The organism is Corallococcus silvisoli, assembly GCF_009909145.1.
Lineage (GTDB): Bacteria > Myxococcota > Myxococcia > Myxococcales > Myxococcaceae > Corallococcus > Corallococcus silvisoli.
In genome coordinates this window covers 226,798-284,468 of record NZ_JAAAPJ010000014.1, presented here as the reverse complement: position 1 = coordinate 284,468, position 57,671 = coordinate 226,798, and the positions used below count along the sequence as shown (strand labels likewise).

The 57,671-nt window shown below is 70.2% G+C and carries 44 protein-coding genes (2 of these 44 only partly in view); 22 read left to right on the top strand and 22 right to left on the bottom strand.

Annotated features, from left to right (window positions below; translation table 11 throughout):
- The 6 genes from GTY96_RS27250 to GTY96_RS27225 form a co-directional block, all read left to right on the top strand.
- Window positions 1–350, top strand: partial view of a HAMP domain-containing protein gene (locus GTY96_RS27250; protein ID WP_161666251.1) — the 3' portion only. 7,069 nt of this gene lie to the left of the window's left edge; 350 of the gene's 7,419 nt are visible here — the last part of the coding sequence; the start codon falls outside the window, past its left edge; it ends in the stop codon at window positions 348–350.
- A gap of 119 nt (window positions 351–469) precedes the next feature.
- Window positions 470–2,443: a hybrid sensor histidine kinase/response regulator gene (locus GTY96_RS27245; protein WP_143902848.1), complete on the top strand. Its 1,974-nt coding sequence runs from the start codon at window positions 470–472 to the stop codon at window positions 2,441–2,443.
- A 129-nt stretch (window positions 2,444–2,572) separates the two neighbouring features.
- Window positions 2,573–4,414 (top strand): DUF1549 domain-containing protein, encoded by a 1,842-nt coding sequence (locus GTY96_RS27240; RefSeq protein WP_161666250.1) that lies wholly within the window; start codon window positions 2,573–2,575, stop codon window positions 4,412–4,414.
- Complete coding sequence (locus GTY96_RS27235) at window positions 4,414–5,469, top strand: hypothetical protein (protein WP_143902844.1); 1,056 nt, start codon at window positions 4,414–4,416, stop codon at window positions 5,467–5,469. Before GTY96_RS27240 ends, GTY96_RS27235 begins: the two co-directional genes overlap by 1 nt.
- Before the next feature lie 12 nt (window positions 5,470–5,481).
- Entirely contained in the window at window positions 5,482–7,059 is a 1,578-nt protein-coding gene (locus GTY96_RS37280) for a DUF1501 domain-containing protein (RefSeq protein WP_201756409.1), read from the top strand.
- A gap of 72 nt (window positions 7,060–7,131) precedes the next feature.
- On the top strand, window positions 7,132–7,749 hold the full coding sequence (locus GTY96_RS27225) for a glutathione S-transferase family protein (protein WP_143902842.1): 618 nt from the start codon (window positions 7,132–7,134) through the stop codon (window positions 7,747–7,749).
- 12 nt (window positions 7,750–7,761) lie between these two features.
- Here GTY96_RS27225 and drmC read toward each other — a convergent pair whose 3' ends face one another.
- The 8 genes from drmC to yedA form a co-directional block, all read right to left on the bottom strand.
- Window positions 7,762–8,448: a DISARM system phospholipase D-like protein DrmC gene (gene drmC / locus GTY96_RS27220; RefSeq protein ID WP_161666249.1), complete on the bottom strand. Its 687-nt coding sequence runs from the start codon at window positions 8,446–8,448 to the stop codon at window positions 7,762–7,764.
- Window positions 8,439–10,286: a DUF1998 domain-containing protein gene (gene drmB / locus GTY96_RS27215; protein WP_161666248.1), complete on the bottom strand. Its 1,848-nt coding sequence runs from the start codon at window positions 10,284–10,286 to the stop codon at window positions 8,439–8,441. The genes drmC and drmB overlap by 10 nt, the downstream gene beginning before the upstream one ends.
- On the bottom strand, window positions 10,273–13,608 hold the full coding sequence (gene drmA, locus GTY96_RS27210) for a DISARM system helicase DrmA (RefSeq protein ID WP_161666247.1): 3,336 nt from the start codon (window positions 13,606–13,608) through the stop codon (window positions 10,273–10,275). Before drmA ends, drmB begins: the two co-directional genes overlap by 14 nt.
- Window positions 13,609–13,616: 8 nt before the next feature.
- A complete protein-coding gene (locus GTY96_RS27205; RefSeq protein WP_235685894.1) occupies window positions 13,617–17,423 on the bottom strand; it encodes a DNA methyltransferase in 3,807 nt (1,268 codons plus the stop codon).
- Window positions 17,424–17,542: 119 nt separating this feature from the next.
- Window positions 17,543–20,758: a DISARM system SNF2-like helicase DrmD gene (gene drmD, locus GTY96_RS27200; protein ID WP_161666246.1), complete on the bottom strand. Its 3,216-nt coding sequence runs from the start codon at window positions 20,756–20,758 to the stop codon at window positions 17,543–17,545.
- 38 nt (window positions 20,759–20,796) lie between these two features.
- Entirely contained in the window at window positions 20,797–21,633 is an 837-nt protein-coding gene (locus GTY96_RS27195; protein ID WP_328701023.1) for a type VI immunity family protein, read from the bottom strand.
- Between the two features lie 65 nt (window positions 21,634–21,698).
- Window positions 21,699–22,502, bottom strand: a complete 804-nt coding sequence (locus tag GTY96_RS27190) for a hypothetical protein (RefSeq protein ID WP_161666244.1) — start codon at window positions 22,500–22,502, stop codon at window positions 21,699–21,701.
- Window positions 22,499–23,392, bottom strand: coding sequence for a drug/metabolite exporter YedA (yedA, locus tag GTY96_RS27185; RefSeq protein WP_255442288.1), 894 nt, complete (start codon window positions 23,390–23,392; stop codon window positions 22,499–22,501). Before yedA ends, GTY96_RS27190 begins: the two co-directional genes overlap by 4 nt.
- 204 nt (window positions 23,393–23,596) lie before the next feature.
- Between yedA and hrcA the strand changes: the two genes are divergently transcribed.
- Window positions 23,597–24,628, top strand: a complete 1,032-nt coding sequence (hrcA, locus tag GTY96_RS27180) for a heat-inducible transcriptional repressor HrcA (RefSeq protein ID WP_143902840.1) — start codon at window positions 23,597–23,599, stop codon at window positions 24,626–24,628.
- Here hrcA and GTY96_RS27175 read toward each other — a convergent pair.
- A complete protein-coding gene (locus GTY96_RS27175; RefSeq protein WP_161666272.1) occupies window positions 24,588–25,574 on the bottom strand; it encodes a lipid kinase in 987 nt (328 codons plus the stop codon). The genes hrcA and GTY96_RS27175 overlap by 41 nt on opposite strands.
- Before the next feature lie 276 nt (window positions 25,575–25,850).
- Here GTY96_RS27175 and GTY96_RS27170 point away from each other — a divergent pair, with 276 nt between their 5' ends.
- Window positions 25,851–26,300 (top strand): transcriptional regulator, encoded by a 450-nt coding sequence (locus tag GTY96_RS27170; RefSeq protein WP_161666243.1) that lies wholly within the window; start codon window positions 25,851–25,853, stop codon window positions 26,298–26,300.
- 64 nt (window positions 26,301–26,364) lie between these two features.
- Here GTY96_RS27170 and GTY96_RS27165 read toward each other — a convergent pair whose 3' ends face one another.
- From GTY96_RS27165 to GTY96_RS27155, 3 genes are all read right to left on the bottom strand, one after another.
- Window positions 26,365–27,078, bottom strand: coding sequence for an HAD family hydrolase (locus tag GTY96_RS27165; RefSeq protein WP_143902836.1), 714 nt, complete (start codon window positions 27,076–27,078; stop codon window positions 26,365–26,367).
- 46 nt (window positions 27,079–27,124) lie between these two features.
- Entirely contained in the window at window positions 27,125–27,943 is an 819-nt protein-coding gene (locus GTY96_RS27160; protein ID WP_161666242.1) for a hypothetical protein, read from the bottom strand.
- Window positions 27,944–28,027: 84 nt separating this feature from the next.
- Entirely contained in the window at window positions 28,028–28,375 is a 348-nt protein-coding gene (locus GTY96_RS27155; protein WP_143902832.1) for a hypothetical protein, read from the bottom strand.
- A 215-nt stretch (window positions 28,376–28,590) separates the two neighbouring features.
- Between GTY96_RS27155 and GTY96_RS27150 the strand changes: the two genes are divergently transcribed.
- The 3 genes from GTY96_RS27150 (at window position 28,591) to GTY96_RS27140 (ending at window position 32,548) form a co-directional block, all read left to right on the top strand.
- The gene (locus GTY96_RS27150) at window positions 28,591–29,592 is read left to right on the top strand and encodes a site-2 protease family protein (RefSeq protein WP_143902830.1); all 1,002 of its coding nucleotides are present in this window, start codon (window positions 28,591–28,593) and stop codon (window positions 29,590–29,592) included.
- Window positions 29,589–30,398 carry a hypothetical protein gene (locus tag GTY96_RS27145; RefSeq protein WP_143902828.1) on the top strand — a complete coding sequence of 270 codons (810 nt, stop codon included), beginning with the start codon at window positions 29,589–29,591 and terminating at the stop codon, window positions 30,396–30,398. The genes GTY96_RS27150 and GTY96_RS27145 overlap by 4 nt, the downstream gene beginning before the upstream one ends.
- Window positions 30,399–30,550: 152 nt before the next feature.
- Window positions 30,551–32,548, top strand: coding sequence for an ATP-dependent DNA helicase (locus GTY96_RS27140; protein WP_143902826.1), 1,998 nt, complete (start codon window positions 30,551–30,553; stop codon window positions 32,546–32,548).
- On the opposite strand, the gene GTY96_RS27135 is transcribed toward GTY96_RS27140, so the two are convergent.
- From GTY96_RS27135 to GTY96_RS27115, 5 genes are all read right to left on the bottom strand, one after another.
- Window positions 32,502–34,682, bottom strand: a complete 2,181-nt coding sequence (locus GTY96_RS27135; protein ID WP_235685893.1) for a TonB-dependent receptor — start codon at window positions 34,680–34,682, stop codon at window positions 32,502–32,504. The genes GTY96_RS27140 and GTY96_RS27135 overlap by 47 nt on opposite strands.
- A gap of 161 nt (window positions 34,683–34,843) precedes the next feature.
- The gene (locus GTY96_RS27130) at window positions 34,844–35,263 is read right to left on the bottom strand and encodes a DUF5684 domain-containing protein (RefSeq protein WP_143902824.1); all 420 of its coding nucleotides are present in this window, start codon (window positions 35,261–35,263) and stop codon (window positions 34,844–34,846) included.
- Between the two features lie 120 nt (window positions 35,264–35,383).
- Entirely contained in the window at window positions 35,384–36,490 is a 1,107-nt protein-coding gene (locus GTY96_RS27125; RefSeq protein WP_143902822.1) for a type IV pilus twitching motility protein PilT, read from the bottom strand.
- Between the two features lies 1 nt (window position 36,491).
- A complete protein-coding gene (locus GTY96_RS27120; protein WP_161666270.1) occupies window positions 36,492–38,438 on the bottom strand; it encodes a type IV pilus twitching motility protein PilT in 1,947 nt (648 codons plus the stop codon).
- Window positions 38,439–38,691: 253 nt separating this feature from the next.
- Window positions 38,692–39,231, bottom strand: coding sequence for a GNAT family N-acetyltransferase (locus GTY96_RS27115; RefSeq protein ID WP_120605084.1), 540 nt, complete (start codon window positions 39,229–39,231; stop codon window positions 38,692–38,694).
- Window positions 39,232–39,500: 269 nt separating this feature from the next.
- Here GTY96_RS27115 and GTY96_RS27110 point away from each other — a divergent pair, with 269 nt between their 5' ends.
- The 3 genes from GTY96_RS27110 (at window position 39,501) to GTY96_RS27100 (ending at window position 42,169) form a co-directional block, all read left to right on the top strand.
- Window positions 39,501–40,220, top strand: coding sequence for a GTP-binding protein (locus GTY96_RS27110; RefSeq protein WP_143902820.1), 720 nt, complete (start codon window positions 39,501–39,503; stop codon window positions 40,218–40,220).
- Window positions 40,217–41,713: an ATP-binding protein gene (locus tag GTY96_RS27105; protein WP_143902818.1), complete on the top strand. Its 1,497-nt coding sequence runs from the start codon at window positions 40,217–40,219 to the stop codon at window positions 41,711–41,713. The genes GTY96_RS27110 and GTY96_RS27105 overlap by 4 nt, the downstream gene beginning before the upstream one ends.
- Before the next feature lie 207 nt (window positions 41,714–41,920).
- The gene (locus tag GTY96_RS27100) at window positions 41,921–42,169 is read left to right on the top strand and encodes a hypothetical protein (protein WP_161666241.1); all 249 of its coding nucleotides are present in this window, start codon (window positions 41,921–41,923) and stop codon (window positions 42,167–42,169) included.
- Here the strand turns inward: GTY96_RS27100 and GTY96_RS27095 are convergent.
- Both GTY96_RS27095 and GTY96_RS27090 read right to left on the bottom strand, forming a co-directional pair.
- A complete protein-coding gene (locus tag GTY96_RS27095) occupies window positions 42,166–43,509 on the bottom strand; it encodes an MgtC/SapB family protein (RefSeq protein ID WP_143902815.1) in 1,344 nt (447 codons plus the stop codon). The two genes, GTY96_RS27100 and GTY96_RS27095, sit on opposite strands and share 4 nt — an antisense overlap.
- A 466-nt stretch (window positions 43,510–43,975) precedes the next feature.
- Window positions 43,976–45,082, bottom strand: a complete 1,107-nt coding sequence (locus GTY96_RS27090; RefSeq protein WP_143902813.1) for an aquaporin — start codon at window positions 45,080–45,082, stop codon at window positions 43,976–43,978.
- Window positions 45,083–45,243: 161 nt separating this feature from the next.
- On the opposite strand from GTY96_RS27090, the gene thiL reads away from it, so the two are divergent.
- The 8 genes from thiL (at window position 45,244) to larC (ending at window position 53,873) form a co-directional block, all read left to right on the top strand.
- On the top strand, window positions 45,244–46,206 hold the full coding sequence (thiL, locus tag GTY96_RS27085) for a thiamine-phosphate kinase (RefSeq protein WP_161666240.1): 963 nt from the start codon (window positions 45,244–45,246) through the stop codon (window positions 46,204–46,206).
- 64 nt (window positions 46,207–46,270) lie between these two features.
- Entirely contained in the window at window positions 46,271–47,644 is a 1,374-nt protein-coding gene (locus GTY96_RS27080; protein WP_143902810.1) for a methyl-accepting chemotaxis protein, read from the top strand.
- Between the two features lie 55 nt (window positions 47,645–47,699).
- Window positions 47,700–48,122, top strand: coding sequence for a chemotaxis protein CheW (locus tag GTY96_RS27075; protein ID WP_143902808.1), 423 nt, complete (start codon window positions 47,700–47,702; stop codon window positions 48,120–48,122).
- Between the two features lie 71 nt (window positions 48,123–48,193).
- Window positions 48,194–48,562 carry a response regulator gene (locus GTY96_RS27070; protein ID WP_014400067.1) on the top strand — a complete coding sequence of 123 codons (369 nt, stop codon included), beginning with the start codon at window positions 48,194–48,196 and terminating at the stop codon, window positions 48,560–48,562.
- Between the two features lie 63 nt (window positions 48,563–48,625).
- The gene (locus GTY96_RS37275; protein WP_201756408.1) at window positions 48,626–51,295 is read left to right on the top strand and encodes a chemotaxis protein CheA; all 2,670 of its coding nucleotides are present in this window, start codon (window positions 48,626–48,628) and stop codon (window positions 51,293–51,295) included.
- Window positions 51,292–51,882 carry a chemotaxis protein CheC gene (locus tag GTY96_RS27055; protein WP_143902806.1) on the top strand — a complete coding sequence of 197 codons (591 nt, stop codon included), beginning with the start codon at window positions 51,292–51,294 and terminating at the stop codon, window positions 51,880–51,882. Before GTY96_RS37275 ends, GTY96_RS27055 begins: the two co-directional genes overlap by 4 nt.
- Before the next feature lie 66 nt (window positions 51,883–51,948).
- The gene (gene larB / locus GTY96_RS27050; RefSeq protein WP_143902804.1) at window positions 51,949–52,701 is read left to right on the top strand and encodes a nickel pincer cofactor biosynthesis protein LarB; all 753 of its coding nucleotides are present in this window, start codon (window positions 51,949–51,951) and stop codon (window positions 52,699–52,701) included.
- Between the two features lie 5 nt (window positions 52,702–52,706).
- A complete protein-coding gene (larC, locus tag GTY96_RS27045) occupies window positions 52,707–53,873 on the top strand; it encodes a nickel pincer cofactor biosynthesis protein LarC (RefSeq protein WP_186001940.1) in 1,167 nt (388 codons plus the stop codon).
- 15 nt (window positions 53,874–53,888) lie between these two features.
- On the opposite strand, the gene GTY96_RS27040 is transcribed toward larC, so the two are convergent.
- The 3 genes from GTY96_RS27040 to GTY96_RS27030 all read right to left on the bottom strand — a co-directional run.
- Entirely contained in the window at window positions 53,889–54,671 is a 783-nt protein-coding gene (locus GTY96_RS27040; protein WP_143902802.1) for a VOC family protein, read from the bottom strand.
- A 97-nt stretch (window positions 54,672–54,768) separates the two neighbouring features.
- Window positions 54,769–56,472: a DUF6311 domain-containing protein gene (locus tag GTY96_RS27035; RefSeq protein WP_161666239.1), complete on the bottom strand. Its 1,704-nt coding sequence runs from the start codon at window positions 56,470–56,472 to the stop codon at window positions 54,769–54,771.
- A gap of 61 nt (window positions 56,473–56,533) precedes the next feature.
- Window positions 56,534–57,671: the 3' portion of a hypothetical protein gene (locus tag GTY96_RS27030; RefSeq protein WP_161666238.1), read on the bottom strand. The gene runs 179 nt beyond the window's last position; only the last 1,138 of its 1,317 coding nucleotides appear in the window; its start codon lies off the right edge, out of view; the stop codon is at window positions 56,534–56,536.

Sequence of the window (57,671 nt, the reverse complement as noted above, 5' to 3'; positions counted from 1 at the left end):
TGGATGACGACATGCGCAACATCTTCGCGCTCACCAGCGTGCTGGAAAATCACAGCATGCAGGTCATCTTCGCGGAGAACGGCCGGGCCGCCATCGAGCTGCTGGGACAGAACCCCGACGTGGACGTGGTGCTGATGGACGTGATGATGCCGGAGATGGACGGCTACGAGACCATGCGTGCCATCCGGAAGGACCCCAAGTACGCCAGCCTGCCCATCATCGCCGTCACCGCGAAGGCGCTGAAGGACGACCGCGAGAAGTGCATGGCGGCCGGCGCCAGTGACTACCTGCCCAAGCCGGTGGACACCGACAAGCTGCTGGAGCTCGTCCGGCTGTGGGTGAGTGCTTGAAACTCAACGGCGGCGATCCACCGTGGGACCCCCTTTGCACTTCCGTCTGGAAGGGGGCAGCCCTAGCCTTGTTCGCCGTGTCTCGGCTCACCTGACTCACGCGCTCCCCCGCCGCGCACATGAACTCCACTGAGCACACCCCGGAACGTCCGCAGGAAGCCGCGCCCCCTCCGCGCGCGGCCATCCTGATGGTGGACGACCATCCGGCCAACCTGCTGGCGCTGGAAGCCATCCTCGAGCCGCTGGGCCAGGAGCTGGTGAAGGCCACCAGCGGAGAGGAAGCGCTCAAGCAGCTCTTGCAGCGCGACTTCGCCGTCATCCTGATGGACGTACAGATGCCGGGGCTGGACGGGTTCCAGACAGCCTCGCTCATCAAGCAGCGCGAGCGCACGCGCACCATCCCCATCATCTTCCTCACCGCGCTCAGCCGTGACGCCGCGCACGTCTTCAAGGGGTACGCGCACGGCGCGGTGGACTACCTGCTCAAGCCCTTCGACCCGGAGATCCTCCGCTCGAAGGTCAGCGTCTTCGTGGATCTGTTCCTCAAGGAACAGCAGCTGCAACGCCAGGCCGCGCTCCTGCGCCAGCGCGACCGCGAGGCCCTGGAGCGCCAGAGCGCGCTGCGTTACCGGCGGCTCACGGAGTCCCTGCCGGAGCCCATGTGGGCCGCGCGCGCGGACGGCTCGCTGACGTACGCCAACCGGGCCTGGCGCGACTACACCGGGCACCAGGAGGGGTATGAGCTGTCGCTCTCCTCCTTCCTCCAGGACGTGCACCCCACGGACCGCGAGCGGATGCGCGGCGTGTGGAGCGACGCGCTGGAGCGCGTGCAGGGCAGCGCGGAGGAGTTCCGCCTGCGGCGCAAGGACGGCGTCTATCGCTGGCACCTGGCGCGCGCGGTGCCGGAGCACGACGAGAACGGGGCGCTGGTGGGGTGGCTGGCCATCGCCACCGACATCGACGACAAGCGCCGCGCGGAGGAGGCGCTGGGGCGCTTCAAGACGACGCTGGACGCGACGCTGGACTGCGTCCTGATGTTCTCCCCGGACACGCTCACGCTCACGTACGCCAACGCGGGCGCGGCCAAGCAGCTCTCCGCCGGCGCGGATGAGCTGGTGGGCCTGTCGGTGCTGGACGTGGAGGGCGCCTTCGACGAGACGGGCTTCCGCAAGCTGTTGGCGCCGCTGATGTCCGGCACGCTGCCGTCACAGACGTACTCCACCAACCACCGGCGCCGCGACGGCGCGGAGGTCCCGGTGGAGGTGGTGCTCCAGTACGTGGCGGAAGGCGACGGCCCGGGCCGCTTCATCTCCGTGGCGCGCGACATCACCGAGCGCCAGCGCGCGGAGACGGCGCTGCGGCTGGCGAGCGAGGCGAAGGACGCGTTCCTGGCCGCCGCCAGCCATGAGCTGCGCACGCCGCTGGCCGCGGCGAAGGGCCACGCGCACCTGGCCCTGCTCAAGCTGGGCGGGCAGACGGAGGCTGGCCCGGGCAAGTCCTTGCAGATCATCAACCGGCAGATCGACCGCATGGCGAAGCTGGTGGAGGACCTGCTGGACATCAGCCGGCTGCAGGCGGGGCGGCTGTCCCTGGAGCTGGAGCCGTTTGATTTGTCGCAGCTCGTGTTGGAGACGCGGGACCGGATGGCGGTGCTGTCCCAGACACACGAGCTGAAGGTGGACGTGCCGGAGCACCTGGAGGGCACGTGGGACCGGGGGCGGTTGGATCAGGTGCTGACGAACCTGCTGTCCAATGCCATCCGCTATTCACCCGAAGGCGGCCAGGTGTTGGTGCGCGTGGCGGCGGAGGGCGACACCGGCGTGCACCTGTCCGTGAAGGACGAGGGCGTGGGCATCCCCAGCGAGAAGCAGCGCCTCATCTTCGAGCGCTTCGGCCGCGCGCACGGCAGCAAGTACGGGGGCCTGGGGCTGGGGCTCACCATCAGCCAGGGCATCGTGGAGCAGCACGGGGGCCGCATCTGGGCGGAGTCCAGCGGCACCGCCGGCCAGGGCTCCACCTTCAATGTCTGGCTGCCCCGCCGCACGGAGGCCCAGGCGGCCTCTCCGGTGGAGGCCTCGCGCACGCCGAGCTGACGTCCCAAGTGGGGGGAGTCGTCACCACGAATGGCGCGGACTGTAGAGGGGAGTCCACCCCTCTTCTCTCGGAATGGCAGACGAAATCAGGGATTCGCGGATGCGACAGGAAATGCTATTGTTTCATGCATGCACTGGCACCTGCACCTGAAGAGCGCGGCCCTCGCGGCGGTGCTGTTCGCGATGTTCGGGCTCACAGGGCCCGATGCGCACGCGCAGCAATGCGAACCCAAGCCGTCTGATCCGGTCAAGCCCACCAACGACCAGCTGAGTGACACGCGGTTGTTACGGCGCATCGTGCTGGGGCTCACCGGCACCACGCCGACCGTGGAGCAGTACGAGGCCATGGGCGCCGCGGCCACGCCCGAGGCGCGCGCCACGCTCCTGCAGGCGGCGCTGGACGAGGCGCTCGCATCTCCGAAGTTCTATGAGCGGATGCTGCGCTTCGGGCACGAGTGGATCGCGGTGGGCGCCTACACCACCGGTGCCAACGGCGACGCGTATCAGGGTGACATGTCGGGTCACCTTCACCGGTGCGACGACGGCAGCCTGCATCCCGGTGCGTACTACTCCGTGAGCGAGTTCCTCTCGTCACAGGACCCGAGGAACCAGTGCGCGGACAAGGACGGCACCGGCGCTCCCGCCGTGCCCGAGGTGCGCTCCGTCGAGCCCTGGTGGGCCCCTGGGACCACGGTCCAGGTGCTGGGCAAGGCCGGCTCCGACGTCAAGCAGGTCACGGACTCCTCCACCGGGAAGGTCTACGACTGCGGCGTCGCCTCCGGTGGCTACTATGACCCCGCGATCCCCCGTGGATGTGGCTGCGGGCCGAACCTGGTGTGGTGTTCGCCGCTCGTCGGTCTGAACAGCACGGGCACCTCGTCCCTCAGTGGTCAGCGCCGCCACCCGTACGAGGAGCCGGCGCGCCTGTTCGCGCACCTCGCGTGGTACGACAGGCCCCTGTCCGACCTCGTCGTCGGCAACTACTCGGTCGGAACCAACTGGCTGCGCGCGCTGTATGTGCGCTTCGGCCGCCAGATGGGCAGCAGCGTGGTCGACGCGAACACCACCTGGTGGCGCCCGGACGCGGACAGCGCTCCGCGCGACCCCCTGCACCCCAATCCCAACGACCCGCAGGCGTGGCGCGAGTTCGTGGTGGAGGACCTGGAGCCCTTCCATCTCTCGCTCACCAACGACAAGTCGCGCTCCGGCAGTCTCGAGCGCACCTATCGCTTCGACCCGCGCACCACCACCGAACCCGCGAAGGGGCTGCCCACCGCCGGTGTGCTCACGATGATGGGGGCGATGTCGTCGTTCCCTCGCGAGCGCGTCCGGGCCGCGCGCTTCCTGGAGATCTTCGCCTGCCAGAACTTCTCGCCGCCGCCCGCGGACGTTCACTTCCCTCCGCTGGAGATCGACCCCGCCACCGGCGGGACGTGCCTGCACTGCCACAAGACGCTGGACCCCGCGGCCATCTCCTTCAAGCGGTGGGACTTCACCCCGTTCCCGAGCTACTACGTCCCGTGGCCCTTCATTGGTGGTGTGGGCAACCAGCGCATCACGAAGGATTGGCTGTCCGGACAGTATCCGCACACGGGCAACGCCCCGGGGCTGCGTTGGAGGAACGCCTTCGTCCCCAACACCATGCTGACCCCCATCACCCCGGAGGAGCTGAAGGCCAACCCGGAGGCGGTGCTGCTGGACACGATGCCCGAGTCCTACACGCTGCTCGGCGTGAACGGCGACGGCACCATGGGGCCGCTGGGCTTCGGCAAGCTCCTGGTCCGCTCCGGTGAGTTCGACCGCTGCGCCGCGCGCAGGCTCTACGCGATGTTCGTCGGCCGGGATTTGAACCCGGCCACGGAGAAGGGCTTCATCGACAAGCTCGGGCGTGAGTTCGCCGCGAGGGAGCGAAAGCTCCGGCCCTTCATCCGCTATCTCTTCGAGCAGTCCGAGCTGCGGAGGGGCCTGTGATGCGCACGGTGCGTTCGTTCCTGCTGCCTGGCGCGCTGGTCGCGCTCGCGCTCAACCTGGGGGCTTGTTTCGGGGAGGGGGTCATCGGCCCGGCGAATCATGCGAGCAATGATCCACCCGACTCGGGGACCGTCTGCGCCGCGTCCAGCGACAACGACGCCGTCCGCCTCGCGCTCGCGCCCGCCTGCGAGGGCTGCCACGTCAATGGCAACAAGCCCTTCTTCGCCTCGCTCGCCGCGTTCGAGAGCGGGCTCGTCTACAACGAGCGGTACGTCAAGCGCGGGGACCCGGAGAACAGCCTCCTCATCCAGATGCTCAAGGGCAGCGCTCCGGGGAGCTATCCCCAGATGCCGCCGGGACAGCCCTATGACCAGCTGCTCGCCAATGGTCGCGTCACGATGACCATCGCGCAGGTGGAGCAGTGGATTCGCGACCTGAAGGAGCCGCCCGCGCAGCTGGAGACGCCGTCACCCGCGGAGTTCCGCGTCCGCCGGCTGACCGCCGAGGAGATGGTGGTGAGCCTGATGGATCAGCTCGGGCTCACGCTGGAGGACTTCGTCAGCACCAGCAACCCCGACTGGCGCGACAGGCCGTACGTGGTGGGCTGGAACCGGTTCTTCGTGTGGCCTGGAGACCGGGCGCCCGGCATCTCGGGCGAGTACGTGTCGGATCCACGCACCGTCGAACGCTTCGAGTCGCTGGGCGGTGGCAACTCGCTGCTGTACCGCAAGAAGGACGCGACGTTCGGTCCCTCCGCCGCGCAGGCGCTGGTCCAGATGTCGCAGGCCTGGTGCGCGCGCGCGGTGGACAAGCAGAACAACAAGGCGGTGCTTCGCTTCGCGACGCTCGCGGACACCTCCGCGAAGAACCCGGACGCGGTCCAGAAGAACCTGCGCAATCTCTATCTGCGCATGCTGGGGCAACCGCCCGCGGACGCGGAGCTGAAGGCGCTGTACGAGGAGGTCTATCTCCCGCTCGAAGCGCAGAGCACGCGCCTGGCCTGGGTGGGCACCTGCGCGGCGCTCATCCGTCACCCGCTGTGGATCACCTACTGAGCCGAGGACCCCATGCCGAACACCTCTCGACGCACGTTGCTCAAGTGGGCCCTTGGCGCAGGGCAGCTGGCCCTCCTCGACCGCGCGGGGCTCCTGCGCTCTGGCATCGCGCAGGCCGCGCAGTCCGACCTGCCCTCCCGGCTCGTGGTCATCTACATCCCGGGGGGCTTCCGGCCGGCGTACTACTTCACCCCGATGGAGGACGCTGAGATCCCGCTCTGCGTCCCGGGGGCCGCTGGCTACAACAGCGAGCCCGTCTTCTTCGACGCGAGCAAGGTGGTGGACCTCGCGCCCGCGAACGGCCCCTACAAGCCGCTGCGGACCTGGCAGTCCTGGAACCCCCAGAACCCCGCCGCGCGAGCCGAGTTCAGCCCGCTCATGTATGGCTACAAGCACTTCGCGCTGCATGAGCAGCTGAGCGTGCTGCACGGCGTCGACCAGGGCACCAACGACCACGCGAGCGCCTTCATCTCCGCGATGTGCGGCGTCGCGGGCGCGGACTACCGGGCGCCCGCGGTGCATTCGGTCATCGCGAACCACTTGTATGAGAAGCACCGGGAGAGTCGGCCGTTGCCGTTCGTGGTCGTCTCTGGAGACCGGGGGACACCGGTGGGCATGGGGTTGCCCTCGCACGCCTCGCCCATCGGCGTTCCGTCCATCGAAGCCCTCAAGCCGATGCTCTCCGCGAAGCCCGCGGACAACGCCTGGTGGACGGGGCTGGACGCGCGCACGGAGGGGGCCGAGCTGAACGCGAGCGGTGCGCCCACCGGGGCGACCTTGAAGACGACCACGGTGGAGCGCTTCACCCTGTCGCGTGCCCAGCAGCTGCTCGGGCGGTCGACGGTGAAGGTGGACAACTACCTGGAAGGCCTTCACGGCTCGTTGGCGTCCGTCTCCCGCGTGCTGGCGACGGACGTGGTGTCCGTGCTGGAGAGCACGAAGGGCATCGACACGCTGAAGACGAACCGGCCCTCGTACCTGTCGAGCTACCTGAACGAGACGTTCACCTACACCTTCGGCAACGCGAACTTCCACCTCGTCGGGCTCGACCCGCGGATGGACATGGCGCTGCGCCTGCTCAAGTCGGACCTGTGCACCTCGGTGCATGTCTCGTTGCAGCTGGACTTCGATACGCATAACGGCGCGGGCCACGCCTTTAGCTGCGCGCACGGTCGCGGGCTGATGGATTGCGTGGCGCGCTTCCTGGGGGAGATGAAGGCCGCGCCAGCCCCGGGCAAGCCGGGCAAGACGCTGCTCGATGACACGCTGGTGCTGGTGATGAGCGAGTTCGGCCGGAGCTGGGCGTCGCGCGCGAATGACGGCAGCTACAACCTGCCGGATGACCACCACCCCTACACGTCGGTCTGCTTCGCGGGCGGAAACGTGGCGGCGAACCGCCAGGTGGGCTCGTACACGACGCGCGGGCTCGGCGTTCCGGTGGACCTCATCGAGGAGACCGGGCAGCCGTCCAAGCGAGTCCCCCGGTCCGCGGATGTCGTGACCACCGCGCTGCGCATCATGGGCATGGAGGCCCACGAGTTCTTCATTCCTGGCGGCTACGGCGAGGTGGTGGGACTGCGGAAGGGGTAGGCGCTTCCGGCGCGCGCTGGCCAGGAGTATGTCCACGGTCGTTCGCGAGCCGTGTCTCCTGGAGGTGCCTGGATGTCCGTCACACTGATTGGCCGTTCGAGTTCGCACTTCACCCGCATCCCGCGCATCTTCGCCGCCGAGCTGCGCGCGCCCTATGACTTCCAGGTGGTGCGGGACCTCATGTCCTCGAATCCAGAGGACTACGGGGGCAACCCCGCGCTCAGGATTCCGGTGTTGAGGACCTCCGAGGGCTCCTGGTTCGGAGCCCTGAACATCAGCCGCGAGCTGTGGCGGCGCTCAGGGCGTGCCCTGCGCGTGGTGTGGCCGGAGGACCATGAGCTGCCCGTGCTCGCGAACCTGCTGGAGCTCGCGCAGCAAGCGATGGCGACGGAGGTGTCGCTGGTGATGGGGCGGCTGGGTGGGGCGGGGGAGGACGGCGCTCATCAGGCCAAGCTGCGCAAGAGCCTGACGGGGATGCTCGCCTGGCTGGAGGAGCACGTGCAGGCGGGGCTCGAAGCGCTGCCGGCACGGGACCTGAGCTTCCTCGAAGTGACCCTGTACTGCCTCGTCATGCACCTGGAGTTCCGCGACGTGCTGCCCATGGCGGGGTACGCGAACCTCCAGGCCTTCTGTCGCGGCTTCGGAGCACGCGCCTCGGCCGTGGAGACGACGTTCAAGTTCGACGTGTGATGGGGCGTGGCATCAGGCGACCCGGGTGAACCACTCCCCCGTGGAGAACTGGGCCTCCAACACAGCGGCCAGGTGGGAATCCTCCAGCAACACCCCCACCTCGATGTTCCGCGTCTGTCCCCGGTCGGTGAAGTTCGCCGACGTGACGAACACCCAGCGTGCATCCACCACGATGCACTTCGCATGGAGACTGGCGAAGACGCCCTTGTCCGGTGAGAAGCCATGGCACTCCGGGAAGGGCGGGCCGAACGGCCAGTGCTCCCGCAGGAACCCCGCGGCGACATGCGCGCTGGCGAACAAGCGGCACGTCACGCCTCGCCGCAGGGCCGCGTGCAACGGTCCCAGGACTTCCGCCGCGTGGTCGAACGCGAACCCCGCCAGCAGGACGGTGTTCGCGGCCTTGTGGAACAGGTCCGCCAGCACCACCGCGGTGTCTCGCGCCCCGCTCCAGCGGAACTCGGGCCCGGTCCACACCAACTCTGGCCGCCGGGTGCCATTGCGCCGCTCCGCGAGGACCGCGCCCAACAGCAACAGGACGCCGTCCTGTCCCAGCGTGTTCAGCGCCAGCACTTCCTCGGCGAGCCGTTCCATTCCTTCTCCCCGCAGCGCCAGCCGCGACAGCGGAAAGCCGAACCGATGGCCCATGAGCGCCGTCTGGAATCGCTCCAACTCCGACGTCGCCACGCCGCTCAGGTCCATGGCGTCTTCAGGAAGGCGACCTCCTCGTGACCCAGCGTGGGCACGACAAGGGCGCGGTCGAGGTACTGATTGAAGCGCTCACACGAGCACTCGGGGACGAAGAGGCAGCCGTGGCAGGCGGCGCCCTCCAGGTCGCGGTCGTCGCGGCCGGTCGGTTCGTGGTGCGCGCAGACGGGGTCATTGGAGCAGAGGCGCGCGTTCTTCATGGCTTGGGAGAGGTGCCGGCCCAGCCGCCGACCCTCCTCCACCAGTCCGCCCAACGTCCCTTCGGCGCCCGTGGTCCCGGTCATCAGCAGGATTCCCGCCATGGGGACGGCATCGCTGTGCGGGGCGCAGTACAGGCGCTCGCGGATGGAACTGGCGGGATATCCGCACTCCAGCGCCACCTCCGTCATCAGCAGATGCGCCAGTGTGTGGAGCAGGTAGAGCCGCACGCCCGGGAACGGTTGCTTCGAACCCGAGCTCAGCCTCCATCGCTCCCACCCGGCCTTGAGTGCCTCCTCGCGTTGCCGCACCGGGACGGAGGTCTCCCACGCGTGCACCTGCTGCTCGTCGAGCACCAGCAGCATGCCCTCGCCTTGCATCTCCGTGACCGGTACCCAATCCCGGTGCAGCGACATCGGCGCGAGTGCCACGTCCAGGTCGTAACGGCCCTGCAGGTCTTTCGACAGCGGCTCCAGCCGGGTGAAGCCCACCTGCGCCTGGACCTCCCGCAGCCGCCGCGCGAGCACCACGCGTTCGACCAGCGACGGCAGTCCTTGCGGCCTGGTGATGCGCCGGGCCCAGAAGACCTCGGTGCGGTCCCGGGGCATCTCTCCCGGCTTCTCCTGGGCCTGCGCGAGGAACTGGAGCCACTCCGCGGTGCGGATCTCCGGGACTGCCTCGGGCGTGTGCTCGCGCTCCGCCGCGATGGCCGCCAGGACCTCCGCATCGGAGGTGGAGCCCAGCGCTGATTGGACCTGGGGAATGGTCCGGAAGGCGGGAAGGCTCTCCGCGGTGGCCGCCTGGAGGATGCTCCATGCGGACTGCACCTTGCGCCGGAGCGACTCCGGCTCGGGGATGGTGATGGCGCTGGTGGTCTGCGCGAAGTAGCCGTTGCTGGCGGTGCGGACCAGCAGCCGCTGCTTCTCATCGCAGCGCTCCCGGGCCTCGAGTCCCAGCCAGGGCCGCTCCCCATCGCAGCGATCCTGTTGCTCCTTGTGGGTCATGTCGATGAGGCGCCTCCGCTTGCCGCAGGTCGAGCACGCGACCTCGATGTCGCTGAAGTCCCCGCTGACGCCTTCCTCCAGCTTCAATTGCGGTGCGTCACAGGGCTTGCGCTCGTGCATCCACCAGGACCAGTCGATGTCCGACAGGTGGCCCCGGGGACAGGCCGCGACGAAGCGCACGGGCACGCAGCGCTCGGGCTTCGCCTCCACGCCGGAGCAGCGGTGACGGTACTCCTGGTTGACGCGCTCCAGGCTGTTGGCCCGGACCAAGGCACGACAGCGTGGGTTCTGGCAGACGAACCAGCGCGGAAACTCATACACCTGGATGCCGCAGGACTCGGAAGGCTCCCTTTCGTCCCCGGCGGGCGGCTTGCGGAAGGGCGCCTCCTTGCTGAGAGGCCACTTGTTGCGGTGGTAGAGCGGTTCGACGATCTCCAGCAGTCGCGGTTCGTTGACGACCTCGCCGTTGCCCTTGAGCCGCCAGAAGTCCAGGCCCCCGACGAGCACCGCGTCGTTGAGCAGGTCCAGCATGCTGCCAGGACCGAAGGTGGAGACCACCTGGCTCTGCCGGACGCGTCCGTCCGGGGGCCGCGTCGACCGGGCCTTCGTCCACTTCCTACGGTTCGTCATGCGCCACCTCCTCCATCGCTGCCTTTGGGGCGCGGTAGCCGCCCAGCGGTTGGCGTTGAATCCACAGGTGCACCGAGGACTCCACGTCGCGCATCGACGTGGGCGCTTCGAACTTGAGTTCGTCCTGGGTGAGGTTGTCGGTCGCGTCCAGGAAGGTGCGCAGCAGGGGCTTGAGTCCCTTTCCCTCCGGGTCGTAGGGCGAGTACGCCCGTTGGGCGGCGTCCTTCTTCGCCTGCTCGATGATGTTGCGCCACGAGTCGAGCAGGCTTCGCGCGCGCTGCATCACGATGCCGCTGGCGCGCTCGGACTCTTCCTTGGGCAGCCCCCGGCCGGCGCGCTTCGCCAGGGATTCGAGCTTCTTCTCCAGCGCATCCCGGTGCGTCTGGAGCGACTTCCACTCCAGGGGCGCCGTCATGGCCGTGTCCAGCAGGCGGCCCAGCGCCACCACCACCCCCGCGAGGCCGCGGTCCAGCGCCGGGGCGGAGAATGGCGTCACCGACGTGGCTTCGACGAAGCGGTAGAACGACTCGTGGTACGTACCGAAGCGCTCATAGTGGCTGCGGTCGCGGGGCTTGGCGGCGTTGAGGCAGGTCACCACGAGGCCCGGCTTGTTCGCCTTGCGGCCCACGCGGCTGGACGCCTGGATGTACTCGCTGGTTGTCTTGGGTTGGCCCGCCACGACCATGAGCCCCAGCCGGTCGATGTCCACGCCGACGGAGATCATGTTGCTGGCGAGCACGACGTCGACGCTCTGGGGCTGGCCGTGCGCGAGCTCCAGGCGGTTCTTGGAGGCCTTGATGTCGGCGGTCTTCTCCCGGCTGGTCAGCTCGATGGGTTCGCCACGGATGGTCCTGCCCCGGTACCAGGGATGGTCGGCCTCCTTGTCGACGTCCTCTGGCCGGCGCCGGACGCGGTCCATCGCCAGCCGGCGCACCTCGTCCTCGACGAGCCGACGCATGCCGCCCAGCTCGCGCAGGCTGTTGAAGTAGCCGACGAGCGTCAGGTACGGGTCGGCGCTCGCGGCGCCATGGAGGTGTTCACCGCGCGCGGCGGCGGCGAGCACGCTGACATAGACGCGCAGCAGGATGGCCTTCATGGGACGTCCGGGCGCCGCCACTCCCACGTACTGGCGCGCGCCCTCCTTTCCCACGGAAGCAAAGAACATCTCGGAGGCATCCACGCCGGGGGGCGGGAAGAGCGCCACGTCCCGCCCATAGAGGCGGCTCACCTGATGCCGTGAGCGGCGGACCGTGGCCGTGGAGGCCACCAGCTTCGCCCGGGGCGCGAGTGTCAGGATGGCGCCCTCGTAGAGGCCCACCATGGAGCCCAGCGGGCCGGAGATGAGGTGCAGTTCGTCCTGCACGATGAGCTCCGGGGGACGCAGTCCGTTCGGGAGCATCACGAGGGCTGCCTTCACGGCCGCGGCGTCGTCGCAGGGCCCCACGAAGCGCTTGCCGGTGCGCCCCAGTGCGCGGCCGAAGAGCAGGCCGGTCTCACCGCGCCAGGGCAGCATGGCGAACTTGTCCACGGTGGCGACGAGGAAGCACGGCAGCTCGCGGTAGATCTGTTCGTCGACGAAGAGGACGGGGAGTCCTTCGGGGTTGCGGCCCAGGTTGAAGACGCACGCGATGTTCGCGCAGCCGACCAGCACCTCCTGGGGTCTGGATTTGGACGGCTGGAGGATGAAGCACTCCCGTTCGAAGGGCGTGGCGCACCAGGGGCAGGTGGCGAGTGGAAAGGGGGACTGGGCGCGCGGACTGTTGTCGTTCTTGTACTCGGTGATCTGCGCGGCCACCTGCTCCAGGGTGTTGGCGGTGGCGGAGCGGCCGACCCACAGCCCGATGGAGAAGCGGACCTCGCCCAGGCGCTTCGGCTCCTGTTGGCGGAGCACGTCGAGCGCGCAGATGAGCGTCGCGGCGCGGCCAAGCTGGTCGAGCGTGAGCAGCCGCAGCGTGTAGCGCAGCAGCACGGCGACCCCCAGGCCTCTGTGGGGCTGGGACTGGCCCCGGAGGCGGCGCAGGAGCAGGGTGAAGGCGATGAGGCCCAGGTACGCCTGCGTCTTTCCTCCGCCGGTGGGGAAGAAGATGAGCTCCACGAGCTCACGGTCCGCGTGGGCCTCGTCCTCCACGGAGGGGAGGTTGAGCAGGATGAAGGCGAGCTGGAAGAGGCGCCACTTGGGGTCATCTGGACGGGCCTTGCGCTCGGCCTGGGCCATGACGCTGTTCATCCAGCGGAAGGCGTCGAAGGCGAGGGGTTCCCGTTCCAGGAGTTGGATGCCCTCCTCGATGCGAGTGGCCGCGCGGTGGGCGCGGCGGACGAGTTCATCTCGCGTCTCCTCGCGGCGAGCGCTGCCCACATCAATGGCGGCCTGGGTGGTGATCCAGTCGCGGTAGGTTCGCACCAGGGGACTCAGGGCCGCCACGGCCTCCGAGGGCTTCGTGAACGCGGCGAGCTGTTCCATCCGCACGGTGACTTCGGGAATCCAGCGCGCTTCGACGGGGAGCACTTCGACACGTGGCAGCCAATCCGTCTCCACGCGAGTCACAGGCCGTGAGGTAGCGTCCACTCGCACGGAGACACCGTGGCCCACGGCCCACTGCTGGCGGTGTCGGAATTGGAGGTCGTTGACGAGGTCGTCGTCGTCGTCACTCTGGGCATCGCTCGAGTCCTGCCGGCCGACGAAGCCCTTCGCGCACTCCAGGGCGAGGTGGGTCTGGAAGGCGTAGGACTCGTCGCGCTCCGCGGCGGTGCTGGTGGGAGCGCGGGCGTTCACGAGGAAGATGGCGACGGCGAGCGCGCCTTCGGGCGTTTTCTCCACGTGGCCTTCCAGGCGCAGGCCCAGGCTGTCCCGCAGGGCCACGCCTTCGCGAAGCACCGCGTCGTTCAGGGGAAGGGTGACGGTGCGTTGGTGGAAGGTCCGGCTCCATTGCTTGCGTTCGTCGGCCTCGACGCGTTGGTAGTCCGCCCAGCAGACGTGCGCGGTGAGCTGGGCCGTGTCGGAAGGGACGAAGACGGACAGGCCCATGGATGCGGGGAGACGGCGCACCTTCTTCACGGTCGGGTCATGCCGGGCGGCTTCTTCGTTGTCCTCGTCGCTGCCCGCGGCCAGGTCGTCCTCCTCGTCGTCGGGTTCGTCCTCGATGACCCCCTGGTCGAGCGGGACGAGGAAGCCGGTCAGGTACCAACGCGACGGGGGATTGCGGAGCCTCTCTGGCGCGTCCGACACGGGAGCGCCCGAGGGTTTGCCGAAGGGACCGACGAGGTCCGCTTCCAGTGCATCGATGAGGTGGGCGCGGACTGCTCCGGCGTCATGGGTTTTCATGGGAGGGCTCACGCGGTTTGGGTGCGGGGCTTCGCCGTACGACGCGAGCCGGGATGGGCTTCCTCGTGGGCACGGCGCTCGTTCAGGTCGAAGAGGCGGTCGAGGACGTCGTCCTCGAAGGCTTCGAGCTGCGAGGCGGTGGCGCCGCAGTAGGGAGGTGCGTGGAGGTCCTTCCAGCCGTAGGCATCCAGAACGGCCTGGTCGACGGTCTCGTGCAGCTCCCGCAGCCGCTGGGTCGCGGAGTCGGTGACGGACTTGTCCTTGAGGCGGTTGTACGTCGTCGTCAGTCCGATGCCGTGGGCCTGCATGTACTGGCTGCGCTCGAAGTGGAGCCGTGCTCCCACCGCGTCGAGCCGCGAGATGTGCGACTCGTCGGGGAAGGGGAAGGTTTCAAAGCAGTCGCTGGGGGCGTAACGGAGGTCGTTACGCATGGAGGAGGACAGCAGCCGGGCCCAGACCTCATGTACACGGGATTGCAGAACCGTCAGCCAGTGGTCCTGCTCCACGGGGATGACGACAACACCCTCGCTGAAGACCGTGGAGGTCTGCTGCCAAGAGAACATCAAATGCTTGGAGACGCGCGAGATGGCGAGGCAGCGGGAGATGGGATGCAGTGCATTATAGAGAGCGGGTGTGTATCGCCCGTATTGCCACCAGTACGACTTTCGGCGCTTGCCATCAGTGTTGTCTTTCAGATTGAGGCGTTCCGGCTTCACCAACTCCTTCACGATGCGAAGAAGGTCAGGCCATTGCTCTGCTGTCTTTAATTCCATCTGCCCGAAGTTGATGACATGTCTTTCAAGTCCCGGGGTCGGGTCGGAGTTGATCTCCTCGCCGCCGACGTAACGAAAGATGCGTTCTGTGTTCTTGCGCGACTTCGCAATCAAGGCCGAACGCTGCTCGGGGCTGAGCACGAACCCCATGCCAAGGACGATACTGCCTTGGAAGCTCTTGCCCGCGTTGGCGGCGAGCGCCACGGGGTCCGCGCGCTCAGGCTTTCCCCTCAGTCGCGAGTTGAGGTGCTTCACGCGCTGGCCATCCAGCCGAGGCTCCAGTGCCAGCTCGGAGACATGGCCCTTGGCCAGATGCACCACGGACACGGAGACGTTGGCTCCAGCCACGGGCCACTTCATGGAGCGCACGGCGTCATACAGGTGGCCGTTGTGGTCCACCAGGTACTTCAGTCCCGTGGCCCGCGTGTCCCCCTGCGCGATGGTGTTGGTGGCGATGAAGCCGAAGCTGCCGTGCTCGCCCAGCAGATGGAACGCGCGGCGGAAGAAGTGCGAAGCGAGATCCGCGTTGCCATGCGCCCCCTCATGCACCGCCTGGAGCCACGGCAGGTAGTTCGCTCCCCCGGCGTCGATGATGGAGTTCTTCCCAGCGAAGGGGGGATTCCCGACGAAGCCATCCATCCACGCCGCCTTGTTGGGCTGCTCGTTGTCGAGCGGATCCGGACGACTCCCGTGGAATACCTCCGGGAACTCCAGCGGCCAGTGGAACGTCCATGACGGCGCGGAGAACGCCGCGATGGAGGCTGGCATCGGAGGGGGAACGCCCTGCTTGGCCTTAGACAGCCACGCTCCGATCAAGTCGAGCCTGCGGACGCGCTCCCTCTCCCGCTCCTTGTCTGACCCATGCGCGAAGAACGCCCCCACGCATGCATTGGCGATCTGCTTGACGTCCTTGAGCGCCGCATCCGCGTCACGGAGAAGCCCTTCCTTCATCCGGCCGGGATCCAGGTCGAGCTGCATCGGCTTGTGTTCGGGCCCCTCCAGGTCGAGCGCGAGCTGGAGGATCTCCGCGCGCTTCTCCAGTCCTCGAGTCAGCGCCTTCCGGATGACCTCCCAGGACAGCTCGGATTGCTTCTGGCTGCGCGGGTCCCAATGGAACGCACGAAGTTGTTCCAGGTCGAGTCCGACCAGCGAATCCCCGCACTTGAGTGCATGGTCCAGGAACGTGAAGGGCTCACTCTTCGCCAGCGTCACGAGCCACAGCGACAGCTTCGCGAGGCTCACCGCCCAGGGATTCTTGTCCACGCCGTACAGGCACCGCTGTGCCACCAGCCGCCGCGCTCGCATCACCTCATCCTCGTGCTTGTCGCGCTTCAGCACGCCCTCGCGCGTCCATGCGGCGATGACCTGGTCCGCGAGGAAGCGGCAGGACTCCACGAGGAAGGCCCCTGACCCCATGGCTGGGTCGCAGATCTTCAGGTTGAGGAGTCGCTCCGATGAAGGCTCGGGTCCCATCGTCCTGAGAAGTGGGTCGAGCGCCCGCCGGACGATGGGCGCGGAGAGACTCCGGGGCGTGTAGTGACTGCTGGTCCGCCGCCGCTCGTCGCCGGGTTGGAGCACGAACTGGGACGGCCGACGCATCTCCGTACCCTTCGCGCGGTACGGCTCCAGAGCGGCCAGGACCTGCTCCGCTGTATTCGACTGTTCCAGCACCCTCGCCAGGGCCTTCACCGCCTTCGCTTCGAGTCCGGCCTCCTCCAGCCAGGCTGCGCGCCGCTTCGCGGGTTGGGCCAGCACCTCGTCCGAGGAGACCCAGACCTTCCAGGGCCTGAGACAGAGTCCGACGCCAGTCAGCCGCTTCACGTGGAAGCCCATCAGCCCCTCGTACACGGAGCCGATCTGCTCCACGTCGAGCGACCTGAAGCTCAGTCGCTGCCCATCCAGGAAGATGAGCCTCTCGAGGACCTGATGGACGGTCCCGTCATCGATGGATGGCGCGGGCGAGTCCGCGCGCGAATCGTCGATACTTCCGCCTCCCAGGAAGGGAAAGGCCTCGGGATGGAAGAGCTGGCCCCTCCGGGGAGGCATCCGCAGCTTGTCGTGGGAAGCGCCAAGGTAGATGCACCGGAAGAGCGCCAGCAGTCGTGGCCACGCACCGAACCGTCGGTTCATCGCGTCGGGGTACTGGTTGGCGTCTTGGACCAGTTGCTCATGGAGCGCCTTCGCTGACAGGTCTTCGCGGTAAGGCTCCTGGTCCACGGGAAGCAGGCCCCGGTCCTCCGCGTAGAGGATGAAGACGAGCCGGAGGAGCGTGGAGAGCAGGCCGCCGTAGACGTGATCCTCCCCCCGCGAGAACGCCTCATCCAGGGCCCGGGAGCCATCGCGCTCCGCGGCGGCCTCGAAGCCGGCGAGGAGAATGCCCAGCGCTTCGAGTACCTGACCCGCGAGCGCCTCGGTCACATCCGCCTGACGGCGGCGCGACTGTTCCAGGAGCGCGGGAAGCTGATGCTCGGGCAGCACTCCAAAGAGGCGGCGCGCGTGCAGGAGCATCACCATCGCATCGAACAGCGGGCGGCCGCTGGAGGTGACGAGGTCCTTGAACCGGAAGGTGAGATGCCCCGAGGTTTCGCCGTGGGGCGCGTAGAGCAGGCGTACGGAGTCGCCGTTGAACAGCAGCCCGATAGGGACCCGGGCGGCGCGCAGCAGGCGGTCGAACTTCGCGGTCGGTTCGTAGAACCACGCGCCCGTCATGTCCTCCTTCTTGTCCAGGTCGAGTCCTGGCGGTAGCTCCCAGGTCAGGAGCACGAAGCCTTCCGCGGCCCTGCTGATGGGCGTGGAGTCATCCGGCAGTCCTTCTGGCCTTGCTGGAGGAGGACCGCGCCGCCGCAGGCCCCGTGTGGGTCTGAGCGTCTGTTGTCCCTCCGCGATGTCGAGCCGGAGGTCCTCCGGAAACTCCGTGACGAAGTCGTCCCCGGTGTAACCCAGCACCTCCCCTAGGAAGCGCGGGACATCGGTCACCCGGGGCGACTCACGGCCGGCCAGGAGGGTGAACCGCGACTGGGCGGACACCGGGAGGCGTTGCATGCACTGCGCGTCCTCGAGGACTGGGACTGAAACCACCAATCCTTCGATGGGTTGCGCCATTCCAAGCCATGTCTGGTGGAAGCGGCGCTCGAGCTCTCCTCCATGCCCCAGAGCGATGCTCATCGCGCCACCGGCCAGAGATAGACCATCCCCACGGGGACCACGCGGGCGACCTGTACGGCGTAGAGGGTCTTCAATGATTGGGGTTGCTCGACGAGTTCCTTCTTGAGGGCCGTCAGTCGTTGCTCAAGGTGGACCTTGTCACGTCGCCATTGGTCCTGTTCCTCGCGCCCGCCGAGCTTGAGCTCGAGCTGCGCGCTCAGGGCTTCCTGGATTGTCTCCTGCTGCGTCAGGAGGATTTGCGTCAGCGCCTTCGACTCGGCCGTCCCACGTGCCGCCAGCTTCTTGCGCGCATCCTGCTCCCGCTGCGATGCCTGCTCCTCGACGAAGGACCAGAGCTTCGCGAAGTCGGAGGATGCGCTGGCCAGAAGCCGCGCCTGGATCGACCGCGGCATGGAGGAGAGCGCGGGTGCCTCGGCCAGGGTTGTTTCGAGTTGTTCGATGGCCTTGCGGTCCGCCTCGTCCGCGAAGGGCTTCAAGTGACCCTTGCCGCCCCCGTCCAGCCACTTCGCCGAGACCGATACCACCTCGTCATGCAGTCGCGCGGCGCCAGCCCCGAAGAGCGAAAGCCGTCCGAAGATGATGACGCGCGCCACCGAGTCGCGCTTGCTCCGGACCACCGTGATCCGGCTCAGGTCATTCGCGGAGAACCCCTGCGCGAGGAACCGCTGGAGCACGCGCTGAACGATGGGATGGGACAGATGGAGGTGGGCGAGCTTGCTGGAGACCCCAGGAGGCGCTTCGAAGACAACGGGCGAGAGGGGGCGTTCGCGCCACTCCCACGGAGCTTCGTCCCTCTCTCGCCGGGGACGGATGGCGTCGAGGGTCGTGTTCCATGAAGGGGGAAGGGCAGGGACCTTCCACGCCTCCAGCGTCCTGCCTTCCTCCGTGACCTCCGCTCGTTCCATCCGGCCGGCGCCCGCGAGTTCGAAACCCACGTCCAACGCATCGCGAAGCAGGGCAGGGTCGAAGTCCATCACCTCTCGACTGCGTTCACGGAGCTCGCCAATGGCATCCAGTTCCTTGCGCAGCGATTGGAGCGTCCGCTGCGATTCAAGCTCTCGCTTCGTCACCTCGGTGCGCGAGGAGGTCGCGGCCCGTGAGACGCTCTCCAGCGTGCCCTGCGTGATGCCCTGGGCGAGGGCATCATGCATCTGGTCCATCAGCACGCTGCCCAGGCTGCCCAACTCGCGGACGATGGTGTCCACCTTGCGAGCCACGGTGTCGAGCACCGCGTCCTCGGCCCGCTGGGCGTAGACGAAGTAGCCACACCGGACCACGGGCTCGGGTTGCAGGGCACGGTCGATGCGACCGTTGCGCTGCTCCATGCGCGAGGGGTTCCATGGGACGTCGAAGTGGAAGAGGTCCGCGCAGTGGCCCTGCAGGTTGATCCCTTCGCGAGCCGCGTCGGTCGCCAGCAGGAAGCGCACGGGGAACTCGTCCAAGGGGCCGTTGAAAGCAGCCTGGACCTCCGCGCGCTTCGCGTCATCGAGCCCACCCGTCAACGTGAGGATCCGTTCATCCCCCCGTTGGGTTCCCTCGAAGGCAGCGGTGAGCTGTTCCTTGAGGTAGCGAAGGGTGTCTCCGTACTCCGTGAAGAGGATGACCCGGCGGGGCTTCCACGCGGCGCCCCGGGTGAGCGGACACTGGTGTTCGCGAACCCAGTGGAGCAGGGCTCGAAGCTTGGCGTCTCGTGCGGTGCGGTGCCGTGCGCTCAGCTTCAGCATCTCGTCCAGGAGCTGCCGGGCCTGGACACTGGCGGAGAGTCCCTGGCTGTCCTCACGCACGGCCTCATCGAGCGCCAGTTCGAGCGACTCATCCGTCTCCCCGTGCTCCTCGGATTCGGAGGGTGCGTCGCCAGTGAGTGAGCCGCCGTCGGGGGCCAGTCCGACCGCGCCAGAAGCAGCCGCGTGTACGGAGAGCGTGCGGTGGAAGGCTTCGATGCTGGAGAGGAGCCGCTTCTGGAGGTTGATGAAGACGAGGCAGCTCTTCTTCGTGGTAGGCGCCAGGAGCTGCGTGTAACGCGCGAGCTTCTGGGAGAGTTCCAACTCAACGGGGGACCCCTCGCCCAGGTCGACAGTGTGTTCGACGGTCTTCCCGTCTGGGCCGAGCCACTCAGCGCCCCAGCGGCCCCCAGTATGGGCAAGCCGAACGCCTACGACCTGGCGTTCGGGGTACCGCTGCGCGCTGCCAAGGGCCCGCAGGTCGCTTTTCAACCGGCGCACCATCACCGGGGCGAGCTGCGACTCCCTGACACGGGTGCCGCGCGTGAAGCGCTGGGGGTCGAGCATCTCCAGCAGCGCGGAGAAGCTGTTGGAGTGTCCGTTGTGGGGCGTGGCGGAGAGGAACAGCCGGTGTTCAAAGCGCTCCGCCAGCGAGCGGATGCTCTGGGTCGTCTCCGTGTCGACGGCGTAGCGGTTGGCGGACGCGGGGGCGACGACGTGCGCCTCGTCGAGCACCAGCATCGACTTGTGGGGCCCCTTCTCCTCCAGCAGCGTCTTCAGTGGCTCGAAGTACTCGCTGCGGCGGAGCGTCTGGTACGACACGATGAAGCGCGAGTGAGTGCTCCAGACCGGGACCTGGAAGCCTCGCTCCTGACGGCGACGTGAGACGAACTCGCCGTTGAAGATCTCGAAGCGCAGGCCGAAGCGCTTCTCCATCTCATCGCGCCACTGGAGCGTCACGGATGCCGGGCAGACGATAAGGACGCGGTCCACGCGCTGGCGGAGGATCAGCTCCTGCATCACCAGCCCGGCCTCGATGGTCTTTCCCAGGCCTACGTCGTCGGCGATGAAGAGGTTGACCCGTGGAAGCTCGAGCGCCTTTCTGAGCGGCGTGAGTTGATGGTCGAGCAGGTGGATGCCGGCGCGGAATGGAGCCTGGAAGAGCCGGGCGTCGGTGGCCGTGACGGAGCTCCACTTGAGCGCATGCAGGTAGGCCGCGAAGTGGCGGGGTTCGTCGATGCGCTGAGGCGTTCCCAGTCCTGACTGTTCAGGACGGATGACCCGCGGGGCGAGCTCTCGCTCCCACAGGACAGACAGGGGCCGGCCCTGTGCGTCGTCATCGAGACATGTGAGCCGGACGAGGGTGTGTTGCTCCCGGACATCCGAAGGAGCCACGACCTCGTTGACCAGATACTGGCGGTGTCGGACCTGCGCGATATCACCGGCGCAGGGAATGGGAGCGGTGGGCACGCCAAACACGGTGCTGGTCAATCGTAGACACTGCCATTCCTCGGGAGAGGTATTGCGGACTACGGGCAGAGCCGCTTGTGCCACTGATTCATGAGGCGCTCAAATCCGTTGAGGTCCCCCGTGTATTCGAAAAGGCAAGGACTCAGCAGGGAGGCCAATGCGCGGTACGGGGAAGGAACGGCTGCCTTCTCGGTGTCGATGGCGTCAGGCCATTCACCCAGGGTGATCAGCAGGCGTTCGTCTTCCAGGGGCAGCAGGGAGGTATCTGGCAGCGCCTGCCGCAGTGCTTCGACGCCGCCGAGCTGTCCCAGCAGCGGTTGGCCCAGGAACGTGAGCCAGTAGGCCCCCAGTGCGTGGGTGCCGATGACCGAGCTGAATTCACGGGTGTGGTAGGCATCCAGCCCCAGGTAGCGAGCCATGAGCGCCTCGATGGCGCTCCAGTCGCCCATGCCAAACAAGCCTTGGGGGGAGATGATGGCTGGGCTCGCGTAGCCGAAGCTGAAGGGCAGTTCACGTGCCAGCTCAAGCGCGAGGGTTCTCAGATGCGCCGTGCCGCGCTCCACCAGGTACTCGGTGGGAAACGTGAACGACACCGAGGTGATCGGATCCTTGAAGACGGGGTCGTTGATCCGTCGCCCGTAATACTCAAAGTGGTAGCTGCCGGCCTCACTGGGGCTCTCCCACAGCTCAATGGCCCCAACGCCATTCCAAGGTGACTCAAGCAGATGCTGCCGGACGTTCTCCCATCCGGTGTCATCGAGCGGGGCCATCTCCCCCTCTTCGGAGACATACCAACCCAATGCTCCAGGCGGGATGGCGCGGAGATAGGTCCGCAGGGCTCGCCAGATGGCGGGTGCGACCTCTTCGGGAGGACGATGCACGAAGAAGGAGACCACGACGCCGTCACGTGCCGCGAGCCATCCACCCCTGGCCTGAAGTCGGATGCTAGGAAGGCCTTCCCTCATGGCGTCCTCACTCCCGTCGCAGGCGAGATGAGCAGCGCGGGTCCGCCCAAGGCATCCTTGTAGACCTCACCCTGGTTCTTGCCGAAATGGGGGCTGCTGGGGCCATAGGGCGCCCACTGTGGCAGGTTGGTCTGAGGGCAGGGGAACTTGAAGTCCAGGATGAGCGCGGCCTTGAGCAGGTCGCGGTCCGCATGGAGCACGAGGTCCGGCTTGATGGTTCCGCGGAGCTCATCGGTGCAACCGTCGGCGATGAGCCGCGCCTCCTCCCGCCGGCTGACGGTCTCCACCATCCGTGCGTTCGGATAGTAGCGGTAGCGTTGCTCGATGCTGAAGGGCGCGGGCCACAGCGCCTTCAACGCCTCCTCGGCGCACTGGAGCGCGAGCACATGCTTCTGTTTCCCCAGATGCATGGCCCGGGTGATGGGATTGCCGCAGGCGTCATGCTCCACCACCTCGCCGCACTCCTGTCGCGTCGGAGGACGGTCGCGGAAGAAGCGCGCGTTGCCAAGCCGCTCGGCCTGGACGGCGCATGCCGCGAGGCGCTCCTCGAGCTCGTCCACCGCATGCTCGTGCTGCATCAACGCGAGCACGGCCGGGGGAATGTACCGGACCAGGGTGGACGCCACGGCGCGGGTCGCGGCCTGCGCGGAGGCCTGCTCCGCCACGTACGCCGCATACCGGGCTCGCGCGGCCGTGTCCGAATCGACGAAGCCCAGCTCCCCGTGCCTGGACGTCCGCGAGCTCCCGGCGCACGCCGTGAGCAGCGCCCCCGTCACGCACAGGAGCGCGAGCCGGCTCACCGCTTCCCGCGCGCCAACAGCATCACCGCGACCAGGATGGCGCTCATCGCCCCCAGCGTGAGCGGCCCCAGCGTCTCTCCCGCGAACACCACGCCCAGCAGCACCGCCACCGCCGGGTTCACGTACGCGTAGCTCGTCGCCAGCGCCGGCCTCGCGTGCCGCAACAGATAGCCATACGCGCTGAACGCCACCAGCGAGCCGAAGATCACCAGATACAGGAACGAGGCCACCGCGAGCCGGGGCACCGCGTCCGACATCCGCTCCCCCAGCGCGAAGCTCACCCCCAACATCATCACGCCCGCGCTCAACATCTGCGTCGCTGGCGTCATCAGCCCCGAGGGCATCGGCAGCCGCCGGCTCCACACCGACCCGAACGCCCAGCTCATCGGCGCCACCAGCAACGCCAGCGCCGCCGCGCCGCCGCCGCCCATGTCTCCGCTGAGGTTGAGCAGCACCACGCCCGCGAACCCCAACACCAGCCCCGCCAGCTCCGCGCGGCCCGGCCGCTGCCCGAACGCCACCCCGAAGATGGCCATCCACAACGGCATGCTCCCCACCACCAGCGCCGCCACGCCGGACGGCACCCCCAGGTTCTGCGCGAACGCGATGCCGCCGTTGCCCACCACCAGCAACAGGAAGCCCGTGGCCGCCCCCGCGCCCCACTGCCGCGCCCCAGGCCCCGGCTGGCCCTTGAGCCGCAACCCCGCGAACAGCACCCCGCCCGCCATCAGGAAGCGCAACCCGGCCATCCTGAACGGCGGAAACCCCGTCAGGGCGAACCGCATCGCCAGGTAGGTCGACCCCCAGATGACGTAGAGCGAAAAGAGGCTGAACAGCATCCACCCCCGGTGGGGAGCGGGCTCGGCGACTTCGACGGTGGCGGTGGTCACGGCGGGCGGACTTCTAACCCCCGCTCCGCCCCGGGGCGATGTGCGCTTTGCCGCACCCTCCTCGGTCCCGGGGGCCAGTCCCCCGCCTGCCTGCCCTCCCAAACAGCCCCGCCGGATTGAATGCCCGGAGCGTCCCTTTTAGAATTCTACAGGAAGCGTGGATGCCCGAAGCCCGGGCCCATGGTTTCCGGAGCGTGAGCGGGAATGCCCGACGAGCTGGGTGAGCGCGAGAAGGAAGTCCTCCGGGCCGTGGTGCAGGAGTACATCACCACGGGCGGTCCGGTCGGCAGTCAGCACCTGACGCGCCGCGGAGAGTTCGAGGTCTCCTCCGCGACCATGCGCAACGTGCTCGCCGACCTGGAGGCCCTGGGCTTCCTGGAGAAGCCCCACACCTCCGCGGGGCGCGTGCCCACCGACCGAGGCTACCGCTTCTACGTGGACACCCTGGTGAAGCTGCGCGACCCCGCCCCCCGCGATCGCGAGCTCATCCACGCCGGGCTCGTCCATGAGTCCAGCCTGGACGACATCCTGTCGGAGGCCAGCCGCGTCCTGCACTCGCTCACGCGCCACGCGGGCGTGGTCCTCACGCCCCGCCCCGACGCCGCCGTGTTCCAGCGCATCGAGTTCCTGCGCCTGCGCGAGAACCGCGTGCTCGCCATCCTGGTGGGCCAGAACGGCCAGGTGCACAACAAGGCCCTCACCGTGGACTTCCCGGTGACGTCCGACGAGCTCGTCAAGGCCAGCAACTACCTCTCCGAGCTCCTCCACCAGGTGCCGCTGGAGGAGGCGCGCGAGCGCATCCGCGCGGAGATGGACCAGGACCAGGCCCTCTACAACGCCCTCACCGCCAAGGCCCTCCGGCTGGGCGCCGCCGCCACCGACCTCCAGACGCCGGAGCGCGTGCTCATCGAAGGCACCGGCTCCTTCCTGGAGCAGCCGGAGTTCGCGGACGTGGAGCGCATCCGCGCCCTGTTCCGCGCCCTGGATGAGAAGCACAAGCTGCTGCACCTGCTGGACCGCGTGCAGCGCACCAAGGAGATGCACGTCTTCATCGGCGCGGAGAGCGAGTTCTCCGCCGCCGGCGACGTCACCGTCATCGCCAGCCCCTACGGCACGGCGGAGGCGGTGCTGGGCACGGTGGGCGTCATCGGGCCCACGCGCATGGACTACCGGCGCGTGATTCCCCTGGTGAACTTCACCGCCCAGGTGCTCTCCAGCGTGCTGGAGAAGGTGTAGCGCCCTCCAGCGGCCGGGGCGCGTAGACGCGCAGCGCCCCGGGGGCCACCTCGAAGCGCACGGGCGTCATGCCCACGTTCTCCCCGTCCGCGTTCACCTCCATGGGCGGCCGCGTCTCCACCACGAGCCGGGCCGTGTGCAGGTGCACGACGGACGCGTGCTCCAGGTGCCCGCCGCTGCGCATGCCCAGCGCCACGCGCGCCAGCGTGGCCACGTCGTGCAGGTGGCCCAGGCCGGTGCGCTCGCCGCCGTCCGCCGCCGACGGCGCGGTGACGGCGTAGACGTGCAACTGGCGGTCGTCCAGCGTGGCGTCCGGCGCCACCATGTTGCCCGCGCCGTGGTAGCGGCCGTTGCCCACGACGAGCTGGAGCGCGTCCACCTCCAGCGTCCGGGTGTCCGCCTGGAGCCGGACGTGGAAGGGCTGCAGCGTGTGCATCTCCACGGCGGCGGCCACCGGGTAGGCCAGCTTGCCCGCGCGCTGCTTCAGCTCCCGCGTCAGCCGCTTCGCGATGGCGGTGGTGAGCCCCAGGCTGGCGGCGTTGAGGAAGGGCCTCCCGTTGACGAGCCCCACGTCCACCCGCGCCGTGTAGCCGCCGGCGATGACGCCGCACGCGGCCTCCAGCGTGTCCGGGATGCCCAGCGAGCGAGCGAAGTCGTTGCCGGTGCCCAGGGGCACCACGCCCAGCGTCACGTCGCGGCCCATCAGCGCCTGCGCCGCGCAGCTGATGGTGCCGTCGCCTCCTCCCACGAGCACGCGGCGGGCACCCGAAGCGATGGCCTCCCCGACCACCGCGCGCAGGCGCCTGGGCCGGGTCAGCGCGTGCGCGGCGAGGAGGGGAATGCCGTGGGCGGCGAGCAGCTCGCGGGCGCTCTCGAAGGCCTCGCGCCCGGAGCGGGAGCGGGTATTCACCACCAGGACCGCGGGCCCCTCGTCCAGGTGGCGCATGCGCGGCGGTGCGTTGAGTGCGGGTTCCACGAGGGAAGCCTCGGCTTTCTGTGCGGCGCCTCCAACCTGCGCACGAGGGCGCTCCAGCACCAGCGGCCCCCATGCGAAAAGGGCAGGGGCTCTGTCCATTCCCCACCCTGGCGGTGCGGGAGCTTCCGTGGGTGGACAGGGGTAGGGCGCTGGCGGGTTCTCTGCCTGGGTTGGCGTGTTCACCTTCCCGGTGACGCGGCTCCGTGCCACGGACCCGCGCCGGAACGCATTCCAGGAGGGTGATGCATGGCACGAGGGAGCAAGACCCGGTACTCGGCGAAGCAGAAGCGCATGGCCGGGAAGATCGAGCAGGGCTACGAGGCGAGGGGCACCGGCGAGAAGACGGCGGAGGCTCGCGCGTGGGCCACCGTCAACAAGCTCACCGGGGGCGGCCTGAAGGGGGGCTCCGGCAGCAAGGCGAAGGCGGCCCGTCGCCGTCCCTCGGCCCGCAAGGCCGCGCGCAAGGCCACTCGCGTGGCCAGCAAGCGCCGCGTGGCCACCGCGAAGAAGAGCGCTGTCTCCCGCCGCAAGGCCGCGCCCAGCCGGGCCCGGCGCACCACCACCGGACGCAAGGCCACGTCGCGCACCGGCACCGCGGGCAAGCGCTCCACGGCCCGCAAGAGCACCGCGCGCCGCGCGCCCGTGCGCAAGAGCCCGTCCCGTTCGCGTTCCAAGCGCGGCGGTTCGCGCCGGTAGCGGTGGCGTGAAGGCGGGCACCGGTGGCCACGGGCTCGTGGCCGCCGTCACCCCGGAGCGCGCGTCAGCGCGACTCCTCGTCCTTGGGCGTATCCCTCGGCGCCGCGTCCCACGGCCAACCCTCGGGGTCCTGCTCCAGGCGGTGCAGGAGGTCCGTGGGGTCCTTCACCAGGGTGCGGCAGCCGGCCGTGCGCAGGTCCTCCGCGCGGAAGCCGCCGCACAGCACGCCCACCGCCGCCAGGTGCAGCTTGCCGGCCGCCAGCGCGTCGAAGGGCGTGTCGCCCACCATCACCACCGTGGCGGGGGCCGGCTTGCCCAGCTTCGCGAGCGCCACCTCGAGGAGGTCCGGGTGCGGCTTGCTCTTGTCGGCCTCGTCCTTGTTCGTCTTCGTCTCGAACAGGCCGTCGATGCCGCACAGCTCCACGTAGCGCTTGAGCTCGTCGTCCTTCGCGCTGGAGGCCAGGGCCACCTTGCGGCCGCGCTTGCGCAGCTGCTGGAACAGCTCCTTCACGCGCGGGAAGGGGCGCACCTTGGGCAGGAACTCGCGCTTGAAGAGCGCGGAGCGGTACTCCTCCAGGTCCTTGCCGAAGCGCTCCAGCTCCTCGTCGTTGAAGAAGACCGGGAGCAGCTGATCCGCGCCCTTGCCAATCTGGCTGCGCACGTGGGCGAACGGGATGTCCCGGCCGAACTCGATGAACGACCGGCGCCAGGCCTCGGCGTGCTCGTCCACGGAGTCCATCAGCGTTCCATCGACGTCGAAGATGACGTTCTCGACCATGCGCGGCAACCTCCGCCGTCCAAGGTGGCGATGGGCCGCGAGACGGTCAACCGCCCGCGGGTGGATTCGGTCCACTCTCCTGCGCTTCGCTGTCCACGAGTGTCCGGGTCTGCACGCTGTATCCGTCCGGGGCGCTGGGCGTGAACGCGTCGTTGGGCAGCGCGGCCTTCAGGTCCACCTTCGACAGCGCCGTCTCTCCCTGCTTCACGCCGCCCACCCAGCGCGACAGCCGGCGCGGCACGCACAGCCCCAGCGCCGCGTCGCAGTGCTCCTCCTCCATGCGCACCTCCGCCTGCGTGCCGTCCGGCGCGCGCGTGCGCTTGGCCAGGAAGTCCAGGGCGGGCCAGCGCAGCACGTACGTCACCTCCACGCCCGCGCCCGCCTCGCCCTCCAGCGTCATGGACAGCTCCACGGCCTCCTTCGCCTGGGGCAGGTCCGTCACGCGGCGGGCCTTCGTGCTGCGCAGGAGCAGCGGCGCGCGGAAGCCATCCGGCACGAAGGGGGTGAAGACCTCGGTGAGGAACGCGGACAGCTTCTGCGCGGAGACCTGGGAGTTGAAGGTCGTGAACTGCCTGCTCGCGTCCACCTGTTCGTACAGGTGCTTGCCGTCCCACGACACCGTGCGGGCCCGCGGCGCGGACACCGTGCCGCGCATCTTCTGGGGCGCGCGGTACGCGAAGGTGAAGCCCGCGGACGCGGTGTCCCCTTCCGTCTGCGTCCCCTCCAGCTGGTAGTTCACGAGCTTCGCGTCACGCGCGGCCAGCTGCTCGCGCACGCGGGCCATCCGCTGCGCGTCGTCTCCGCTCCCCGAAGAGGAACGGCACGCGACGAGGCACACGAGGGACAGCAGCAGGAGGGCGCGCATGGTGAAGGACCTCTTTCAAAATGGAAAAGGCCCCACTGTTCCCAGGGGGGCCTTCGGACTGCCTCGGTGAGGAGGCAGCAGGGACTACTTCACCGCCACGCCGGTCGCGGAGGAGCTGGTGACGCCGATGATGGTGCCGAACAGGGCGAAGATGCCGTGACGGGGCGTGGTGTTCGCCGTCTTCAGGTCCACCTTGGAGGCGCCCATGGCCTTCGCCTCGGTGATGAGGAGCTTGTTGACCACGGTGTCCAGGTCGCTCTGCACGATGTCGATGATGTGGAAGATCGCGGTCAGGCCCAGCGAGCTCCCCTGGATGACGGCCACGGCCTCGCCGTTGGCGGCGATCTCGGAACCGGAGACAACGGCGGACTCAACGCTGGTGCAGCCCACGAGGGAGGCAGCGGCAACGGCGGACAGGATGAGCTTCTTCATGGTTTTCTCCCCAACTGACGGTGGCTTGGATGGTGACCGGGCGACCTGAACGGACGCTCAGTCGTTAGAAGGAACCTCAAGCGGCGCGGTTCGTAGCAGAAGTCAACTTCAAGTCAAGGACCCGGGTCTGGGTAATCCGAGTTGTGTTTTACATTTCATCCGCTCGGTGACCTGGGACCGGTCGCCCCTCTTGCGGACGTGAGGCATCTTCGCGCATGCACCCGGTTTCCCTTCCACGTCCCACCCCGCCCCGCGTCTGGCTGCACCTGCTGTTGTTCGCGGTGACGCTGGGGACGACGTTCCTCGCCTACCTGCTGCTCTTCGGCCGTTCGTTCCCTTTCAGCGAAGGGGGGCTGTTGCCGGAGGACCGGACGCAGGCGCTGGCCTTCAGCGTGTCGCTGCTCTCCATCCTGGGCTCGCATGAGATGGGGCACTACGTGCTCGCGCGGTGGCACCGGGTGGACACGTCCCTGCCGTACTTCATCCCGCTGCCGGTGCCCGGGAGCCTGGGCACGCTGGGCGCGGTCATCCGGCTGCGAGGGCGCATCCCCACGCGCAACGCGCTGGTGGACATTGGCGCCGCGGGGCCGCTGGCGGGCCTGGTGGTGGCGCTGCCGCTGCTCTACTGGGGGCTGCTGCACTCCACGGTGGTGGATTCGCCGCCGGTGCCGTCCTCGTTCCCGGGGGACTCGTCGCTCTGGGTCCTGGGGCAGAACCTGCTCCACTGGGTCGCGGAGAAAGTGACCCAGGCGCCCGCCGCGGCGCCGGCCACCTTCACCCAGCACCAGACGGTGTTTGGCGACAACCTCATCATGAAGGCGCTGACGTGGCTGGCCCTGGGCCCGGTGCCGGAGGGCAAGGACGTCGTGGTGCACCCGGTGGTGATCGCCTCGTGGTTCGGCCTGCTGGTGACGCTGCTCAACCTGCTGCCGGTGGGCCAGCTGGACGGGGGGCACCTGACGTTCGCGGTGCTGGGGCCCCGCGCGCGCACGCTGGGCCAGGGCGTGGCGCTGGTGCTGCTCTTCCTCACGGTCTTCGTCACCGCGTCCTGGGGCCTGTGGCTGGTGGTGGCGAGCAAGGTCGTGGGCTTCGGCCACCCGGAGGTGGTCCAGCCAGAGGAGCCCCTGAGCCCCCTGCGCAAGCTCATCTGCGCGCTGTGCCTGCTGGCGCTCATCGGTTGCGCGATGCCCATCCCCCTGCGAGAGGTGTGGTCATGAAGTACCAGTGCGAAGGGTGCGAGCGGCTGGTCCTGGTGGAGTCCTTCCACCTCGAGGACGGCCGGCTCGCCGTGACCTGCCGGATGTGCGGCGCGAAGACGTTCGCGGGCGCGTCCACGTCCCAGCTGGCTCCCGCCGTGCCTGCGTCGGCCCCGGGAGCGTCCGTGGTGGCCCAGGACGCGCCGCCCCGCGTGGAAGAGCCGGGGCCGCGTGGGGGCGAGAGCGCCGCGGTGGCGGTGTCCGCCCCGGAGGACTTCGTGCGCTCCGCTCCCGCTCGGGCCAGCGTCGCCACGCTGAGGGTGGTGCGCTCCGACGCGCCGTCCGGCGACGTGCGTGCCCTGGACGGGGACCCCTTCCAGGCGCCCGCGGGTCATTGTCCGAAGTGCGTGGCGCCGATGCGAGAGGGGGCGGAGGCCTGCGCGCAGTGCGGGCTGGTCTACGCCAACTTCATCCCGGACGAGCAACAGCCCTCCGAGGCGCTGGCCACCGGGTGGCGCGCGCTGATGGACACCTGGGCTGACTGGGACGCGCATGACCGGCTGCTGTCCCTGGCGATGGGGCGGGGAGAGCTGGCCATGGTGGGCCGGCTGTATCGCCTGCGGCTCGCCCGGGCGCCGGACGACGCGCAGGCGCTGCGAGGACGGGATGAGGTGGTGCGCCGGGTGACTTCCGCGGTGCCGCTCGCCTCCGACGGGCCGTCGCCGGAGCTCGCCCGGAAGGTGAAGAACATGGTGATGGGCGCCGTGCTGCTGGTGGCCCTGGTGATGGTGCTGGTGCTCTTCCAGATCCTGCGCGGTTCGTTCTAGGGCCACGGGCCCTCCGCGAGCGCTGGCCGGCCCGCTTCCCGGGCGGGCGGGAGCGGCGGTCTCCCGGCGATGTCCGGGAACGCGCGGGGGGCTCCCGGCGCTGTTATCCTGCGGGGCCCTCTTCCCCGCGTCCTCCTGCCCCGAACCGCCGCATGTCCGCGCCCGCGCCCCGTCCTCTCTCTGTCGACAGCTTGCTGGGCCCTGGCGGCGCGCTGGAGGAGGCGCTGCCCGCGTACGAGCACCGCCCGGAGCAGCTCCAGATGGCGCGCGCCGTGGAGCGGGCCTTCTCCGAGGGCAGCTACCTGCTGGCGGAGGCCGGCACGGGCACGGGCAAGACGCTGGCCTACCTGGTGCCCGCGCTCCTGGCGGGCCGCAAGGTGGTGGTGTCCACGGCCACGAAGACGCTGCAGGACCAGGTGTTCTTCAAGGACCTGCCGCTGCTCAGCGAGAAGCTGGGCCTGCGCTTCGAGGCGGCCTACCTCAAGGGCCGGGGCAACTACCTGTGCCTGCACCGCTACGAGTCCTTCGAGAAGGACCCGCAGTTCGTCTCGCGCGACGAGGCGAAGCAGTGGCCGCTGCTCAAGAAGTGGGTGACGCAGACGGAGACGGGGGACCGGGCGGAGCTGGACCTGCCGGAGTCGTTCGCCGCGTGGTCCCGGCTGTCCACCACGTCGGAGACGTGCCTGGGGTCGCGCTGCTCGCAGTACGAGACGTGCTTCGTCACCCGGATGCGCAAGCGCGCGGAGGCCGCGGACCTGCTGGTGGTGAACCACCACCTGTTCTTCGCGGACCTGGCGCTGCGCAGCTCCGGCAAGCGCACGGAGGGCGTGCTGCCCTTCTACGACGCCGTCATCTTCGATGAGGCGCACGCGCTGGAGGACGCGGCCAGCGGCCACTTCGGGTGCAGCGTGTCCAACTACCGGCTGGAGGAGCTGTCGCGCGACGCGGTGGCGGCCCTGCCGGCGAAGGATGAGCGGCACGCGACGCTCTCCGCGCTGGCCCAGCGGGTGCGCTCGCACGCGGACGCGCTGTTCCTCCAGACGCCGCGCGCGCTGGGCATGTCCAACCAGGAGTCCACCGTGGCGCTGCGCCCGGAGACGATGGGCAAGCTGTCCGGCGCGCTGGAGCAGGTGCGCGAAGGCCTGGCCGCGCTGGCGTCGTTCGCGGGCAGCGAGCGCGAGCCGGAGCTGGCCGCCATCCACCGCCGCGCGGAGGAGATGGGGGAGCAGCTCTCCTTCCTGGAGAAGGCGGAGTCCGCGGACCATGTGTACTGGGCGGAGGCGCGGGGCAAGGGCCTGTTCCTGCGCGCGAGCCCCATCGACGTGGCGAAGGAGCTGCGCGACCGGCTCTACGGCGCGCTGGACACGGTGGTGTTCACGTCCGCGACGCTCGCGGCGGACAGCCGCTTCGACTTCTTCGCCAAGCGCATGGGCATGTACGACGACGAGGGCCAGCCCGTGACGCGCGTGCGCACGCTGGCGGTGCCCAGCCCGTTCGACTTCCCGCGCCAGTCCGCGCTGTACCTGCCCACGCACCTGCCGGACCCCAGCGCCCCGGGCTTCATCGAGGCGGCCGCGGAGGAGATTATCCAGCTGTGCGAAGTGACGGGCGGGCGCGCGTTCGTGCTCTTCACGTCCCTGCGCAACATGGTGCGCGCCTACGAGCTGACGGCCACGCGGCTGCCCTACCAGGCGCTGCTCCAGGGGGAGCGGCCCAAGCAGCAGCTGCTGGATGCCTTCCGCCAGACGCCCAGCGTGCTCTTCGCCGCGCACAGCTTCTGGGAGGGCGTGGACGTGCCAGGAGACGCGCTGAGCCTGGTCATCATCGACCGGCTCCCGTTCGCGTCACCGGGAGATCCGCTGGTGGCCGCGCGCATCCGGCAGATCCAGGCGCGCGGCGAGGAGCCGTTCGACCAGTACCAGCTGCCGCAGGCGGCGCTGGCGCTGCGCCAGGGCTTCGGGCGGCTCATCCGCACGCAGGCGGACCGGGGCATCGTGGCGATGCTGGACCGCCGCATCGTGACCAAGGGCTACGGCCGGGTGTTCCTCTCCAGCCTGCCGCCCGCGCGGCGGATGGAGGACACGACGGAGCTGAGCCGCTGGTTCAACGGCCCGGTGCGGCCGGTGCCCCCCGTGCGCTCGATTCGCTGAGCACGTCGCGCAGGCGCAGGCCCACGCGCGCCTGGAACGGCGGGGCCAGCGTGTCCACGCCCGCGCGGCCCGCGAGGTACTGGCGGTCGAAGAGGTTCTCCACCGCGCCGAAGGCGTCCACCTTCCAGAAGAGGTGGCGGCTCACGGACACGTCCACGACGGCGGCGCCGCCCATGCCGCGCGTGTTGAGGTCGTCCTCGTACTGCGGGCCGAACACGCGCAATTGCGCGGTGACGGAGACGATGGACGGGGCGTCGAAGGTGACGGCGAGCGAGCCGCGATGCCGTGGGTCCTGTGGCAGCTGGCGACCCACGAGGTCGGGCTGGCCGGGCGCCTTCGTGACGACGGGGTCCACGAAGGTGTAGGCGGCCAGGGCCGTCCACTGTCGCGACAGCCGCCAGTCCACGCCCAGCTCCACGCCGCGCACGCGGGCCCGGCCCAGGTTCTGCCGCTGGCGGGTCGTTCCGTCGGGCAGGGGTTCGGCGAGCGTGACGTTGGTGACGGGGCTGTCGAGCACGTTCCAGAAGCCGGTGACGCGGCCGGTGAGGCCGCGCGGACCGGTGGCCTCCACGCCGGCTTCGGTGCCCCAGAGGCGTTCGGCGCCCAGGTCGGGGTTGGCCGCGGTGAGCACGGTGCCCACCTGGAAGGGGCGGTAGAGCTCATTGAGCGTCGGGGCGCGGAAGGCGCGGTAGGCGGAGGCGCGCAGCGTGAGCCAGTCCACCGGGAGGAGGCGCGCGGCGAGCCGGGGGCTCAGCTGCCGGGCGGTGCGGGGCGCGAAGTCGGTCGTGCGGGAGGAGCCATTGGCGAAGCTTTCGAGCAGCACGCCGTCGCGGTTCCTCCACGTGTCCCAGCGCAGCGTGCCGGCCAGCTCCAGCGCGGACGACACGGTGTAGAGGTCCTGCACGAAGAGGCCGCCGGAGCGCTGCGTGCCCCGCGTGTCGCGCGAGTAGAGCGTCGTGGGGGTGTAGGCCGGAGGGAAGAGCAGCTCGTCCGCGCGGCCTGCCGACCGGCGCGCATCCACCCCGGCGGCGAGCACGTGCGTTCCGCCCAGCGTCATCGCCGGTCCGGTCCAGACGAGCGACCCTCCCTGGTCGTTGGCGGGCACGTCCTGGAACGCGGAGCGGACCTCCAGGCGCCGGTTCGCGCTGATGCGGGCGCGGTCCTGGGCGAAGTGCTGGGTGCGGCCGAAGAGGCCCAGCGCGAAGGTGCCCGCGCCGTCCGTGCGCAGGCGCGCGTCGCCAGCGAACCAGGCGAGGTCCACGCTGGCGACGGTGGAGCGGGTGCCTCCGTTCTGCGTCTCGCGGAACACGCCCGCGCGGGCGGACAGGGAGAGGCTGTCGGTGGCCTCCGCCTCCACGCGGGCCTGGGCGCTGACGTGGCGGGACGGGGTGTCGCCGTCGATGGGGCCTCGCTGGTTCGCGGGGACGATGCGGTAGCCCTCGCTGGTGAGGCCCTCGACCTCCAGCGAGGCGCCCACGCGGCCCCACCGGTCCGCCACGCGCCCGGCGGCGAAGCCCGTGCCCAGGTTGCCCACGGACAGGTCGGCATCGAGCACGGGGCCCGTGATGGGCCGTGAGAGCAGCTGCACCACTCCACCCAACGCGGCGCTGCCGTAGAGCGCGGAGCCGCCGGTGGGAACGACCTCGATGCGCTCCAGTCCCAGCCGGGGCAGGGCCCGCCAGAACACCCAGCCGCCGTAGGGGTCGTTGAACGGGAGCCCGTCCAGGAGCACCAGTCCCCGCGCCACGCCGGACGGCGCGAGGCCGCGGAGGTTGAGCCCCTGGGCGGTGGGGTCCGCGACCAGGGACGGCGTGCGGCGGAACGTGGCCGCGGAGGGCAGCGTGCGCACGAGCGCGTCCTGCGTGAGCGTGGGGCTGCGCTCCAGCTCCGCGCGCGGAATCACCACCGTGGTGGCGGGCACGTCGCGGAGCGGGCGCGGCAGGCGCGTCGCGGTGACCACGGTCTGCGTCTCCGGCGCGCTCGGGGCTTCGGCTGGCGCCGCCCTGGGCGCGTCTCGCGGGCCTTCGGGCAGGTCCCCGTCCACGCCCTGCGCGGAGGCCACCGCGCAGAGCATCCACGTCACTCCGAGGCAGGCCCGGAGGCGCTGGAGCGAAGGGCTGAGCAGACGGGACATGGCGCGCGGTCCAGGCATCGCGTCCCGCTCTACTGGATGTCGGACTTCCGGGCGAGTCATGACATCCCCCCACGAAACACGAACGGCGGTGAAGTGCCCGGAAAGGCCCCCCACCGCCGCCGTTCACGCCCCGGACCCGAAGGCCCGGTCCCGCGTGGGAACTACGCCGCGGACATGCCGCCCGAGGCGGCGGCCGGGCCCTGGTACTGCGCGTCGCCGAAACCGAGGATGGCGTAGAAGATGGGGCCGAGCAGCGCCAGGCCGATGCCGAAGCCGGTGCCCTTGCCGAACGACTTCGCCATGTCGATGCCGATGATGAACAGCGCGATGATGTTCACGCAGGGCAGGATCGCCAGCACCACCCACCACGCCGGACGGCCGACGATCTTCGTCATCACGTAGATGTTGTAGAAGGGGACGATGGCCGCCCACCCGGGCTCGCCGGCCTTGGTGAACGTCTTCCAGATCCCCGCGATCGCCAGACCGATGACCGCCAGATAGATGATCCAGAACAACGGCCCCGGGCCCGCCGACTGGTGCTCCTGCATCTGCTGCATCATCTGAAGCTGCTGCTCGTCCATGAAGTACTTCCCCCTCGGAAGTGTGGGGCGCGGCAGTGGGCCGGCCCCGGTTCAGTCCCGAACAATTCGCGAAGTAGGGGGGCGAAAGCAAATCCCTTCACCCGGGGGCCGGGCGCGCACTCACGCCTTCAGTGTCTCTGGCACCACCCAGTCCGGCTTCAGCCGCTGGATGACCTTCACGAAATTCTCTTTGTCCTGGGCTTTCTCCAGAGCGGCGTCGGGGACGATGACGTCGTCCTTCACCAGCCGCTCCAGGTGCATGTCCAGGGTCTGCATGCCCTGGCCCTGGCCGGCCTGCATCTTGGATGCGATTTGAAACACCTTGCCCTCGCGGATCATCGCGGCGATGGCGGCCCCGCCCACCAGGATCTCCAGCGCTGCGACGCGGCCCTTGCCGTCCGCGGTCTTGATGAGCTGCTGGGCGACGATGCCCGCCAGGGACTCGGCGAGCATGCCGCGCACCTGGCCCTGCTCGTCCGCGGGGAAGGCGTTGATGATGCGGTCGATGGTCGCGGGCGCGCTGTTGGTGTGCACCGTGGCGAAGACGAGCACGCCGAAGCTGGCCAGCTGGAGCGCCAGCTTCATCGTCTCGTTGGTGCGCAGCTCGCCGATGAGGATGACGTTGGGGTCCTCGCGGCCGGCGGAGCGGATGGCGGTGGCGAAGCTGGAGGCGTGCGGGCCCACCTCGCGGTGGGTGACCTGGGACTTGAGCGATTCGTGCACGAACTCCACCGGGTCCTCGATGGTGAGCACGTGCGACGGGCGCGTCTTGTTGATGTGGTTGATCATCCCCGCGAGCGTCGTGGACTTGCCGGAGCCCGTGGGGCCCGTCACCAGCACCAGCCCGCTGCGGCGGTCCGCCAGCTTGCGCACCACGTCCGGCGTCTTCAGGTCCTCCAGCGACAGCACCTTGCTGGGGATGGTGCGGAAGACCGCGCCGATGCCGGTCATCTTGTAGAAGTAGTTCGCGCGGAAGCGGGCCTTGGTGCCGTAGCCATAGGCGAAGTCCAGGTCCAGCTCCTCGGTGATCTGCCGCTTCTGCTCCGGCGAGCAGATCTCGAAGAGCAGCGCCTCCAGCTCCTCGGAGGTCAGGGGCTCGTCCCTCAAGGGCACCAGCTCGCCGCGGATGCGGCCCAGGGGCGGGTAGCCCACGCCCAGGTGCAGGTCGCTGCCCTTTCGGTCGAGCAGCACGTCGAACCAGGTGGCGATGCGGGGGGTGTCCGTCATGTCAGGCGCCCTTCTTGCCAAGCAGTGAGCCCACCTTGGACAGCATCCGCGCGCCCTCCTGGGGCGAGGCGGGCGGGGGCACGGTCGCGGCGCCGGGCCGCTTGCCCGTCACCATGGCCTCGATTTCGTCCGGGTTCTCCGCGAAGCCCTTCACGGTCTCCAGCGTCGCCTTGCCCGAGCGCGCCAGGTCCGACAGCGAGTCCTCGAAGCGGATGATGCCCAGGGACTTGCCGCGCTGCTGGAGCGAGGGGATCTGGTAGGTCTTGTTGTCGCGGATGAGGTTGCCCAGGGCCACGGAGCCGGTGAGGACCTCGGCGGCGGCGACCATGGACTTGCCATCCGCGGAGGGCATCAGCCGCTGGCTGACGATGAGGCGCAGGCCGCTGGAGAGCGACAGCCGCACCTGCTGCTGATCCCCGGGCGGGAAGAGGTCGATGAGCCGGTCGATGGTCTTCGCCGCGCTGGGCGTGTTCATGGTGCTGATGAGCAGGTGGCCTGTCTCGCTGGCCGCGAGCGCCATGCGCACCGTCTCCGTGTCGCGCAGCTCGCCCACGACGATGACGTCCGGGTCCTCGCGGAGGCTGCCCTTGAGGGCGCTGGCGAAGGTGCGCGTGCTGGTGCCCACCTCGCGCTGGCTGATGAGGGCGCGCTTGCGCGGGTGCACGTACTCCACCGGATCCTCCACGGTGAGCACGTGATGCGTCGTCTCGCGGTTGATGATGTCCACCAGCGCCGCGAGCGTGCTCGTCTTGCCGTGGCCGGAGGGGCCCGTGAGCACGATGAGGCCCTGGTGGTGGTGCGTCGCCTTGGCGATGTCCGGGGGCAGCCCCAGGGACTCCAGGGTGGGGATCTCCCGGGAGATGACGCGGAAGGTGCCCTTGAGGCCCGTGCGCTGGCGGCCCACGTTGACGCGGAAGCGCCCGGTGTCCTCGGAGTCCAGCGCGAAGTCCACGCTGCCGTCGCGCTCCAGCACCGGCCGCAGGCGCTCCGGGATGATGGGCAGCAGCAACCGCTCCACCATCTCCGGGGACAGGGGCGTGTCCTGCGGCTGCAACTCACCCGCGAGCCGCATCAGCGGCGGCCGTCCAGCCACCACGTGCAGGTCGCTGGCGAGCATGCTGCGCGCCTGCTCCAGCAGCACGGCCAGGTCGCGGCCCGGCGCGGCGGCCGTGCGCGAGATGGGGATGACCCGCGAAGGAACCGGGGTGGAGGCCGCGCCCGTGTGGCCCGGTGCCGCGTGCACGGAGGATGCGCCTGCATGGCCCGTGTGGCCCGGTGCCGCGTGCACGGACGCCGAGACCGAATGACCCGCCGCGCCGGAGTGCGCTGACGCCGCGCCCGAGTGGCCTGTCGTACCGGGGTGAGCTGACGCCGCGCCTGCATGGGTGGACGCCGCGTGAGCCGAGGCCGCCCCCGCGTAGGCGGACGTCGCGTGAGCCGAGGCCGCCCCCGCGTAGGCGCCCGCCTGAGCGGCCATCCCTCGCGCGGCGGTGGCGCTTCCCGCGGATCCGCGTCCTGGGTCCGCCGCCCCAGGCCCACCGGCCTGGACGGCGCGAGCCATCGCCTCGGCCGGAGCCGACACCGCCGGCATTCCCCCATAGGGCGTCCGCGTGGGTGCTGCCACCGGAGCCGACGCCGCGGGCACCCCCGCGTAGGGCGTCCGCGTGGGCGCGGCGGCAGCCGGGGCGGCGGCCGCTGCCTGCGCCGGGGCCGCCTGCGCAGCGCCCTCCGCGCCGCGCGTGAGGCGCACGTTCATCAGGTCGCCCCGGCGCACCGCCGCGATGGAGATCGCCCCCAGGCCGGTGGCATTCACCGTCCATTGCACGGGCGTCTCGGCCACCGTGGACGCGCGCGCCATGCCCACCATGGCCTGGAGCGCCTTCACGAGGTCGTCGGTGGAAAGGGCGCCGGGATCCACGGGCTCGTAGCCGGTGGCGCCGCGCACCATCGGAGGACGACCGCTGGCCAGGGCCAGCTCGGTGATTCCGGGACGTGACAGGTGACGCAGCAGCTCTGCGAGCGGTTTCATGCAGGGGGTGGGTGCCACCGCTGCCGTGGCGTCAGGCCCGGCGGGGTGGAACGCCCCGAGGATAGTCGACCGCGACGTTCCAGGTCATCGGGCCCGCCCCGCAAAGCGCGACGGGAGCGGCCGTGTGAGGGCCCCTCCCGTCGGGAACAACCTGCTGTGTGGGGCTGGCGGACTAGAGTTCGCGCGACATCAGGAGCCGCAGCTTGCCGGACTTCTTGGAGACCACCGTGGCCACCGTGGTGAAGCCCGCCTTGCGGTAGAAGCCCACCGCCGGCGCGTTCGCCGGATCCACGCGCAGCGCGATGGTCTTGCGGTACATGTCGCGGGCCGCGTCCAGCGCCTTGTCGAGCAGCATCGCGCCCACGCCGTGGCGCCGCAGCTCCGGCTTCACCACGATGTTGCGCAGGTAGGCGGCGCCCGGCACCGGGCCGTCACGCTCCACCGTCACGTAGCCCACGACCTGGTTCTGGATCCGCGCCACGTGCAGGAAGGGCTTGAGCTGGGTGAGCGCCTTGAGGCTCTCTTCCTGGCTCTCTCCGCGTCCCTTCCAGGGTTCGGAGTTGGCGCGCAAGGCCGACACCGTGGTCAGGTCCTCGTCGGTGGGCGGACCGAACTTGACCCCGTTCACCAGATCATTCGGAAGGGTCGCCCCCTCCAGCACCGGCGTGGGGGCCGCCACCTCGACGCCTGGGTCCACCTGCTTCATCGTCATCGCCTTGCTCCTCCGTCGCGTCCGCGATCCTAACCGGTCCCCCCTTACCCATGCACGCGATCATTCCGCGCGCATTGTCCTCTTTTCCGTGTGGGGAGACGTCCTCCTCCTGGCGAGGAGCAGGAACTTGTCGGAACGTCACACGCAAGCGCGTCATTCCGTGAGGGAACGTCCTGCCCTGCCGTCTGGTGTGCGACCGGCCTTCCGCGCGGGACGTGAGCCCATTATAAAACGCCTGTCCGGGTCCCCCTCGGTCCGAGTCCTCCCCCTTGCAACTGAACCACGCACAGCGCGAGCTGACGCTCAAGATCGTCTATTACGGCCCCGGGTTGAGCGGGAAGACGACCAACTTGCGCAAGCTGCACGCGCGAGCGCGGGCGGACGTGCGAGGGCGCCTCCTGTCGGTGGACACGCACGACGACCGGACGCTGTTCTTCGACCTGCTGCCGGTCTTCTTCTCCACCTCCACGGGCTTCAAGGTGAAGGTGAAGCTCTTCACCGTGCCCGGGCAGGTCATCCACAACGCCACGCGGCGGGTGGTGCTCCAGGGCGCGGACGCGGTGGTCTTCATCGCGGACAGCCGCCGCGACGCGGCCCCGGAGAACAACGCCTACTGGCGCAACCTGCAGGAGAACCTGCGGGAGATGGAGCTGGACCCGCAGCAGGTGCCGGTGGTCATCCAGTTCAACAAGCGGGACCTGCCGGACAGCCTGACGGACGCGGAGCTGGCGGAGGTCCAGCGCCGGGGGAGCCAGCCGGTGGTGGGCTCCGTCGCGGTGCGGGGCGAGGGCGTGGTGGAGACCTTCCACGCCGTGGCCCAGGCGGCCTGGCGCGCGCTGGAGCTGCGGGCCCAGCTGTCGCGCAACGTGGGGCTCAGTGAAGACGAGTTCCTGGGGCAGATCTTCCGCCACATCGACCTGAGCGGCACGGCGCTGGAGGGGCGTTACAGCCCGCCGCCCGGCATCCGGGAGAGCGGGAGGGCGCCATGAGCGGCCCATCGAGCGGAGGCCCCCGGAACGCCGCGGGCTCGCCCCGGCGTGAGTCCGCGCTCCAGCGGCGGCTGTCGCTCGGGGACCTGTTGGACCTGCCGTCCTTCACGGAGGTGGTGAAGGGCTTCAGCGACCTGTACCGCGTGGGCATCAAGGTGCTGGACACGCGCGGCAACAAGCTGGCGGACGTGAAGGTGGGCCACGGCGACTTCTGCGCCTACGTCTTCTCCTTCCCGGACGGGCGCCAGGCGTGCACCGCCATGGTGGGCCGGGTGAAGGACGGCCCCGTGCTGCCGGAGGCCGGCGGACGGGTGGCGGACGGCGACACCTCCGAGGCGTCGGGCCTCATCGCGCTCACGTGCTTCACCGGCCTGCGCTACGTGGTGATGCCGGTGCGCTGGGACGGCGACCTGCTGGGCCGGGTCATCCTGGGGCCCTTCACGCCAGAGGAGCTGGCGGACTTCCCGGCCACGCTCACCGGCATCCAGGGCCTGGACCTGGAGCGGGCGCAGGAGCTCCTGGGCCGCGTGCGCCGCGTGCCGGAGCGCACCGCCGCGCAGGTGCTGGGCCACTTCGGTCAGGTGCTGGGCGCGCTCGTGGCCAGCGGGCAGAAGGCGTACCTGGCCACGCACCTGCACCTGGAGTCCACGCTGGAGGTGCACCGCGAACTGGAGGCGCAGAACGCGCGGCTGCTCCAGGCGAACGCGCGGCTCAAGGAGCTGGACCGGCTGAAGTCCACCTTCCTGGGCACGGTGAGCCACGAGCTGCGGACGCCGCTCGCGTCCATCCTCGGGTATTCGGAGATGATGGCGGAGGGGCTGGCGGGGCCGCTCAACCCGGAGCAGCTCCAGTACGTGCGCACCATCGTGGAGAAGGGCGAAACGCTCCTCTCGATGATCTCCTCGCTCCTGGACCTGAGCCAGATTGAGGCGGGCCGCCTGCGCCTGTCCATGGCGCCAGTGGACCCCGGCTACGTCATCCAGACGGCGGTCTCCAGCGTGCTGCCGCAAGCGCAGCGCAAGGGCCTGGAGCTGGAGGTCCGGCTGCCCCACACGCCGCAGCCCCGGCTGGCCGGCGACCTGGACAAGCTCCGGCAGGTGGTGGTGAACCTGCTGGCCAACGCGGTGAAGTTCACGCCCGCGGGCGGCCGGGTGAAGGTGACGCTGTCGGACGCGGCGATGCAGCAGGAGCTGGGCGTGCCCGGCTATCGCATCAGCGTGGAGGACACCGGCGTGGGCATCCGCGCCGAGGAGTTCGAGCGCATCTTCCAGAGCTTCTACCAGGTGGACGGCAGCTCCACGCGCGAGTTCGGCGGCGCGGGGCTGGGCCTGGCCATCGTGAAGAGCCTGGTGGAGGGCCACGGCGGCCGCGTGCGGGTGGAGAGCGAGTTCGGCCACGGCTCGCGCTTCATCGTCCAGCTGCCCCTGCACCCGCCCATGCAGGACCGCGGGCTGACCGCCGCGCCGCCCATGCCGGAGCCGGACCGCTTCTAAAGGCAGACGCCCGGCCCGGAGGTGTGGGCGGCGGTGCGTTCGCACGCCGCGTCCATCCGCCACGTCCGCCGAAGGTCCAGCGCCATGGAGTTGGCGTGCGTCTGGAATTTTATGGGTTTTGCAGGAATTTACTGTGTTGTTTTGATTTATGCTTTGGGGTCGGATGGTCTGTCTTTCGTCGTCCAATCCCCAGGCATGGCGTTCCAGATGAAGACGTTGTCGAACCGCGCGTTCGGCGCGGCTGTGTTTGCTATTGCCGGGCTGACCGTGGGCTGTGGCGGCGCTCCGGAGGACATGACGGCACCCGAGGGCGAGGCCCCGGGTGGGACGCCCATCGCCCAGGTGTACACGGGGCAGGCCATCGACGTGTATGGGGTGAGCGGCGCCTGGTTCTATGCCTATCACCCGGCGTCGGGTCTGTTTGGCTACACGCTGAGCACCTACGACTGCAGCTAGTCCGCGGTGGACTGTCCGGGGGTGTGGGGCTTGAGCAGCCCCGCGCCGCCGGCGTCGGGAGGCATGAACGACGGCAGGTGCGTCTGGACGAGCGCGCCCACGAGCCCCAGCAGCATCACGACGCCCAGGGCGCGGCCCAGTCGGAGCGTGAGGGAGCGCTGCTCGGACACGCGCGCCACCAGGATGAAGTTGATGGCGGCGCTGGCGAGCGACGCGATGATGGCGCCCACTCCGGCCGTCGTGGGGGAGATGGTCCCGTTGGCGCACAGGGACGCGGCGGAGGCCACCGCGGACGCGCTGGACACCAGTCCGCCCACGGCGCTCACCGCGTAGAAGCCCCAGCGGCCCAGCAGCGTCTGTCCCACCGTGCCCACGACCTGGAGCGCGAGGAAGATGAGGCCGAACTTCAGCGCGGACGGCAGGGAGAAGGGCGACTTCAGGGGCAGGGCGGGCGGCTCGGCGCCGGGGGTGGCCTCCACCCGCGAGCGCATCAGCGCCAGCCCCGTGCTGGACAGGAGGATGAGCACCAGCGGGATGGCGGAGTCCACGAGCGCGCGGAAGGACAGCAGGCCCAGCAGGACGGCGTTGCGCAGCGCCATGGCGGCGGTGGCCAGCATCACGCCCCGGTAGGCCACGTCCAGCAGGCGCCCGGAGGTCTCGCGCACGCGGTTGGCCAGCTCCGCCACGGTGACGGTGCTGTTGACGAGCCCGCCCAGGAACCCCGTCACCTCCACGCCGTGCGTCCCGAACACCTTCCACAGCAGGTAGTTCACGAAGCCGATGGCCGCGATGAGGATGACCGTCACCCACGCGGCGCGCGGCTCGATGAGGCCCCACGGGTCCACCGGCTGCGAGGGCAGCACCGGGTAGATGGCGAAGGCGAGGATGGCCAGCAGGATGGCGGAGCGCAGCTCCTCGGCGGTGATCTTGTGGCTGAAGGTGGCCATCCGCTCCTTCCACGCGAGCAGGCCCGCGGTCGTCACGCCCACCGCCGCGGGCGTCACCGTGTGGCCCAGGCCGCACAGCACGCCGGTGAAGCCCGTGACGAGCAGCGCGGCGGACGTCGTCAGCTCCGCGCCGCCGTTGGCGCGCAGGGACTGCCAGTTGAGGAAGCACAGCAGCACGCCCAGGAGCGCGAGGCTGAGCAGCGCGAAATTCGGGCCCAAGAGACCGCCCATGCCACCCAGCAGCGCCGCGAAGCCGAACGTGCGCAGGCCTGCTTCCTTGCCGCGCCACTCCCGCTCCAGCCCGACGAACAGCCCCACCGCGAGCGCGAGCGTCAAGCGCATCAGCGTCTGCAACGGGGGCCAGGAGACGACAGGGGGAAGACCTTCCATCATGCGTGAAACCTCTCTGCTGCTGTCATGCTCGCCCGTCGCCCCGTCGTCAACGCCGCACCCCGTCACTCCTGCGTGGACCGTTGCGCGGCACCTCCCGCGTCCCATTCCGTGAGTGGCTGCGTCCGCGCCCCAGGGAAGGAGCGTCCCCGCGTCGTGACGCCGCGTCCGCGCGTGGAGGTGCCCCGGAGCCATGGAGGGCCCGTCCGCGAAGGGAGATGCCGTCGCTCCGGCTTGTCGGAGCACCCGGTGTCATGGAATGCATCCGCAGGGGGACACCGCTCCGGCTCGCCGAAGCATCCGGTGCCAAGGAGGGCGTCCGCGAAGGGCGATGCCGTCGCTCCGGCTTGTCGGAGCACCCGGTGCCATGAAGAGCATCCGCGCAGAGTGGTGCCGCCGCTCCGGCTCGTCGATTCCCCCCTCGTCAGCGGGACCAGAGGTGCGAGCCGGGATGTCCGCTTCGGCCACCTCAGGTCAGCGCGCGGGGGCCTTCGGGGGCGGCTCCGCTCACGACGTGCAGCCGCTCCCAGCCCTGTCGCGCGAGGAGCTGATGCACCTTGGGACGCAACGCCGCCTGCAGCGCCTTCGCGCCAGCCTCGTCCTTCAGTGACAGCGCGGGCAGCGACCAGCGCTCGCGCACCCGGGCGTCCATGCCCGGCGCCTGACCCGCGACCTCGATGAGGACATAGTGGGACGCGGGCACCCCCCGGTCGCGCGTGGGCGCGGCGCGCAGGTGGGCCTCCTCCATCAGCGCGTCCACCGCCCCGGGCGGCCCCATGTCGTCCCGCGCCGGGGGCGGCGACACCACCGCGCGCGCCCGCTCCGGGTGCGCCAGCGAGTTGAAGAGCGCGGCGGCCAGGTGCGCGGGACCTGCCTCCGCGCACTCGAAGACGACCGTCTCCACGGCCTGGGGCTCGGGCCGGGGCGCGCCGCCCAGCAGCCAGCGGAACAGGAACACCGCCAGCGCCGCGCCCAGGAGCTGCGCGGCGACGAAGGACTCCACCTCCCACGGGCTCATCACGCCCACGTGGGCGCTCGCCGCGCGCGCCAGCACCAGCGCCGGGTTGGCCAGCGAGCGCGAATCGGTGAACCACACCGTCGCGGCCACGTACCCCGCGATGGCCAGCGGCGTCGCGGATGGGCGCGTGCGCACGCAGCCGCGCACCACCACCAGCAACCCGAAGGTCGCCACCATCTCCGTGAGGAACCGGGCCCCGTCCGCCACGGGCAGCTTCGCGGTGAGCAGCAGCGGCTCATTGCACATGCGGTGCGCGACGAGCCGCCCCACCAGGCTGCCGGACAGCTGCGCCAGCGCGTACAGCGGCACCTCGCGCCAGGGCGTGTGGTCCCCCAGCGCGTCAGCGAACGTGAGCGCCGGGTTGAGGTGCGCGCCCGACAGCGGCCTCAGCACCCACAGCAGGCACGCCAGCACCGCGCCGCACGACAGGGACATGAAGAGGCGTCCCTCGGTGGCGCTCGCGCCCAGGTGCTCCGCGACGTGGTGCGAGCCCTCCAGCGCCACCACCACCAGCCCGCAGCCCAGCGCCTCCGTCACGAGCCGGCGGCGAAGGTCCATGGGTGTGGAGGAGGAATGCACCTCCGTTCCTATGCCTGGGTGGTCTGACACCGTCAACGCCGAGGGCACGCGCCCCGCTCACGGGTCCGGTGGCCGACGCTGGGCCGCGCGGCGCGCGGGGACGTTGCGTCACCTGGCACGGCGTGGTCTCTGTGCCGCCCATGCCCGGTGAGTTCGACCTCATCCAACGCTTCCTCGCCTGCTTTCCGCGCGCCCGGGTGCCGGTGGGACCCGGGGACGATTGCGCCGTGCTCGCTCCGTCGAAGGGCGCGCTGTGCGTCACCACCGACGCGGTGGTGGAGGACGTGCACTTCACCCGCGCGACGTTCTCGCCCGCGGACATCGGCCACAAGGCGCTCGCGGTGAACCTGTCGGACCTGGCCGCCATGGGCGCCGTGCCCCGCTGGTTCGTCTGCGCGCTCGCGCTGCCCCGGGACTTCCCGCCTCGCGAGCTGTCCGCGCTCGGCCGGGGCATGGCCGCGCTCGCGAAGGCGCACCGCATCGCGCTCGTGGGCGGCAACTTCACCTCCGCGCGCGAGGTGTCCGTCACCCTCACCGTCACCGGCGAGCTGCCCCACCCACCCCTCCTCCGCTCGGGGGCTCGGCCCGGGGACCTGCTCTACGTCTCCGGCACGCTGGGCGACGCGCGCCTGGGCCTCCAGCTGCTCCAGGCCGGCGTCCGGCGGGGCGCGGCCGTGAGGCGCCAGCGCCGCCCCGAGCCCCGCGTCGCCCTGGGACAGGTCGCCGCGCGGTTCGCCTCCGCCGGGATGGACGTGTCGGATGGGCTGGCCCAGGACCTGGGGCACCTGTGCGCCGCGTCCCGGGTGGGCGTGGTGCTGGAGCTGGACCGGCTGCCCCTGTCCCCCGCCGTGCGCTCGGCCCTGGGGCCTGAAGGGGCGCTCCAGGGCGGGGAGGACTACGAGCTGCTCCTGGCCGTTCCCCCTCCGCGCGTGCAGGCGTTCGAGCGGGCGTGTGCCCGCGCCGGGCAGGCGGTGACGCGCGTCGGGGTGCTCACCCGGGAGCGCGCGTGGCGCATCCGTGACGCCGAAGGACGCCCGCGGGTGACTCCCCCGGGATTCGATCACTTCGCCCGGTCAGGCAAGCAGATCCGGCCGGATGATTGACCCGTACCGGACAGCAAGGCTAAACCCCTGGGCTGTTTTCCGCCCCTCCCGCTGAAAGCACTCCGTGCGCCGCCCCCTTCGCGACGACCCATCCTCTGGCCTCACCCCCCGACGCGAGCCCGTGCAGCGCCTGCTGCGCGCCGTCGAGGGCCCCAAGGCGGTCCGCGAGCAGTCCCTGCACCGGAAGATCACCACCGGGTACATCCTGCTGGGCCTGCTGCTGGGCACCTGGCTGCTCTGCACGGAGAACCTCTTCGACACGTCCTGGGGCCACTGGAGCTCCGTCATCCGGGTGAGCGTGGGCGTGCTCATCACCTTCGGCGGCGCGGCGTTCCTGCCGTCCCTGCTGGCGCGCGTCACCCGCGTGAAGGTGCTCAGCCGCTCCGCGTTCGAGATCTCCCAGGGCGACCTGTCCAAGCCCGTGGCCGCGGAGGTGCACAGCACCCGCGACGAAATCGACGAGCTGACGGGCGCCATCTCCCGCATGCAGGAGAACCTGCGCGAGCTGGTGGGCAAGATCCAGGACACCGCCAAGAGCGTGGCGGACACGGCCATCGACCTGCAGCGGTCGGCGGAGAACGTCAACGGGTCCACGGAGGAAGTGGGCTCGTCGATGGAGAAGATCGCCAGCGGCGCGGAGACCCAGTCGCAGCTCGTCTCCCAGGCCTCCAAGGTCATCACGGAGATGGCCGGCAGCATCCAGCGCACGGCGGCGAGCGCGCTGGACGCGGCCCGCACGTCCGCGGAGACCAGCAGCAGCGCGGAGGACGGCTCCAAGGCGGCGCGGCTCGCGGGCGACAAGGTGAAGAAGGTCTTCAACCGCATCGAGTCCGCCAGCCAGCAGGTCTTCGCCTTCGGCGAGAAGACGCAGGAGATCTCCAAGATCGTCGACGCCATCACCCAGGTGGCCCAGCAGACGAACCTCCTGGCCCTCAACGCCACCATCGAGGCGGCGCGCGCGGGCGAGTACGGCCGCGGCTTCGCGGTGGTGGCGGACGAGGTGCGCAAGCTGGCGGAGAGCGCGGGCCGCTCCGCGGAGCAGATCTCCCGCCTGGCGCGCGACATCTCCGGTCAGTCCACCTCCGTCGTCAGCGCCATGAAGGAAGGCATCGCGGAGCTGGCGGAGGGCCGTGAGGACCTCACCGACATCATGCGCTCCATGGGCGCCATCACCGACACCGCGCGCAAGGGCGCGGAGAAGGTGACGCTCATCTCCGACAGCACCCGCGAGCAGATGAAGGGCAGCGAGGAGATGGTGAAGGCCATCGAGGAAATCAAGCTCGTGGCGAAGAACAACGCCAGCTCCACGGAGGCCATCCAGGCCGTCATCCAGGAGCAGACGGCCGCGGTGTCGCGGATGACGTCGCTGGCGAGCGAGCTGACCAACCTCTCCGTGGAGCTGCAGAGCGTGGTGCGCAGCTTCCGCCTGGGGCCCTGAGCGCCCCTTCTTCCACCCCGCGCCTGCGCCGCGTTCCGGCACAAGGGCCTCCACCGTGCGGCACGTCATCTTCCGGGTCGAGAAGGAACGCTACGGGTTGCCCTTGTCGGCGGTCCGGGAGGTCGTCGTGCCTCCGGAGCGCTACACCCGTGTTCCACGCGCCCCCTCCGCCATCACCGGCGTGATGAACCTGCGGGGCCGGGTGGTGACCGTGGTGGAGCTACGGCAGCTTTTGCACCTGCCTGAAGGTCCCACGCCGCTGTGCCGCGTCGTGCTACTGGACCGGGGTCGCAGGGACTTGGGGCTCCTGGTGACGGACGTGGACGGCATCGAGGCGGTGGAGCGCGTCAGCGCCGCGCCGGGCAAGGCCATGCCCGCGGTTCGCGGCGTTGCCCGCCTGGGCGGTCTGGGAGTGACCGTGCTGGATCCGGAAGGACTTGATGCGGCGGTCGTTGCCTTGTTCACTCCCTCCAAGTGAGTAGCCCCCTGGAAACGGCCGGTGATAGGGTGCGCTCCCTCTAGGCCTGAAACGGAGGCGGAGTTCTTCACATGGCTAAGCGGGTGCTGGTCGTCGACGACGCCATCTTCATGCGCAACATGATCAAGGACATCTTTGCGTCTGGAGGGTTCGAGGTCGTCGGTGAGGCGGCCAACGGCCTGGAGGCCGTGGAGAAGTTCAAGGAGTTGAAGCCGGACCTCACGACGATGGACATCGTGATGCCCTTCAAGAGCGGCATTGAAGCGACGCGGGAAATCATCAAGGCCGACAGCAGCGCGGTCGTCATCATGTGTTCGGCGCTCGGGCAGGAGAGCCTGGTGATGGAGGCCATCGAGGCGGGCGCCTCGGACTTCATCGTCAAGCCGTTCCGGGCGGAGGACGTGCTGGCGGTCGTCAAGAAGGTGCTGGGAGAGGCTTGAGCGGTGCATGAGGCCGCGCCCGCCCGGGTCGCGGCCTCATCCGCCTGAAGGAGGTGCCGGGTCATGACGATGGACATGTCCCGGTACCTGGGCCTCTTCATCTCGGAGGCCACCGAGCACCTGGAGGCGCTCGGGCGGGACCTGGTGGAGCTGGAGCGCGAGGCCACCGCCAGCACCGTGGACTCGATGTTCCGTCACGCCCACTCGGTGAAGGGCATGGCGTCGTCCATGGGCTTCGAGCCCATCGCGATGCTGGCGCACCGGGTGGAGGACCTGGTGGACGCGGTGCGGCAGGACCGCAAGCTGCTCGACCGGGACCTGGTGGACCTGCTCCTGAGCGCGGCGGACACGCTGTCGGCCCAGGTGCGCGCCGTCGCGTCCAGTCGGGAGCCGGAGCCCGCCGAAGGCCTGCTGCAACAGCTGGGCGTCCGGGTGCAGGCGCTCACCGGCCACGCGCCCGCCGCGACGCGCGTGGCGCAAGTCACCGCGCTCAAGCCCGCGACGCCGCCAGCCGGTGACGACGGACCCGAGGGGTCCGGTTCGCCGCCGGGCGGGGCAGACGGTCCTTCAGGGGCCGGAGCCTCGGGCTCGGGAAGCTCCGGTGCCGGGAGTCCGGGTGGCTCCGCTGCTTCGGGTTCGGCGGCATCCGCCCCTGGGAGTCCGGGTGACTCCGCTGCTTCGGGTTCGGCGGCATCGGCCCCAGGGAGTCCGGGTGGCTCCGCTGCTTCGGGTTCGGGAAGCTCTGGTGCTGGGAGTCCGAATGACTCTGCTGCTTCGGGGTCGGCGGCATCCGCCCCTGGGCGTCCGGGTGGCTCCGCTGCTTCGGGGCCGGAGCCAGCCGGCCCGGGAAGCCCGGGCGGCACCGCTGGCCCACCGGTGCCGGGTGATTCGCAGGGGCCCTCCACTCCGCGCTCGGAGTCCTCCGGCGGCGGTGCCGGGTCCACCGATGCGGGCGTGCCGGGAAGCCCGGTAGGCCTGACGGTGGTGAGAGCCCCGGAGGCCTCGCGTGGCGCTCCGGGTCCCGAGGCCGGAGCTCCCGGTGGCCTGTCGCCCTCCGGCCTGTCCGCGCTTCCCCCCGCCAGCCTGATGCCGCCGCGCGACCTGAGCGGCCCGGAATCCCTCTACGGCGCACCCGGCGCGCGCTCCCTCACGGCCGTGCGGACGGACTCCGACCCCTCCGCCTCCGTGGTCGCGCTGGCCGCGGGCCTCAAGGCCGTCGCCAGCGCCGCGGACCTCCGGGCCAGCGCGCCCCGCTGGTCCGTCCGGCTGCGCATCTCGCCCACCTGCCAGGTGCCCGGCGTGCGCGCGTTCCTCGTGCACAAGCGGCTGTCCACCCTGGGCACGCTCGTGGACCTGCGGCCCCCCCTGGAGGAGCTCAAGGCCGGCCGCATCCCCGACGGCTACATCCAGGTGGACGTGGAGACCCCCGTGGGCGAGGCCGGCATCCAGGCCGCCCTCCGCAACGTGGCCGAGGTGGAGGTCGTCTCCGTCGCCCCCACCCTCCCGGAGCCCCCCGTCCTGCCCGTCGCCGCGCCGGCGTCGGACAGCGCGCGCGCCAGCGCGGACGCGAGCTCGCGCACGGTGCGCGTGCGCACGGAGCTGCTCGACTACTTCCTCGACACGGTGGGGGAGCTGATGCTCGCCACCGCCCGCCTGCGTGAAGTAGGCAAGGTGCTGCCGGAGAACACGCGCCCCGCGCTGGAGGAGGGCGTCTACCGGCTGCACACGCTGGTGAAGGACCTGCACGACAAGGTGATGAGCGCGCGCATGACGCCGCTGTCGCTCATCACCGACCGGCTGCCCCGCGCCGCGCGCGACCTCGCCCGCCGCAAGGAGCGCGAGGTGGAGCTGGTCATCACCGGCGCCGAAATCGAGCTGGACCGCGCCATCCTCGACGAGCTGGCGGATCCGCTGCTGCACCTCTTGCGCAACTGCATCGACCACGGCCTGGAGTCCCCCGACGAACGGCTGGCCGCGAAGAAGCCCACGCGCGGCCGCGTGCTGGTGACGGTGCGCCGCGCGCGCGACCGCGTCATCATCGACATCGAGGACGACGGCCGGGGCATGGACCCCGCGAAGCTCAAGGCCTCGGCGTTGAAGCGCGGGCTCATCACCGAGGACGCCGCCCAGCGCATGGCGGACCGAGACGCCTTCCTCCTGTCGTGCCTGCCCGGCGTCTCCACCGCGAAGGACATCACCGACATCTCCGGGCGCGGCGTGGGCATGGACGCCGTGAAGCGCGTGGTGGAGAGCGTGGGCGGCACCCTCGAAATCGACAGCGAGCGCGGCCGGGGCACCGTCTTCACCCTGCGCCTGCCGCTCACCGTGGCCGTGGTGCACCTGCTCCTGGTGGAGGTGGGCGAGGAGGTCTTCGGCCTGCCCATCGCCAAGGTGGTGGGCGCCACGGAGGCGGACCCGCAGGCCCTGAGCAAGAGCCGCGAGACGGCGCTCCTGCCCCACGGCAACGGCCTGTTGCCGGTGCACGCACTGGAGGTGTTGCTGGGGGTGCCCGCGTCGCCCAGGCCGGGATTCCGGCCCTTCGTGGTGATGGAGGGCGACGCCGGCACCGGCAAGGTGGCGCTGGCGGTGGATCGCCTCCTGGGGCAGGAGGAAGTCGTGCTCAAACCCCTGTCCCGGCCCCTGGACTTGCTGCCGGGCCTGTCTGGCGTGACCATCCTGGGCAGCGGGCGGCCCGTGTTCATCCTGGACGTCCCGAGGTTACTGACCGCGTGAGCCCCCCCCTGCCCAGTGACGCGCAGCTCGACGCCCTGCGCGAGGTGGCCAACATCGGCTGCGGACACGGCGCCAATGCCCTGGCCCGCCTGGTGGGAGGCCGCGTGGACCTGTCCGTCCCCGAGGTGCGGGTGACGGACGCGGCGCAGGGCCCCGCGCTGCTCGCCGAGGACGCCCCCGCCGTCGCCGTGCGCCTGGGGATGACGGGCGAGCTGCGCGGCGCGCTGGTGCTGGCCCTGCCGCCCCGGGACGCGGAGGCGCTGGAGTCCGCGCTGGTGCGGGGGCAGCCCGCCTCCCCCGCGGAGCGCGAGAGCGCGCTGACGGAGGCCGCGAACATCCTCGCCAGCGCGTGCCTCTCCGCCATCGGACGGCTGACGGGCTGGCGGCTGTTGCCCACGGTGCCCCGGCTCGAGCGCGGCCCGGTGCGGCCGGTGCTGGCGGACGTGCTGGGGGACGTGGAGCCGGGGCCGGGCGTGGTGCTGGCCGCGCGCTTCGCGGCCACCGGGCCCACGTCGCTGGGCGGTCAGATGCTGCTGGTGCTGGAGCGCGGGAGCGCCCAGGCGCTGTTGTCCCGGCTGGGCCTGTAGTCCGCCGGGGGCATCCCCCCACCGCGCTCCTGGAGGACCGGGGGCGGGTGGGGTAGAGGGTCGCCCATGGACGAGAAGGCGCTCAGGGCCCTGCTGGGGCAGGTGAAGACGGGCAAGGTCACGCTCGACGACGCGGTCGGCAAGCTCAAGGACCTCCCGTACGCGGAGCTGGGCTACGCGACATTGGACACGCACCGCAACCTGCGCTTCGGCTTCCCGGAGGTGGTGCTGGGCGAGCCCAAGACGGTGGAGCAGCTGCTGGGCATCGTGGGCGCGCTGGTGGAGCGCAAGCAGACGGTGCTGGTGACGCGGCTGCAGCCGGACAAGGCGGAGGCGCTGCTCGCGCGCTTCCCCAAGGCCGAGTACCACCCGGTGGCGCGCATCTTCCACCTGCGCCAGCGCAAGGTGAAGGCGGGCCTCATCGCGGTGGTGACGGCGGGCACCAGCGACATCCCCGTGGCGGAGGAGGCCGCGCTCACCGCGGAGGCCATGGGCGCCCAGGTGCGGCGCGTCTACGACGTGGGCGTGGCGGGCATCCACCGGCTGCTGCGCCGCCGGGAGGAGATCCAGGAGTGCCACGTCGCGGTGGTGGTGGCGGGCATGGAGGGCGCGCTCGCGAGCGCGCTGGGCGGCCTGGTGGGCATCCCGGTGGTGGCGGTGCCCACGTCGGTGGGCTACGGCGCGAACCTGAAGGGCATCTCCGCGCTGCTCGCGATGGTGAACTCGTGCGCCTCCAACGTGGCGACGGTGAACATCGACAACGGGTTTGGCGGCGGCTTCTACGCGGCGCTCATCTCCCGCACGAAGGGACGGCGCTGAGAGCCATGCGACGCATCCTCTACCTGGAGCCCGTGGGCGGCATCGCCGGGGACATGTTCCTGGCGGCGGGCATCGACCTGGGCGTGTCGCCGGATGCGCTCGCCCAGGCCCTCTCCGGTCTGAGCGTGCCGGGCTGGAAGCTGGCGGTGTCGCGCGCGGTGCGCCACGCCATCAGCGGCACGCACCTGGACGTGGTGCTGGACGCGAAGGAGGCGCACCCGCACCGCGCCTACGCGGACATCCGCCGGCTCATCGAAGCGGCCCCCACGCTGCCGGAGCGCGCGAAGTCGCGGGCGCTGGCGGTGTTCCGCGCCATCGGCGAGGCCGAGGCGAAGGTGCACGGCGTGTCCATCGACGACATCCACTTCCATGAAGTGGGCGCGGTGGACTCCATCGTGGACATCTGCGGCGCGGCGGTGGTGCTGGAGCTCTTGGGGGACCCGGAGGTGCACGCCGCGCCGCCGCCCCTGGGCAGCGGCACCATCCGCGTGGCGCACGGGCAGATGCCCATCCCCGTGCCCGCGACGCTGGAGCTGCTTCGCGACGTGCCCGTGCGCTTCGAGGGCGTGGGCGAGCTGACCACGCCCACGGGCGCGGCCCTGCTCAAGGTGCTGACGCGGATTGGCCACCCGCCGGACTTCATCGTGGAGAAGGTGGGCTACGGCGTGGGGACGAAGGACTTCCGCGACCGGCCCAACGTCCTGCGCGCGTCCCTGGGCCGCGTGGAGGCGCAGGCCACCGAAGGGCTGTGGGTGGTGGAGGCGAACCTGGATGACGCCACGCCGCAGCTGCTGGCCTATCTGGTGGAGCGGCTGCTGGAGGTGGGCGCGAAGGACGCGTGGGTGTCCCCGGTGGTGATGAAGAAGGGCCGGCCCGCGCACCTGCTGGGCGCGCTGGTGGAGGGCGGCCTGCGCGAGGCGGTGGTGGACGCGGTGCTGCACGAGTCCACGTCGCTGGGCGTGCGCTACCACCGGGTGGAGCGCCACGCGCTGGAGCGCGACTGGGTGGAGGTGGAGACGCCGTGGGGCAAGGTCCGCGTGAAGCGGGGCCTGCGCGACGGCCGGGTGCTCAACGCGCACCCGGAGTTCGACGACTGCGTCCGCGTGGCGCGGGCCGCCGGCGTGCCGGTGAAGCAGGTGATGGCCGCCGCGATGGCGGCCCTCACGCCTTGATGCGGCAGCCGCGGACTACGGCTTCGGCGGTCGCGCCAGGGTGATGATGCCGAAGGCCGCGCCGCCGGGGTCGGCGACGATGCTGATGCGGCCGTAGGGCGAGTCGAACGGCGCCATGATGACCGTGCCACCCTTGCGGGCGACGGTGGCCGCGGTCTCGTCGGTGTTGCCCACGGCGAAGGTGACCATCCAGTGGGCCGGCACGTTGGCGGGGGTCTTCGCGTCCAGCTGCATCACGCCCGCCGCCTCACCGCCGTCCTTCTTCAGGACCCAGTACTGCATCTGCTCCCCCGGCATCTTGTCCGCCGTCATGCCGAAGAGGTCCTTGTAGAAGGCGACGGCCTTCTCGCCATCGCGCGTCTTCGCCTCGTGCCAGGCCATGGTGCCGGGCTCGTTCACCCGGCCCGCGCCAGGGAACTTGTTCGGCTGCCAGAAGCCAAAGGCCGCCCCGGTCGGGTCCTGACAGAAGGCCATGCGCCCCGCCTCGCTGACGTCCATGGGCTCCATCATCACCTTGCCGCCCAGCTCCTTCAGACGGGCGACGGAGCGGTCCACGCTCTCCACGGCGAAATAGACGTTCCAGGCCGAGGGGGCGGGCGAGTCCTTGGGGCGCGGCATCATCGCCGCCACCTCGCTGCCCTGCGTGCGGGCCATCGTGTAGTAGCCGTTCTCCTTCAAGCTGGGCCCGAACGTCCAGCCGAACACCGCCCCATAGAAGTCCTGGGCCTTCTCCAGGTCCCAGGCCATCAGGTCCACCCAGGACACCGTCCCCGCGGCGTGCTTCGTCATCGTCGGCATGGTTGCTCCCCTCGCTGTGCGCCCGGGTGATCCGGGTTACCTGGAAGGTAACAGCGCTGGGGAGGGACACTGAAAGGAAATTCAGTGTCGCGGCGCATCAACGGAGGGGCTGTCGCGCGAGCCCCTGGGCGAACGCGTCCGTGTTGCCGGCCACCACGCACACCGGCAGCCCCTCCACCCGGCCGCACCTCGCGCCCGCATCGAGGAAGGGCCGCAGGTGTTCGGGCAGCACCACGTACGCGGTGCGCGCGTCCAGTCCGCCCGGGGGCAGCGGCGCGTGGCACTCCGCCTCCAGGGCCTGGGGTGTGCGCGACGCGTAGCCGCTGTTGAAGGTGAGCTTCAGCCGGTACGCCTGATACGCCAGCGCGTTCACCAGCGGCTCGTCGTACCGGCACACCCACTGCACATGCGGTGGGAAGAGGGCCAGGTGCTGGTAGGGGCCCTCCAGCGCGGCCCAGTCCGGAGACCGCAGGCGCTGGAAGCGCACGGGCTTGAAGAGGGCGCTCTTGTCTTCACGAGCGTCGTACGCCTGCACCGCCAGCGCCACCGCCAGCGCGGCCCCGGCGACGCCGGGCACGCCCCTCCACAGGCGCACCACCAGCAGCACCGCGCCGACGACGAGCAGATAGTCCAGCGGCCACACGAAGCGGCCCGAGGCGCGGAACGCGTTCGTGGCCTTCACCAGCGGCGCGTACAGCGCGCCCAGGTCCGCCACCGGCTGGCCCAGCCACGTCACGCGCGAGGACAGCGCGTAGACAGCCATCAGCAGCACCACGACCGCCGCGGGCAGCCCCCGGCGCCAGTCCAGCGCGCGCGCTTCACGCGAGCGCAGCGGCAGGCTCACGGCCGCGAGCGCGAGGAGCAGCAAGGCCCCCGCGCCCAGGTAGCCGAAGCCCTCGCCCTGCCGGGGCGCCGCGGGGAGGTCCGGCAGCAGTCGCGACCAGCCCAGCGGGTTCACCAGCGTGGCCAGGTCCGCGGAGAAGTCCCCGAAGCCCTCCGCGCCCAGGCCGCTCCCGCCGAAGTAGCCGAAGAGGGCGAACAGCCCCACGTCCAGCGCCGCGATGCCCGCGCAGGCCCCCGCGACGCGCGCGAGGCCGAGCTTCCGGCTCCAGACGAGCCGCACCCCGAGCGCCAGCGTCAGCGGCATCAGCATGGCCACCCAGTACGGGTGGGTGCCGGAGGCGATGGCGTTGAAGAGGGCCGCGAGGCCCAGGCTCCGCGTCGCGGCGCGCGCGTCCGCCACGTCGCGCAGGTTGAGCCACAGCAGCGCCACCAGCAGCCAGTGCGCGCACAGCGTGGGGTGGCCGAAGCGCGCCGCCATCACCGGCGACAGCGCCAGCAGCGCGCCGCCCAGCGCCACGGGCACCGGGCGGGGGGACACCGTCTCCACCAGCCGGGCGCCGAAGTAGCCCATCAGCGCGTAGCACAGGCCCAGCCACGGTCCGGTGTACTGGAAGTCCACGGGCAGCAGCCCGTTGAAGGGCTTGAGGAGGACGGCGAACCACGGGTTGCCGTCCGTGAGCGCCACCGACGAGCCGTAGGGATAGAAGTGGTTGGGCGCCGCGCCCAGCGGCAGCTGCCAGTCCGCGTTGCGGAAGAAGAGCCAGCCGAAGATGTGCGCGGCCCAGTCCTCGCGCATCATCCAGTCGATGCGCGTGGGCGGCAGCACCGGCCCTCCGCCCATCCACAGGAACCAGCCCAGCCCTCCGAGCACCGCCAGCACTCGCGCGACGACGAGGGCCCGGTGGGACGCGGCGGGGGAGGGGGACGGGGGACTCGGGTTCGGGACGGACTCGCTCAAGGCGCGGCGACTGTAGGCGCCGGTTTCCGCGCCCCGCAACCGCTGGCTGTCCGCCCGGGGCCTACGGGCAGTAACGCGCGTAGCGCAGGCCGCGTGTCGTCACGGAGGTGCCCCCGTCCTTGGGGTGGAAGAAACGCACGTAGGTGAAGCCCACCTGTCTCCGGGCCCTGCCGTCCACGAGATCCTCGTACACCGCGGAAGCACTGGCGCGCGCGTTTCCTCCATCCAGCGTCTCCAGGGTCAGGGGCGGTGTCGAGCCGACGCGGCCAGACTCCGTCAGCGACTGCACGACCAGTTGGCCGCTGCTGTCGTCGACGTTCGAGAACGGGTCCGCGTCATCCAGCAGGGTCGACATCTGGTCCCCGGGCCCCAGCTGCAGCGCGGGGCCACGGCTCATGAAGGGCCCCAGCCCGCGGGCCTTCCAGCCGCTGTCCTCCTTCCGCCACAGCCACGCTCCCTGGTTGTTGGAGCCCAGCAGGGCGGGCCGCCCGTCCGCGTCCACCTGGAGCGCGACGCGCAGTCGTGGCGAGCCCAGGGGAACCATCCAGTCCAGAGGCTCGGTGGCCCAGGTCCCGGACGTGTTGCTGGCGTACACGACCTGGCTTTCGTCGAGGCCCAGCGTGAGCAGGAACACGGCGTGGAGATGGCCGGCGGCATCCACCGCCAGCCGCTCGCGATCGCCCAGCGGGATTGGCACTGGGAGCGGGTTCAGGGTCCAGGTTCCCCCGTCGCCAATGGCGCCATGCACGTAGGTCTGTCTCTCGGAGCCGGGTTGTTCGACGAGCAGGTGCGGCGCTCCCTGGGGATCGAGCGCGATGGCCCCGGCCCGGCCCTTCCCCAGCAGCTGTGAGCGCCAGACCCCTCCCGTGTCATGCGCATAGCCGAAGGAGTCTCCCTGTTGGAACAGCACGTGGTGGGTGCCGTCCACGGCCACCGCCATGTGCACGTCATAGAGGGGCGAGACGTCGCCCGCCTGCGCTGGGCCGTCGCCCGGGCGGGTGGTGCCTACATACAGGCGCGAGTTCTTCGAATAGGCGTAGTGGCCCACGCCCTGCGCGTCGAAGGCGAAGCCCGCGGTGATGACATCCAGCCCCTCGTCCACCACCCACGTCGTCCACCCCGACTTGCCGCAGGCCTGCTCGCCCGGGCCGGCGTCGGGGTCTTCGCCCGCGTCGCCCGCGTCCGTTCCGTCGTTACTC

Bases quoted from the DNA above. Each gene is read 5' to 3' on its own strand.
- GTY96_RS27205 (WP_235685894.1), bottom strand. From the start codon at position 17,423: ATGCAACGCCTCCCGGTGTCCGCCCAGTCGCGGTTCACCCTCCTGGCC.
- GTY96_RS27090 (WP_143902813.1), bottom strand. From the start codon at position 45,082: ATGGACCTTCGCCGCCGGCTCGTGACGGAGGCGCTGGGCTGCGGGCTG.
- GTY96_RS27145 (WP_143902828.1), top strand. From the start codon at position 29,589: ATGAAGTACCAGTGCGAAGGGTGCGAGCGGCTGGTCCTGGTGGAGTCC.
- GTY96_RS27150 (WP_143902830.1), top strand. From the start codon at position 28,591: ATGCACCCGGTTTCCCTTCCACGTCCCACCCCGCCCCGCGTCTGGCTG.
- hrcA (WP_143902840.1), top strand. From the start codon at position 23,597: ATGCCCGACGAGCTGGGTGAGCGCGAGAAGGAAGTCCTCCGGGCCGTG.
- GTY96_RS37275 (WP_201756408.1), top strand. From the start codon at position 48,626: ATGACGATGGACATGTCCCGGTACCTGGGCCTCTTCATCTCGGAGGCC.
- GTY96_RS27175 (WP_161666272.1), bottom strand. From the start codon at position 25,574: ATGCGCCACCTGGACGAGGGGCCCGCGGTCCTGGTGGTGAATACCCGC.
- GTY96_RS27165 (WP_143902836.1), bottom strand. From the start codon at position 27,078: ATGGTCGAGAACGTCATCTTCGACGTCGATGGAACGCTGATGGACTCC.
- GTY96_RS27240 (WP_161666250.1), top strand. From the start codon at position 2,573: ATGCACTGGCACCTGCACCTGAAGAGCGCGGCCCTCGCGGCGGTGCTG.
- GTY96_RS27070 (WP_014400067.1), top strand. From the start codon at position 48,194: ATGGCTAAGCGGGTGCTGGTCGTCGACGACGCCATCTTCATGCGCAAC.
- drmC (WP_161666249.1), bottom strand. From the start codon at position 8,448: ATGGACCTGAGCGGCGTGGCGACGTCGGAGTTGGAGCGATTCCAGACG.
- drmA (WP_161666247.1), bottom strand. From the start codon at position 13,608: ATGAAAACCCATGACGCCGGAGCAGTCCGCGCCCACCTCATCGATGCA.
- GTY96_RS27125 (WP_143902822.1), bottom strand. From the start codon at position 36,490: ATGACGGACACCCCCCGCATCGCCACCTGGTTCGACGTGCTGCTCGAC.
- larC (WP_186001940.1), top strand. From the start codon at position 52,707: ATGCGACGCATCCTCTACCTGGAGCCCGTGGGCGGCATCGCCGGGGAC.
- drmB (WP_161666248.1), bottom strand. From the start codon at position 10,286: ATGACGAACCGTAGGAAGTGGACGAAGGCCCGGTCGACGCGGCCCCCG.
- thiL (WP_161666240.1), top strand. From the start codon at position 45,244: ATGCCCGGTGAGTTCGACCTCATCCAACGCTTCCTCGCCTGCTTTCCG.
- GTY96_RS27140 (WP_143902826.1), top strand. From the start codon at position 30,551: ATGTCCGCGCCCGCGCCCCGTCCTCTCTCTGTCGACAGCTTGCTGGGC.
- GTY96_RS27225 (WP_143902842.1), top strand. From the start codon at position 7,132: ATGTCCGTCACACTGATTGGCCGTTCGAGTTCGCACTTCACCCGCATC.
- GTY96_RS27095 (WP_143902815.1), bottom strand. From the start codon at position 43,509: ATGATGGAAGGTCTTCCCCCTGTCGTCTCCTGGCCCCCGTTGCAGACG.
- GTY96_RS27235 (WP_143902844.1), top strand. From the start codon at position 4,414: ATGCGCACGGTGCGTTCGTTCCTGCTGCCTGGCGCGCTGGTCGCGCTC.
- GTY96_RS27040 (WP_143902802.1), bottom strand. From the start codon at position 54,671: ATGCCGACGATGACGAAGCACGCCGCGGGGACGGTGTCCTGGGTGGAC.
- larB (WP_143902804.1), top strand. From the start codon at position 51,949: ATGGACGAGAAGGCGCTCAGGGCCCTGCTGGGGCAGGTGAAGACGGGC.
- GTY96_RS27105 (WP_143902818.1), top strand. From the start codon at position 40,217: ATGAGCGGCCCATCGAGCGGAGGCCCCCGGAACGCCGCGGGCTCGCCC.
- GTY96_RS27170 (WP_161666243.1), top strand. From the start codon at position 25,851: ATGGCACGAGGGAGCAAGACCCGGTACTCGGCGAAGCAGAAGCGCATG.
- GTY96_RS27135 (WP_235685893.1), bottom strand. From the start codon at position 34,682: ATGTCCCGTCTGCTCAGCCCTTCGCTCCAGCGCCTCCGGGCCTGCCTC.
- GTY96_RS27245 (WP_143902848.1), top strand. From the start codon at position 470: ATGAACTCCACTGAGCACACCCCGGAACGTCCGCAGGAAGCCGCGCCC.
- GTY96_RS27100 (WP_161666241.1), top strand. From the start codon at position 41,921: ATGAAGACGTTGTCGAACCGCGCGTTCGGCGCGGCTGTGTTTGCTATT.
- GTY96_RS27120 (WP_161666270.1), bottom strand. From the start codon at position 38,438: ATGGTGCGCGGCGCCACCGGCTACGAGCCCGTGGATCCCGGCGCCCTT.
- GTY96_RS27155 (WP_143902832.1), bottom strand. From the start codon at position 28,375: ATGAAGAAGCTCATCCTGTCCGCCGTTGCCGCTGCCTCCCTCGTGGGC.
- GTY96_RS37280 (WP_201756409.1), top strand. From the start codon at position 5,482: ATGCCGAACACCTCTCGACGCACGTTGCTCAAGTGGGCCCTTGGCGCA.
- GTY96_RS27115 (WP_120605084.1), bottom strand. From the start codon at position 39,231: ATGACGATGAAGCAGGTGGACCCAGGCGTCGAGGTGGCGGCCCCCACG.
- GTY96_RS27130 (WP_143902824.1), bottom strand. From the start codon at position 35,263: ATGGACGAGCAGCAGCTTCAGATGATGCAGCAGATGCAGGAGCACCAG.
- GTY96_RS27160 (WP_161666242.1), bottom strand. From the start codon at position 27,943: ATGCGCGCCCTCCTGCTGCTGTCCCTCGTGTGCCTCGTCGCGTGCCGT.